Raw genomic sequence first — 55345 nt, 5'->3', positions numbered from 1 at the left:
CCAGTTGCAGCTGGCCCTCGCTGATCAGGCCGGACTGGACCAGCAGGTCGCCCAGGCGCACCTTGCGTCGATGCAGTTCTTGGCTGTCCATCAGGACTGTCCTCCCTGGGTTTGCGCCCGTTCCTCGGCATAACGCCGGCTGGCGTCGTCGAGGCCGCGGCCCTGCAGCGCCAGACGGTAGTGCTGAGCGGCGGCGGCACGCTCGCCGAGTCGTTCGAGGGCGATGCCCAGGCCGAGCTGCCAGCTCGCCTGCTCGGGACGCAGCAGCACCAGGTCGCGATACAGGCGGGCACTGTCCTGCCACTGGCCGGTCTGCTGGTAGCAGGCGGCGAGCAGCGCGTGGTAGGCCGGATCGCCGGCCAGCGGCGGCAGACGTTCGGCCAGGGTGGCGACCGCGGCGGCGTGGTCGCCGGCCTGCAGCTGGGCACGGGCGAGCAGCACGCGCAGTTCGCTGTCGGCGGGGAAGCGCGCCACTTGCGCCGGCAGTTCGGCGAGCAGACGCTCGCCCTGGCCGTCGGCCAGCCAGGCGCGGGCCAGCCAGTGCAGCGCCTCGCGGTTGTCGGGCTGGCTGCGCTTGAGTTCTTCCAACAGGCCGATGGCGCGTGCCCGTTCGCCGGCGAGCAGCGCCTGACGCGCCTCGGCCAGCGGCTCGGGGCGGTGGCTGGCGACGCTGAGCTGCGGCGCCGCGGCGCTGGCGGGACGGGCCGCCGGCACCACCGGCGCGCTCGCCGCGGCGACCGGGCGCGCGTCCTGCAGCGGTTCGGCGGGCGCGGCGCTGGCCGGCTCGCTTTCCTTTTTGGCCGGCCGGGCGCCGCGCTCGGTGGCGCCGGCGACCGGCAGCTCGGCCGGATCGAAGTCGTCCGCCGTCCCGGCGGCGAGCGGCACCTCGACCCACAGCTGCCAGCGCTCGCCGGCCGGCTCCAGGCGGTCGCGCACCTGCAGGTCGTCGCCGAGACCGACCAGCAGCAGCTCGGCGCCATCCGCCAGCGGCTGCAGGCTCCAGCTCAGGCTGCGCCCGGCGTGCGCCAGGCGGCCGGCGCGCGGACCATCGTCAGTCAGGCGCAGGTGCGGCAGGCGCAGGCTGACCACGCCGCTCTGCTCGCTGCGGCGGTACTCGGGGGCGCGGTCGAGCAGCAGCTGGAGGACGAAGCGCTGCTCGCTCTGCTGCGGCAGGGTGGCCAGCAGCTGGATCTCGGCGGGCGCAGCGGCCGGGGGCGGCGCAAGCTGCGGGGCCGGCTCGGCAGCCTGCGGCACGGCAGCCACGCTGTCGCCGGCTGGCTGCGCCGGCGCGGGCAGCTGGCGCACCAGCAACCCGGCGGCCAGCACCAGGCCCAAGCCGGGCAGCAGCAGCCACAGGCGACGGCGCCCGGCGCGACGGGCGGCGGCGTCTTCGTCGACCGCCTGCAGGCCACCCAGCGCGGCGCGTTCGGCCGCGGGCGCCTGGCGACTTTCCAGGTCGCGCAGCATGTCGTTGACCAGGCTCACGGCAGCAGCCCTCCGCGTCCCAGCCAGTCCTGCAGCCACGGCCACAGCAGTACCAGGCCGAGCAGCCCACCGGCGCTGGCCAGGCTCCAGCCCAGCGACAGGAAGCCGCCCTGCAGGAACGGCCGCGCGCCCTCGGTATCGCGCAGCGCACGCTGCACGTGGCCGGCGCGCACGCGGCGGCTGCCGGCGCCGTAGGCGGCCATCAGCGCCTTGTGGGCGAGGATGCTGATCAGCCGCGGAATGCCGCCGCTGGCGGCGGCCAGCCGGCGCAGGGCGCGTTCGTCGAACAGCGACGCGCCGAGGTGGCCGGCATGGCCGAGGCGTTCCTCGACGTAGCGGCGGGTGTCGGCGGCATCCAGCGGCTGCAGGCGGTAGGAAAAGGTGATGCGCTGGCGCAGCTGGCGCAGGTCGGGGCGCTCGAGCAGCGTGTCCAGCTCCGGCTGGCCGAACAGCACCACCTGCAGCAGCTTGCAGCGCTCGGTTTCCAGGTTGGTGAGCAGGCGTACCGCCTCGAGGGTTTCCAGCGGCAGCGCCTGGGCCTCGTCGATCAGCAGCACGGTGCGCTTGCCCTGTCCGGCCAGCTCGATCAGCCGGCGGTTGAGCGCGGCGAGCAGGCCGTGGTGGTCGAGGCGCTCGATGTCGGTGAGGTGCAGCTCCTGGGCCAGCGCGCGGCGCAGGCCGCTCGGGGTGAGCCCGGGGTTGGGCAGCCAGGCCAGCTGCCAGTGATCGCTTTCTTCGCCCAGCGCGTTGAGCAGCGCGCGGCACAGCAGGGTCTTACCGGTGCCGACCTCGCCGGTGACCTTGACGAAACCCTCGCCCTCGCCCAACGCCACGCGCAGCAGGTTGAGGCAGGCCTGATAGGGGGCCAGCCGCACCAGGAAGGCGGTGTTGGGGGTGAGGGCGAAGGGTTTCTCGCGCAGGCCGAAGAAGTCGAGGTACATGCCTTACCTCAGCTCGCTGAAGCTGTTGGCGCTCTTCTGCAGCTCGTTCAGCCAGGTGTCGGCGCCGATCACCTGCGGGCGCAGGAGGATCACCAGCTCGCTGCGCACCAGATCCTTGCGCTGCTGCTGGAAGAACCAGCCGAGGAATGGCAACTCGGACAGCCAGGGCACGTTGGCATCGGTGTTCTCGTTGATGTCCTCGAGCAGGCCGCCGATCACCACCACCTGGCCGCTGCGCGCCCGCACGATGGAGTCGGACTGGCGGGTGGTGGACAGCGCCAGCGGCAGGTTGAGTTCCTTGTCCTCGCCGAGGGTGATGACCTTGTTCTGGTCCTCCACCCGGCTCACCGTCGGCCGCACGTGCAGAGTCACCTCTTCCTGGCGGTTGATCTGCGGAGTGACGTCCAGCGAGATGCCGGAGAAGAACGGCGTCAGCGTGACGTCCTGGGTCGGTTCGGAAACCCCGGCGAGGGTGGTGGTGTTGGTCGAGGAGATGTCGGTGACGAAGTACTCGTCGGTGCCGACCTTGATCACCGCCTTCTGGTTGTTCAGCGTGGAGATGCGCGGGCTGGACAGCACGCGCACCTGGCCCTGGGTTTCCAGCAGCTGCAGCAGGGCACTGAAGTCGCCGTTGGTGTAGAGCGCGCTGAATACCCCGCCGATGCCCGAGGCACCGGTCAGGGCCTCGCCGGACAGATTGAGGTCGACGTGGCTGCCCAGCTCGGTCCAGTTGATCCCGGCCTGGAACTGGTCGCTCAGGCGCACCTCGAGGATCTTCGCCTCAAGGATCACCTGGCGCTGCAGGTTCTGCTCGGCCTGCCTGAGGAAGGCCTCGACGTTCTGCTGGTCGCGGCTGGAGGCGCGCACCACCAGCAGGCTGGCCTGCGGGTTGACCACCACCTTGTTGCCTTGCTCGTCGCCGATCAGCGCGCCGACCACGTCGCCCACCTCGCGCCAGAAGTCGACCTCGCTGCGCGTCACCACCTGGCTGGCGTTGACCGTGCTCGCCTGGTTGCTGGTGGTGGTGCCGCCGTCGTTGCTGTCGTTGCTGGTCTTCTCCGAGGTGGTCACTGTGCCGGAGCTGACCCGGGTGTCGGTCTCGCCGCGGCGCTGCAGATTCAGGTAGTTGAGGTCGTAGGTTCGGGTCAGCAGCTGGTTGGGCAGGATGCGGTAGCCGTAGCTGGTGCGCTGGAAGTCGTAGCCGTAGGTGTCGCGCACCGCGGCGAGCACCTCGTCGAGGGTGACGTTGCGCAGGCTGAAGGTGATGGTCCCGCTGACCTCGGGATGCACCACCAGGTTCTGCCCGGCACTGTCCATCAGGCTGAGGAAGAACGCGCGGGCGTCCATGTCGCGCGCCGCCACGTCGAAACGCGGCCCGCCGGACAGCGCGGTGGTCTCCGGCAGCAGCGGCGGCAGCAGCGCGGCCTGCACCGCCGGCGGCGGGGTCTGGCTCTGGCGGCTCTGCGCCAGGGCATCCTCGAACAGGCGGTCGCTCTGCTCGCGCAGCTGGCGGTCGCCGTCGGTGAAGGTCTGGCAGGCGGCCAGCAGGCCGCAGAAGGTGAGCAGGCCCAGGTGCTTCAGGCGATGGGGCATCGTGGACATCAACGGCTCGGGCTCCGAATGGCTGGAGTCACAATGGGTTGGCTCAGGTGCAGCTCGCTGCGCTGTCCCTGGCGTTCGATCAGTACGCTGCGCGCGCGGATGGCCAGCACGCGCAGTTCGCCCAGGCGTTCGCCGACCTTGAGGCTTTGCCCGCCGATCACCGCGCGGGCGCCGGCCGGGCCGCGCAGGATCGCCTGCAGCAGGGGCGCCGGGGCCACCTCGGCGCCCGCGACCGGAGCGGCCGCGAAGGTAGGGGGCAGGGTCGGGTCGCTGACCGCGGCGGCGGCCAGCGGCCACGCCGCGGCGAGGATCAACAGCAGCGCCCTAGACACCGACCCACCCCGCTTCACGGCTCAGCGTGTACAGCTCGAGGGTGATCCGCGCCCGTCCCGGGCCGGCCTCGCCAACCTGGTAGTCGAGGCGCTCCCAGAACAGCCGGCGGCCGTCGGCGCCGCGGCCCTGCTGCTCGATGCCGCGCAGGTAGTCGCGCAGCTCGAAGTAGCTGCCTTCCAGGGTCAGGCGCATGCCGTGGCGATACAGCAGCGGCGCCGCAGCGGCGGTTGTCGCACCGGCCACCGCGTCCTTGGCGGCAGCGACCGGCGCCGCGGCGGGCAGTTCGAGCGGCGCGGAGAAGCTCTCCAGACCGAGCAGGCGCAGGCCCGGGCGCTGCTGGAGCAGATCCTGCAGCACCTGGCGCATGCGCGGCGGGTCGATCAGCGCGGCGGTGCCGGCGGCCAGTTGCTCGAGTTGCTGGTCGCGCAGCGCCTGGGCGGCCAGCAGGGCCTGGCGCACCGCCTGGTCGGGATCGACGGCGGCCAGCGCCAGCAGCTCGGCGCGCGCCGTGCGCGCCTCCAGGGCCCGGCTCTCGGCGGCCAGGCGCGCCGCCTCGAGCTGGCGCACGCGCTGGGCCAGCGGCTCGTGGCCGAGGCTCAGCCAGGCGAGGGCCGGCAGCAGCAAAACGACCAGCACGGCCAGCCACTGCTCGCGTGGCGCCAGGGTCTGCCAGCGTTGCAGCAGGGCGTTCATCGTGCGACCTCCTCGGTACTGGCCGCCTGCGAAGCGAGACGGAAGCGCAGCACGCCGCCGTCGTCGCGATCGATGTCGAAGCGGGCGAACTGGCGCCCGGCGAAGGCCTGGCTCTGGCCCAGGCTGTTCAGGTATTCGGGCAGCAGCGCGGGCTGCTGGCTGGCGCCTTCGAGCAGCAGATCCCGACCGCCCTGTTCGAGACGAATGACGCTGAGCCAGACGCCGTCCAGATGGCGTTCGGCGAGCGCATCGAGCGCCCCACTGAAACCGCCGCTGCGCTCGGCCTGCAGCAGCCGCAGGTAGTCGGCGACGCGCAGCAGTTCGCGGTTGTCCCGCTCCAGGTCGGCCAACTGCTGCGGCAGGCGCGGGTCGGCCTGCGGTGCGCGGAAACTCTGCCGAGCGGTGGCCAGATCGGCCTCGGCCTGCGCGGCGGTCTGCTCCGCCACGCTCGTCGCGGCCTCGAGGCGTTGCAGACGCCACAGCTGCCAGGCGCCGTCGACGAGGATCGCCAGCAGCAGCAGGAGGACTGCGAGCGGCAGGGCCGCGCGCGGCGGCCGGCCGTCGGCCGCCGCCTGCAGCGGCTGGTAGAGGTTGAGATTGGCGATCGCCCCAACGCTCATCGGCCACGCTCCTGGCGCAGCGCCGCGCCTATCGCGGGGAGGAACTGGGCCTGCTGGGGCGTCGGCAGGGCGAGCAGCGGCGCGCCGGCGAACAGTTGGTCGAGCGCCAGGCGTTCGATGCGCAGGGCCAGACGCTGGCGCAGCTCGGCGACCAGCAGCTCCTCCTGCTCGGCCAGCGGCAGCAGCAGCAGGCGGCTCACCGCGCCCTTGCCCAAGTGACTCTCGAAGTAGTCCAGCGAGCGCTGCACCTCGAGCGCCAGCAGGGCGCCGTTCTCGCCACGGTTGTCCTGGCCGTGCTCGATGCGTCGCGCCATGTACAGGTCGGCGCCATGCTGCACGCAGATCAGGCCGTTGCGCGCGCCGACCTGCAGCACGGCGAGGTTCTGCCCCTCGGCGCCTGCGAGCAGGCCGAGGTTGCGCAGCGCCATTTCCGGGATGTCGAGGCTGTGCAGGCGCAGCCCGCCGGCCGCCACCCAGTCGGCCAGCGCCTGCATGCGCGCGCGCGGCAGCACCGCGCAGTAGGCCATCGGCGTGCGGCCGCGATAGGCGTCGCCGGGCAGCGGCAGGGCGTCCACCACCAGGCTGTCGAGCGGCGCGCTGACCAGATCGCGGATCCGCCAGCGGATGGCGGCGCGCAGTTCGGCGGGCGGCACGTCGGGACGCTCGACCAGCAGCAGCTGGTAGTCGCCGGCAGCGAGCAGCAGGCTGACCGGCAGGCCCTGCAGGCCCAGCGCCTCGACCCGCCGGCGCAGGACCTCCGCCTCGCTGGCCGGCGACGCGGCGACGAACTCGCAGGCCAGCAGGCGTGCGCCAGCGGCGCCGCGCTGTACGCGCGCGAGCACGCAGCCGCCCGGCACGGGGGCCAAGCCAAGCAGCGTATCGGCAGCGCCTTTGGTTCGTTTCAGCCAAGCCAGCAAAGGCGTCTCCTTGCCTCGCGCGGGGGGCATGTCTTCCCGGCGGCGCCCAGCAGCGGATCGCAACCCGCTAGAATGCGCGCCATCCCGGATCGACCAGGCCTGACCCAATGTTTCACGTCGTTTTGTTTGAACCAGAAATCCCGCCGAACACCGGCAACGTCATTCGGCTGTGTGCCAATACCGGCTGCCAGTTGCACCTGATCGAGCCCTTGGGCTTCGAACTGGACGACAAGCGCCTGCGCCGGGCGGGACTGGATTACCACGAATACGCGACAGTAATTCGTCACAACTCCCTGGCGGACTGCCTGTCATCGCTGGGAAATGTCAGAATACTGGCACTGACAACTAAAGCCAAGAACTGTTATTCAGAAGTCGAATATCGCCCCGGGGACGTACTCCTGTTCGGTCCTGAAAGTCGCGGCCTGCCACCCGAGGTGCTGGCCAGCCTGCCAAGCGAGCAACTGCTGCGCCTGCCGATGCAGCCCGGTTGCCGCAGTCTCAACCTGTCCAACGCGGTCGCCGTGACCGTCTACGAGGCCTGGCGTCAGCAGGACTTTCGCCTCGCTTGAGCGAGGATGCAACCCTTCAAATCATGCGCCATGGAAATGACATCTAGGCGAAAGTGGCTACCAGGCCGCACCAAGATAGCCAACCACGTCACAATTTTGAACCACTACCTTGGAATAGAGATACAAAAAAGCCCCGCCATCAGGCGGGGCTTTTTGTCGCAGCCTCAAGCGAGCCGTCAAGCCTGGGCTTCGCCGCCCTGCATGCGGGCCAGCTCCTGGGCATAGAGGGCGTCGAAGTTCACCGGCGAGAGCATCAGCGCCGGGAAGGAGCCGCGCACCACCAGGTTGTCCAGCGCCTCGCGGGCGTAGGGGAACAGCAGGCTGGGGCAGAAGGCGCCTAGGGTGTGGCTCATCGAGGCGTTATCCAGGCCCTTGATCAGGAAGATGCCGGCCTGCTGCACTTCGGCGATGAAGGCGGTGTCGTCGCCGTTCTTGACGGTCACCGAAACGGTCAGCACCACCTCGTGGAAGTCGCCACCCAGGTCTTTCTGGCGGGTGTTGAGGTCGAGGGTGATGCCCGGCTTCCAGTCCTGGCGGAAGATTTCCGGCGACTTGGGCGCCTCGAAGGACAGGTCGCGCACGTAGATGCGCTGCAGGGAGAACTGCGGCTGGGCGGCGTCGCTGGCTTGTTCGGTCATGCTTTGCTTCCTTGTTCCGGGAGGAGAATCAGTGGCTGAGCAGCACGTCGAGCTTGCCGGCGCGCTCCAGAGCATAGAGGTCGTCGCAGCCACCGACGTGGGTGTCGCCGATCCAGATCTGCGGCACCGAGGTGCGCCCGGCCTTGCGGCTCATTTCCGCGCGCAGCTGGGGCTGGCCGTCGACGTTGATCTCGGTGAACGCCACGCCCTTGCGGCTCAGCAGCTGCTTGGCGCGCACGCAGTAGGGACAGTAGTCGCTCGAATAGATGACGACGGCCGGCATGTCACTTGACCACCGGCAGGTTGTCGCCGCGCCAGCTGGCGATGCCGCCGCCGAGGCGGGAAACCTCGTGGCCGGCCTTCTTCAGCTTGCCGCACACGCCGCCGGCGTGCTGGCCCATGGAGTCGACCACGATCAGGGTCTTGCCCTTGTGCTTGTCCAGCTCGGCGAGGCGGCTGTCGAGCTTGTCGAAGGGGATGTTCAGCGCGCCGGTGATGTGACCGGTGCTGAATTCCTTGTGCGGACGCACGTCGAGCACCACGCCCTCGCCGCCGTTGAGCAGCGCGGTCAACTCGCGGCAGCTCAGGCTGCGTCCGCCGCGCCGCGCCTCGTGGGCGATCAGCAGGGCCAGCAGCACCACGAACAGGGTGCTGAGGACATAGTGGTTAGAGGCAAATTCGATCAGCTGGGCAACCATCGCGAGCATCCGGCACGGTAAAATGGCCCGCAGTATACACAGCCCGTCGCAGCGGCTGAACCTGCGCGGCACCAGCGGTCCGCGCGCCGTGACGCCCGCGCGGGCAGCCAGTAAAATGCCCTTTCGCCCACCAGTTCACGAGTCGGACGCATGCCTGCAACGCCCAAACCCCTGGTCCTCATCATTCTGGACGGCTTCGGCCACAGCGACAGCCCGGACTACAACGCCATCTACCACGCCAAGACCCCGGTGTGGGACCGTCTGCGCGCCACCCGTCCGCACGGCCTGGTCTCCGGCAGCGGCATGGACGTCGGCCTGCCCGACGGGCAGATGGGCAACTCCGAGGTCGGCCACATGAACCTCGGCGCCGGCCGCGTGGTGTACCAGGACCTGACCCGGGTGACCAAGGCGATCCGCGACGGCGAGTTCTTCGACAACCCGGTGATCGGCAAGGCGGTCGATCAGGCGGTGGCCGCCGGCAAGGCGGTGCACATCCTCGGCCTGCTCTCCGAGGGCGGCGTGCACAGCCATCAGGACCACATCGCCGCCATGGTCGAACTGGCCGCCCGCCGCGGCGCCGAGAAGATCTACCTGCACGCCTTCCTCGACGGCCGCGACACCCCGCCGAAGAGCGCCCAGCCGTCCCTCGAACTGCTCGATGCCACCTTCGCCCGCCTCGGCAAGGGTCGCATCGCCAGCCTGACCGGCCGCTACTTCGCCATGGACCGCGACAACCGCTGGGACCGCGTCGAGCAGGCCTACAACCTGATCGTCGAAGGCGCTGGCGCGTTCGCCGCCGCCAGCGCGGTCGAGGGCCTGGAAGCCGCCTATGCGCGCGGCGAGAGCGACGAGTTCGTCAAGGCCACCACCATCGGCGCGCCGGTGAAGGTGGAAGACGGCGACGCCGTGGTGTTCATGAACTTCCGCGCCGACCGCGCCCGCGAGCTGACCCGCGCCTTCGTCGAGACCGACTTCAGTGGCTTCGCCCGCGTCCGCGTGCCGCAACTGGCTGGCTTCGTGATGCTCACCCAGTACGCGGCGAGCATTCCGGCGCCCTGCGCCTTCCCGCCCGAATCGCTGGACAACGTGCTCGGCGAATACCTGGCGAACAACGGCAAGACCCAGCTGCGCATCGCCGAGACCGAGAAGTACGCCCACGTCACCTTCTTCTTCTCCGGCGGTCGCGAGGAGCCGTTCGCCGGCGAGGAGCGCATCCTCATCCCGTCGCCGAACGTCGCCACCTACGACCAGAAGCCCGAGATGAGCGCCCCGGAAGTCACCGACCGCATCGTCGAGGCCATCGAGCAGCAGCGCTTCGACGTCATCGTGGTCAACTACGCCAACGGCGACATGATCGGCCACACCGGCGTGTTCGAGGCGGCGGTCAAGGCGGTGGAGTGCCTGGACGGCTGCCTCGGCCGCATCACCGCGGCGCTCGACAAGGTCGGCGGCGAGGCGCTGATCACCGCCGACCACGGCAACGTCGAGCAGATGGAAGACGAGACCACCGGCCAGGCGCACACCGCGCACACCTGCGAGCCGGTGCCCTTCCTCTACTATGGCCCGCGCCAGCTGGAGGTCCGCGAGGGCGGCGTGCTCGCCGACGTGGCGCCGACCATGCTCAAGCTGCTCGACCTGCCGATTCCGGCGGAGATGACCGGCACGCCGCTGATCGAACTGCAGTGAGGATCACGCCCCGCGCCATGCGGGGCGTTCTTTTTGGGCGCAGGCGGATGCATACTAGAACGCCTCCAGACCCGGACCCCCTACCCATGCTGCGCGCCGCCCTGTTCGCCCTGCTCGCCTGCTGCCTCGCCCCGGCCATCGCCGATGAGCGCGCCGATGCCCAGCGCCAGCTGGAAGCCTCGCAAAAGGAGGTCGCCGAGCTGCAGAAACTGCTCGGTACCCTGCAGCAGGAAAAGTCCGGCGTGCAGAAACAGTTGCAGGGCACCGAGCGCGAGATGGGCGACCTGCAGAAGCAGATCGACGGCCTCGAGCAGCAGCTCAAGGACGGCGAGGCCGAGGTCGAGCGCCTCGATGGGGAGAAAAAAAAACTCCAGAGTCAGCGCGCTGAACAGCAGGCGCTGGTCGCCCTGCAGATCCGCGCCGCCTACCAGAGCGGTCGCCAGGAATATCTCAAGCTGCTGCTCAACCAGCAGCAGCCCGAGCAGTTCGCCCGCAACCTGACCTACCACGACTACCTGAGCCGCGCGCGCAGCGAGCAACTGGCCGCCTTCAACGACACCCTGCGCCAGCTGCACGACGTCGAGGCCGAGCTGGCCAGCCAGCACGCCCTGGTCGCTGGCCAGCAGGTCGAGCTGCAGGGCCGCCGCGAGGCGCTGGACAAGGTGCGCAGCGAACATCGCGAGGCGCTGGCCAAGCTCAACGCCGAACTGAGCGACGGCGGCCGCAAGCTCAAGGCCCAGCAAGAGGAAGAGGCCAAGCTCGCCGGCGTGCTGAAGACCATCGAGGAAACCCTCGCCCGCCAGGCCCGCGAGGCCGAGGAGCGCCGCCTGGCGGAGATCCGCGCCCGCGAGCAGGCCGAGGAACAGCGCCGCCTGGCTGCCTCCAACGTGGAGAACGACAGCGGCAAGGCCCGTCCGAGCGACGACGGCCCCAGCGTTTCCAGCGGCGCGCCCGGCTATGGCGGCCCGTTCGCCCAGGCCCGCGGCAAGCTGCCCTGGCCGGTGGACGGCCGCCTGCTGGCGCGCTTCGGTTCGCCGCGCGACGACGGCCGTCTGAAGTGGGACGGCGTGCTGATCGGCGCCGCGGCCGGCGCCCGCGTGCGCGCCGTCCACGACGGTCGCGTGGTGTTCGCCGACTGGCTGCGTGGCGCCGGCCTCCTCGTGATCATCGACCACGGCGGCGGCTACCTCAGCCTCTACGGCCACAACCAGAGCCTGCTCAAGGCCGCCGGCGACCTGGTCAAGGCCGGCGAGCCGATCGCCAATGTCGGCAGCAGCGGCGGACGTGACAGCCCGGCGCTGTACTTCGCCATCCGCCAGAAGGGCCAGCCCAGCGATCCGCTGGCCTGGTGTCGTTCCCAAGGCTAGCCGTGCGCCTTATTCAGGAGTTACCCATGTCGTCGCGTTTCCCCCTTTCCGCCCTGGCCCTGTCCCTTGCGCTGCTCGGCGCCGCGCCCCTGGCCGTGGCCGCGACGGCAAGCGAGGAAGCCGCCGCCCCGGCGCCGGCTGCTGCCGCCAAGGGCACCCTGCCGCTGGACGAATTGCGCACCTTCGCCGAGGTGCTCGACCGCATCAAGAGCGCCTACGTCGAACCGATCGACGACAAGACCCTGCTGGAGAACGCCATCAAGGGCATGCTCAGCAACCTCGACCCGCATTCGGCCTACCTGGAGCCCGAGGAGTTCGAGGAGCTGCAGGAGAGCACCAGCGGCGAGTTCGGCGGCTTGGGGATAGAAGTGGGCCAGGACGAGGGCGGCCTCAAGGTGATTGCGCCGATCGACGACACCCCGGCGGCGCGCGCCGGCATCGAGGCCGGCGATCTGATCGTCAGGATCGATGGCCAGCCGACCAAGGACTGGTCGCTGGTGCAGGCCGTGGACAAGCTGCGCGGCAAGCCCGGCAGCCAGATCGTGCTGACCCTGGTGCGCGAGGGCGGCAAGCCGTTCGACGTCAAGCTCGAGCGCGCGGTGATCAAGGTGCGCAGCGTGAAGAGCGAGCTGCTCGAGAAGGACTACGCCTACCTGCGCATCACCCAGTTCCAGATCAACAGCGGCGAGGAAGTGGCCAAGGCGCTGGCCAAGCTGAAGAAGGACAACGGCGGCAAGCTCAAGGGCCTGGTCCTCGACCTGCGCAACAACCCCGGCGGCGTGCTGCAATCGGCGGTGGAAGTCTCCGACCACTTCCTCACCGGCGGCCTGATCGTCTACACCAAGGGCCGCATCGCCAACTCCGAGCTGCGCTTCTCCGCCGACAAGGCCGACGCCAGCGAGGGCGTGCCGCTGGTGGTGCTGATCAACGGCGGCAGCGCCTCGGCGGCCGAGATCGTCGCCGGCGCCCTGCAGGACCACAAGCGCGGCGTGCTGATGGGCACCGACAGTTTCGGCAAGGGCTCGGTGCAGACCGTGCTGCCGCTGACCAACGACCGCGCCCTCAAGCTGACCACCGCGCTGTATTTCACCCCCAACGGGCGTTCGATCCAGGCCCAGGGCATCGTCCCCGACATCGCCGTCGAGCGCGGCAAGGTGACCCGCGACGACAGCCCGACCCAGGGCGTCAAGGAAGCCGATCTGCCCGGCCACCTCGGCAACGGCAACGGCGGTGCCGACAAGCCGAGCAAGCCCGCCCCGTCCACCTCCGCCCAGCCGGCGGAAAAGCCGCAGCCGCAGGACGAGGACTACCAGCTGAGCCAGGCGCTCAACCTGCTCAAGGGCCTGAGCATCACCCGCAGCAAGTGAGCCCTGCGTCGGGAGCCAGCGACCTGACTCCCGGCGCCTCCAGCGGCGCCGCGTGTCCGTTTATTCCAGATAGGCGCTCATCGCCTTGGCGAGGAAGCCCTCGGCGCGCAGCTTGTCCAGCGCCGCCTGCAGGCGCTGCACCGCCTCGTCCGGGGTCTGCCGGTTGAGGGCGAGGAACAGCTGGCCGCCCTCGACGCGCAACACGGTCTTCAGGCCGCCGACGCCTTCCTGCCTGGCCAGGTAACGACCGGACGGATCGCCGGTGGCCCACAGGTCGATCTGTCCGTTCTGCAGCTTGTGGGCGTTTTCCTGGTCGCGCAGCGCCTCGCTCAGCGGCACGCCCTTGGCTTTCAGCTCTTCGGCGATCACGTCGCCCTTGTAGGCACCGACGCGGTATTGCCCGGCTTCCTCCACCCTGGCCAGGCTGATCGGGCTGTCGGCCCGCGCCAGCAGCACCCAGGCGTCCGCCGCGAGCGGCCCGACCCACTTGAACTGCTGCTCGCGCTCGGGCGTGCGCACGGTGACGAACACGCCATGGTCCGGGTTGTCCAGGGCCATCTGGTAGATCCGCGTCCAGGGAAAACGCAGGGTCATCTCGTAGGCGATGCCCGCGCGCCTGAACGTCTCGCGCAGCACGTCCACGGCGAAGCCGCGCAGGTTCTCCTCGCGGGCGAAGTTCTTGCCACCCGCCGCCATGTTGAACGGCGGGTAGTTCTCGGTCAGCAGCTGGATCTTGTAGCCGGGCGGCAGGGCGGCGGACGCCACCCCGGAGAACAGCAAACCGGCAGCCAGCGCCGCCGCGAGCAAGCGTTTCAACGACATATCCATTTCCTTGTTCTTGTTGTTAGCGGCGCCCTGCGACCAAGGTCCGATTGCGGGCCCGGCGAAACACCGCAGGCGGCAGCTTGCCAGCAGGCGAACAGCCGATCAGGCCGTTCTGCAGCGCGATTGCGCCGCCAAGCAGCGGATGGGAAATGGCCCCGAAAACGCAGAAGCCCGGGACCGGCCCGGGCTTCTCGTGCTTGCCGCGCGGACCTCAGCGCACGACGATGCCGCGACTGGCCAGGTAGGCCTTGGCCTCCGGCACGGTGTACTCGCCGAAGTGGAAGATGCTCGCCGCCAGCACCGCGTCGGCCTTGCCCTCAAGGATGCCGGCGGCCAGGTGCTCGAGGTTGCCGACGCCGCCCGAGGCGATCACCGGGATGCCCACCGCCTCGCTGATCGCGCGGGTCACGCCGAGGTCGTAGCCGCTCTTCACGCCGTCCTGATCCATGCTGGTCAGCAGGATCTCGCCGGCGCCGAGGCCTTCCATCTTCTGCGCCCAGGCCACCGCGTCCAGGCCGGTCGGCTTGCGCCCGCCGTGGGTGAAGATCTCCCAGCGCCCCGGGGCGACCTTCTTGGCGTCGATGGCGACCACGATGCACTGCGAGCCGAAGCGTGCGGCGGCCTCGCCGACGAACTCCGGGGTGAACACCGCGGCGGTGTTGATCGACACCTTGTCGGCGCCGGCGTTGAGCAGGTTGCGGATGTCCTGCACGGTGCGCACGCCGCCGCCGACGGTCAGCGGGATGAACACCTGGCTGGCCATGCGCTCGACGGTGTGCAGGGTGGTGTCGCGACCTTCCGAGCTGGCGGTGATGTCGAGGAAGGTGATCTCGTCGGCGCCCTGCTCGTCGTAGCGGCGGGCGATCTCCACCGGATCGCCGGCGTCGCGGATGTTCTCGAACTTGACGCCCTTGACCACGCGGCCGTTGTCCACGTCGAGGCAGGGAATGATGCGTTTGGCGAGGGTCATGGTCTGTCTCTCTCGTCGGTTGCATACCGGCTTCGCTGATGGTTCCCACGCTCTGCGTGGGAACCCCGCTCGGGACGCTCCGCGTCCCCGGCTGCGTCCCCACACCGGCGCATGGGGCGATCAATCGTTATCGGGACGCGGAGCGTCCCCGGTTGCGTTCCCACGCAGAGCGTGGGAACGATCACTACCTCAGCCCTTGAACCCGTCGCACAGCGCCTGGGCCTCGGCCACGTCGAGGGTGCCCTCGTAGATCGCGCGGCCGGTGATGGCGCCAACGATGCCCGGGTTGCGGGTATCGAGCAGCTTCTGGATGTCGCCGAGGTTGTGGATGCCGCCGGAGGCGATCACCGGGATGCGGCTGGCGTTGGCCAGGGCCACGGTGGCCTCGACGTTGCAGCCCTGCATCATGCCGTCCTTGCTGATGTCGGTGTAGACGATGGCGGCCACGCCGTCGGCCTCGAAGCGCTTGGCGAGGTCGGTGGCCTGCACGCTGGAGACTTCCGCCCAGCCGTCGGTGGCGACGAAACCGTCCTTGGCGTCCAGGCCGACGATCACCTTGCCCGGGAAGGCGCGGCAGGCCTCGGCGACGAATTCCGGCTGCTTGACCGCCTTGGTGCCGATGATCACGTAGCTGACCCCGGCGCGCACGTAGTGCTCGATGGTTTCCAGCGAACGGATGCCGCCGCCGATCTGGATCGGCAGCTGCGGGTAGCGCTTGGCGATGGCGGTGACCACCTCGCCGTTGACCGGCTGGCCCTCGAAGGCGCCGTTGAGGTCGACCAGGTGCAGACGGCGGCAGCCGCCCTCGACCCACTTGGCGGCCATGGCCACCGGGTCGTCGGAGAACACCGTGGCGTCGTCCATCAGGCCCTGGCGCAGACGCACGCAGGCGCCGTCCTTCAGATCGATTGCGGGGATGATCAGCATTGCTCGAACCTGCTCAAAGTCGGTGGAAATCGGTGACGGGTCAGCTCTTCTCAAGCGCCCACAAGTCGCTTTCGATGCTCTCGAACCTGTCCTTCAGGTGCGCCTGCACATCGAGAATCGCCTTGTTGTAATAGTGCGGGGCTATTTCGCGGGCGAACAGGTCCAGCACTTCCTGCACCTCGAAGGAGCCCAGCTCCAGTTCGAAACGCTCGGCGAGGAAACGCTGCAGCACCTGCAGCGCGGCCTGCTCCTGCGCGCTGTCCAGCGTGAGGACTGCGGCCTTGCCTTTGCCCCGGCTCATTTACCAGCGGCCGTCCCAGCCGACGAAGTTCTGCAGCAGCTGCAGGCCGTGGCTGTGGCTCTTTTCCGGGTGGAACTGCACGGCGAAGCGCGAACCGTCGGCCAATGCGGCGGCGAAGTCCTTGCCGTAGCGGCCGCGCCCGGCCACCTGCGCCGGGTTGCCGGCCTCGACGTAGTAACTGTGCACGAAGTAGAAGCGCCCGCCGTCAGGGATGTCGCGCCACAGCGGATGGTCGATGCTCTGCTGCACCTCGTTCCAGCCCATGTGCGGCACCTTGAGCGGCGCGCCGTCCTCGACCATGTCCTTGCCGAAGAAGCGCACCTGGCCGGGGAACAGGCCGATGCAGTCGACGCCGCCGTTCTCCTCGCTGCGCTCGAGCAGCGCCTGCATGCCGACGCAGATGCCGAGGAACGGACGGTCCTGGCTGACCTCGCGGACCAGGGCGTCGAAGCCGAGGCGCTTGATCTCGGCCATGCAGTCGCGGATCGCGCCGACGCCGGGGAATACCACGCGGTCGGCCTCGCGGATCACCGCGGCGTCGCTGGTCACCAGCACGCGACCGGCGCCGACGTGCTCGAGCGCCTTGGCCACCGAGTGCAGGTTGCCCATGCCGTAGTCGATGACGGCGACGGTCTGCATCACAGGCACCCCTTGGTGGAAGGCATCTGCCCGGCCATGCGCTCGTCGAGGGTCACCGCCATGCGCAGGGCGCGACCGAAGGCCTTGAATACCGTCTCGATCTGGTGGTGGGTGTTGCTGCCGCGCAGGTTGTCGATGTGCAGGGTCACCAGGGCGTGGTTGACGAAGCCCTGGAAGAATTCCTGGAACAGGTCGACGTCGAAGCCGCCGACCGTGGCGCGGGTGTAGGGCACGTGCATCGAAAGGCCGGGACGGCCGGAGAAGTCGATGACCACGCGCGACAGCGCCTCGTCCAGCGGCACGTAGGAGTGGCCGTAGCGGGTCATGCCCTTCTTGTCGCCGGCCGCCTGGGCGAAGGCCTGGCCGAGGGTGATGCCGACGTCCTCCACGGTGTGGTGGTCGTCGATGTGCAGGTCGCCCTTGCACTCGATGTCGAGGTCGATCAGCCCGTGGCGGGCGATCTGGTCGAGCATGTGCTCGAGGAAGGGTACACCGATGTCGAATCGGGCCTTGCCGGTGCCATCCAGGTTGATGGAAACCTTGACCTGGGTTTCCAGGGTGTTGCGCTCGACGGACGCCTTGCGTTCGGCCATTGCCAGCTCCACAGAATCACGGGCGGATGTGAGCGCGCATTATAGGCCGGGGCCACCCCGCCGGGCTACCGCGCAGGCTGTGGCGCAGGTCGGAGCGCTGGGCCGGCAAAAGGCATAAGATGCGCCCTTCGTTCCGAGGAGAGCCCCATGCCCGTCATCGTCGAAGCCGTCGTCCGGCCCAGCGCCCAGGACCGTACCGACCTGGAGAAGATCTACGCCGACGCCCCCGCCTGGCTGCTGGCCCCGCACGCCGACGCCGCCAGCCTGGTCGACGCCGGCCTGGCCCGCGGTTGCCTGATCGCCGGGCGCTTCAACGACCGCCTGCTCGGCGCCGCCTGGCTGGAGCAGGCCGCCGACGGCTGGCGCCTGGCGCACCTGTGCGTGCGCAAGATCACCCGCGGCCGCGGCGTCGGCCAGCGCCTGATCGCCGCGGCCCGTCAGCGCGCCGCGGAAACCTGCCAGCCGCTGGCGCTGCTGGCGCCGCTCGACCATCTGGAAGTGCAGGCGCTGGCCCGCCGCCTCGACCTGCCGGTCATCGACCCGGCCGGCTGAGCCGCCGCACGGGGAACCATCCGCGCATCGCGCCCCTCCAACCTGTCGCAGCCCCGGCGCCGCGCCGCCGGGAGCACCTGTATACTTCGCCTGCTCACGCACCGCACAAGGATCTGTCCGCCATGAAAGCCTTCGGCAAGTTTCTCGGCCTGCTCCTGCTCGGCCTGCTGCTGGTCCTGATCGGCCTGGGCTTCGCGCTCACCCAGCTGTTCGATCCCAACGACTACAAGGACGAGATCCGCCAGCTGGCCCGCGACAAGGCCAACGTCGAGCTGGAACTCAAGGGCGAGATCGGCTGGAGCCTGTTCCCCTGGCTGGGCCTGGAGCTGCACGACACCCGCGTGGCCAGCCTGACCGCTCCGCAGCAGCCGCTGGCCGACATCGGCATGCTCGGCTTCTCGGTACGCGTGCTGCCGCTGCTGCGGCGCGAGATCCAGATGAGCGACATCCGCATCGACGGCCTCAGCCTGCAGCTGAGCCGCGACGAGCAGGGCCGCGGCAACTGGCAGGACCTCGGCCGCCCGGCCCGGCCGGCGCCGACCGCCGCCGAGCAGGCCACGCCCGCCCCGGCGACCGATACGCCGCCGGGCGCTGCGAAAAAGACCGGACCGACGCTCAAGCTGAACATCGACAGCCTGGCGATGAGCAATGCGCGCATCGACTACCGCGACGCCAAGAGCGGCCAGAGCTACACCCTCGAGGGCATCGACCTGCGCACCGGGGCGATCCGCGAGGGCGCATCCATACCACTGACCCTCAAGGGCTACTTCGGCACCAACCAGCCGATCCTGCGCGCGCGCGGCGAGCTGACCGGCAGTCTGCGCTTCGACACCGCGCTCAAGCGCTACCAGCTGGAGGACGCCAACCTCAAGGGCGAGCTGTCCGGCGCACCGCTGGCCAACCAGACCCTGACCTTCAGCGCCCGCGGCCAGCTGCTCGCCGACCTCGCCGCGCAGATCGCCGAATGGAACAGCCTCAAGCTCACCGCCAACCAGCTCAGCGCGCTCGGCGAGCTGAAGGTGCGCGACCTGGACAAGACCCCGCAGCTCGAGGGCGGTCTGTCGATCGCCGAGTTCGACCTGCGCGCCCTGCTCGAAAGCCTCGGCCAGCCGCTGCCGACGATGGCCGACGACAAGGCCCTGCGCCGCGTCGCCCTGGTCAGCGGGCTGGCCGCCACGCCGAGCAGCCTGACCCTGCAGGATCTCAAGCTGCAGCTCGACGGCAGCAACCTCGGCGGCCAGCTGGCCATCGCCGACTTCAGCCGCCGCAGCCTGCGCGCCCAGCTCAAGGGCGACAGCCTCGACCTCGACCGCTACCTGCCGCCACCGGCCAAGGAGGCGGATGCCGCCAGCGCCACCCGCAAGGCCGAGGTGGCGGGCAGCGGCCAGGCCACCGGCAACGGCAGCACCCCGCTGCCGCCCAAGCCGACCAGCCACGCCTGGAGCGACGAGCCGCTGCTGCCGCTGGAGGCGCTGCGCAAGCTGGACGCCGACGTCGCCCTGAACATCAACCACCTGGTCCTGCGCAAGCTGCCGCTGGAAGGCGCCAGCCTCAAGCTGCGCGCGCAGGGCGGGCAGATCGAACTGGGCGGGCTGAACGCCGGCCTGTTCGACGGTCGCATCGCGCTCGCCGGCAGTCTCGACGCGCGCGGCGACAACCCGCAATGGCAGTTCGCCCCCCAGCTCAGCGACATCCCGCTGGAGCGCCTGCTGACCACCCTCAAGCCGCAGGAGAAGGCGCCGCTGCGCGGCAACCTGCAGCTCGACGGCCGGCTCGGCGCGCGGGGCAACAGCGAGAAGGCGCTGATCGACAGCCTCGGCGGCAACGCCAGCTTCGTCATCGACAACGGCGCGCTGGCCGACGCCAACCTCGAGCAGCAGCTGTGCCGGGGCATCGCCACCCTCAACCGCAAAATGCCGACCCGCGAGTTCACCGACAAGGACACCCCGCTGCAGGAGCTGCGCGGCAGCCTGCAGCTGCGCGACGGCGTGGCCAGCAACCAGGATCTGCGCGCGCGCATCCCCGGCCTGACCGCCAACGGCAAGGGCGATATCGACCTGCGCGTGCTCGGCCTCGACTACCGCATCGGCCTGGTCATCGAGGGCGACCAGCGCGAGATGCCCGACCCGGCCTGCCAGGTCAACGAGCGCTACGTCGGCCTGGAGTGGCCGGTGCGCTGCCGCGGCCCGCTGGAACTGGGCGCCAAGGCCTGCCGCCTCGACCAGGACGGCCTGGGCAAGATCGCCGCCCAGCTGGCCGGCGAGAAGCTGACCGAGAAGCTCGACGAAAAGCTCGGCGACAAGGTCAGCCCGGAACTCAAGGACGCCCTGAAGAACCTGTTCAAGCGCTGACCGTACAGGCCGTGGGGACGATTCGGCCGCCATGCTGCTGTACCATGGCGGCCGAACCCCACTGCCCGCCCCGCCGATGACCGCCCACCGCCCCGCCCCCGACTTCGCCACCCGCGTGCTCGCCTGGTTCGACCAGCACGGCCGCCACGATCTGCCCTGGCAGCAGGACATCAACCCCTACCGGGTGTGGGTGTCGGAGATCATGCTGCAGCAGACCCAGGTGGCCACCGTGCTCGGCTACTACCAGCGCTTCATGACCGCCCTGCCGACGGTGCAGGCGCTGGCCGCCGCCAGCGAGGACGAGGTGCTGCACCTGTGGACTGGCCTCGGCTACTACAGCCGCGCGCGCAACCTGCACAAGACCGCCCGGATCGTGGTCGAACAGCACGGCGGCGAATTCCCCCGCGCGGTGGAGGCGCTGGCCGAGCTGCCCGGCATCGGCCGCTCCACCGCCGGCGCCATCGCCAGCATCAGCATGGGCCTGCGCGCACCGATCCTCGACGGCAACGTCAAGCGCGTGCTGGCCCGCTATCTGGCCCAGGACGGCTATCCCGGCGAGCCGAAGGTGGCCGCGCAGCTGTGGGAGGCCGCCGAGCGGCTGACTCCGCACGCGCGGGTCAACCACTACAGCCAGGCGATGATGGACCTGGGCGCCACGCTGTGCACGCGCAGCAAGCCGAGCTGCCTGCTCTGCCCGCTGGTCGCCGACTGCCGGGCGCACGCGCTGGGGCGCGAGAGCGCCTACCCACAGTCCAGGCCGCGCAAGGAGCTGCCGCAGAAACGCACGCTGATGCCACTGCTGCACGACGGCGCCGGCGCCGTGCTGCTCTACCGCCGGCCGTCCAGCGGGCTGTGGGGCGGCCTGTGGAGCCTGCCCGAACTGGACGGGCGCGGCGAACTGGCCGCGCTGGCCGAGCGCCATGGCCTCGGGCTCGGCGCCGAACAGGCGCTGGCCCCGCTCAGTCACACCTTCAGCCACTTCCAGCTGCACATCGAGCCGCTGCTGATCGCCGCCACTGCCCAGAGCCCGCGCGTGGCCGAAGGCGACTGGCTCTGGTATAACCTCGCCACCCCGCCGCGCCTGGGGCTCGCCGCCCCGGTGAAGAAGCTGCTCAAGCGCGCGGCCAGCCTGCTCAACCCCACCTCAGGAGCGCCGCAATGACCCGCATGGTGATGTGCCGCAAGTACCAGGAAGAACTCCCCGGCCTCGACCGTCCGCCCTACCCGGGGGCCCGCGGCGAGGACATCTTCAACCACGTCTCGAAGAAGGCCTGGGACGAGTGGCAGAAGCACCAGACCATGCTGATCAACGAGCGCCGGCTGAACATGATGAACGGCGAGGACCGCAAGTTCCTGATGGCCGAGATGGACAAGTTCTTCGCCGGCGAGGACTACGCGCAGGCCGAAGGCTACGTGCCGCCGAGCCCGTAAGCACCGCTAAGCGCTTAAAAAAACTGATTTTTTCGTCGCCGACTGTTGACGGTCCGGCGGCAGAAAAGGTTTAATGCCGCCCGTTGTTGCCCAGGTAGCTCAGTTGGTAGAGCAGGGGATTGAAAATCCCCGTGTCGGCGGTTCGATTCCGTCCCTGGGCACCACTTCCCTCAAGTGGCTCGCGCAACGCCTTTGCCCAGGTAGCTCAGTTGGTAGAGCAGGGGATTGAAAATCCCCGTGTCGGCGGTTCGATTCCGTCCCTGGGCACCACCGATTCGATACGGAAAGCCCCGGCCATGTGTCGGGGCTTTCTGCTTTTCAGCTTCTGAAATCCTCTCCCCCCCTTCAGGGCCGCGGCGCCAGCTCGCCGCAATCGGCGCCCAGCCAGCGCGCGCGGGTTTCCATGCGCGAGCTGCCGGCCTGCCCGCCGGCATTGAAGCGGCTGTCGAGACGCGTGACGAACTCGCGCTCGCTGACGATGCGGGTCTCGCCCTCCCCTTCGGCGTCGGGACAGTGGAAGCGGAACTTCCACAGCCGTTCGCTGCTCTCGGTGATCTCCTGGGTACAGCCGCTCTGCGCATCCTGCAGCGGCAACTGCTGTGCCTTGACCTGCGCCTCGCTCAGACACACGCGCAAGCCCTGACCGGCGGTCTGCACGCCCTTGCTGGCCATCGCGTCCTCCACCATCTGCCGCTGCTCGGCCGGCAGACTGTCGAGCTGGCCGAGCATCTCCTGCAGGGGCGGCATCTGCTGGCCGTTGACCTGCATGTTGTCGCTGCTGAGTTCCCACAGCCCGGGAAGGAGTTGCTGGGCCTGGGCGGATGCCATGGCGCCCAGCATGCCGGCGGCCACGACGAGGCGAAACAGGGGGCTCATGACCGGCTCCTTTCAAGGTTGCTTGCTGCAAGCCTAGCTGCGATCTCTCGGCTGTGACCTCTCGATAGAGGGCTCGGCCGGGGGCGCTCCCGGCATTCGGCAGGCGCGCCCCCACAGCCCTCCAGGAGCTGCGGAGAAAGCCACATCGACAGCCCCGGGACCATCCCGGTCGGCCGGGCGCTCATAGGGAATGCTGCGACGCCTCGGCCGCTTCCGCTCAGACCCGGCGCAGCGCCAGCCAGGCCAGGCCCGCGGCAACCACCTCGCCGAGCAGGAGGTAGAGGTTGAAGGTCTGCTCCGCGCCGCCATCCAGCGCCAGACCGAGCAGGCGCGCCAGCGCCGGCATGACGTTGATCAGCAGCATCAGCAGCAACGCCGGGCGCAGCTGCCCGGCGGGCAGCGCCAGCAGCAGATAGAGTGCCAGGCCGAGCGCGAGGCCACCGTACCAGGCGCGCAGGTCGGTGGCCGCGGCGGCCTGCATCGTCAGCAGCCCGCTGAAGTTGGCCATCTCGTGGGGACGCAGCAGGAAGGCCAGGCCGTAGGCGGTGAGGAACAGGATCTGCACGATCAGCAGCAGGCGGGCGAACAGCATGGCAATCTCCCTGGCGACGACGAAACCCGGCCATGCGCAAAACCGGGCGACCTGCCACGAGCATAGGCGCCGGCAGCATTCGCCGCCGGTGCTCGCGACAATCCTGAAGACCAGCGTCCGGCCCGGGAATTCCCACCGTCGCTTAGCGGTGCGGGGGCGGCCACGGACGACCGGCCTGGCCAGTGGCGCGACCGGCAGCAACACTACAGGGAGTGCGGCAGACACCGCGAGCGACGGGAGAACGACAATGCGCTGGAAACGGGCACGACGCAGCGACAACGTGGTGGACGCTCGCGGCGGGCGTATCGGCGGCGGCAAGCTGAGCCTCGGCGGCATCGCCGCCATCGTGGTGATCGGCCTGCTGATGGGCAAGGATCCGTTGCAGATCCTCGGCCAGATCGGCGGCGAGCTGGTGCAGCAGCAGCCGGCGCCGGGCGGCGGCGGTCAGCCCGGCGACGAGGCCAGCGAGTTCGTCCGCGCGGTACTCGGCGACACCGAGGACACCTGGCACGCGCTGTTCCAGGCCGAGGGGCGCCAGTACGCGGAGCCGAGCCTGGTGCTGTTCAGTGGCAGCGTGCGCTCGGCCTGCGGCTCCGCCAGTGCGGCGGTCGGCCCCTTCTACTGCCCCGGCGACCGTCAGGTGTATCTCGACCTCGAGTTCTTCCGCGAGCTGGAGCGGCGCTTCGCCGCCGCCGGCGACTTCGCCCAGGCCTACGTGATCGCCCATGAGGTCGGCCACCATGTGCAGACCCTGCTCGGCGTCTCCGCGCGGGTCGACGCCGCCCGTCAGCGCGGCGAGCCCGTGGCGGGCGCAGAGGGCCTGCTGGTACGCCAGGAACTGCAGGCCGACTGCCTGGCCGGCGTCTGGGCGCACCACGCCCAGCGCCGCCTCGACTGGCTGGAGCCGGGCGACCTGGAGGAGGCACTGAACGCCGCCAACGCCATCGGCGACGACCGCCTGCAGCACCAGAGCCAGGGCCAGGTGGTGCCGGACGCCTTCACCCACGGCACCTCGGCGCAGCGCGTGCGCTGGTTCAAGCTGGGTTTCGACGCCGGCGAGCCGGGGCGCTGCGACACCTTCCGCAGCGCCCGGCTGTAGCGCCGGCTACCACCGCCGTCAGCCGAGCAGGCGCTGCAGCTCCGCGCAGTCGCGGGCGAACAGGTCGGTCAGCTCCGGCCAGGGATTGGCCGCGTGGTTGACCAGCACGCTGCGCGCGCCGGCGGCGCGGGCGCAGGACAGGTCGTGGACGAAGTCGCCGACCATCGCCAGCTCGCCAGGGGCCACCGCCCAGCGCTCGGCCAGCTGCAGCAGGCCGTGCGGCTGCGGCTTGGGCGGCGCCTCGTCGCGGCCGAGGATGGCGTCGACCGCGAAGCAGTCGAGCAGGCCGATGGCCTCCAGGGTGACCAGCGCCAGCGACCGTGCGTTGCGGGTGAGGATGCCGAGCCGACAGCCGCGCTCGTGTAACGCACGCACCAGCGCCGGCGCGCCCGGCGCCGGGCGTGCCGCCTCGGCCAGTTCGCGCTCGTGGGCGAGCAGCCAGGCGTGCCTGGCCGCCGCTTCATGCGCCGGCAGACCCGCCAGGAACTCGAGAATGTCGTCCTGCGCCGGGATGTCCAGCGCCCGGCGGATCGCCGCGAAGTCGTGCACGGCGATGGTCAGGGTGCCGTCCATGTCGAACACCCAGTGGCGCAGCTGCGCCGCCTCGCGCCCGTCCATCGTCTTACGTCCAGTCCGGACGCTGGCGGATCAGCCCTTCCTGGACCACCGAGGCGACCAGCTCGCCGGCGCGATTGAAGATGTTGCCGCGGGTGAAGCCGCGACCGTTGCCGGCCCAGGGACTGTCGAGGGCGAACAGCAGCCATTCGTCGGCGCGCACGTTGCGGTGGAACCACAGCGAATGGTCGAGGCTGGCGATCTGCATGTTGCGCTGCCAGAACGACACGCCGTGCGGCAGCAGCGCGGTGGTCAGCAGGCCGAAGTCGCTGGCGTAGGCCATCAGGTACTTGTGCAGCGCCGGGTTGTTCGGCAGCGCGCCGGCGGCGCGCACCCACAGGTACTTCAACGGCGCGCGGGCCTGCGGATGGCCGACGTCGCTGGGGTCGACCGGACGGATCTCGATCGGCATGTCGAACTGCACCCGCTCGCGCATGCCCTCCGGCTGCTCGAAGCCGACCGCCTGGCTGATCTCCTGTTCGCAGAGCAGCTCCTCGGGGCCGGGCACGTCGGGCATCTGCGGCACCTGGTGACTGAATCCCTCCTCTTCCTGCTGGAAGGACACGCTGCAGCTGTAGATCGGCCGTCCCTTCTGGATCGCCAGCACGCGACGGGTATTGAAGCTGCCGCCGTCGCGCACGCGGTCGACCTGGTAGACCACCGGCTGGGTGGCATCGCCGGGACGCAGGAAGTAGGCGTGCATCGAATGCATGTGGCGGTCGGCGTTGACCGTCTGGCTGGCCGCCGACAGCGACTGGCCGATCACCTGGCCGCCGAACAGCTGGCGAAAGCCCAGATCCTGGCTGACGCCGCGGAACAGGTTCTCCTCGATGGTTTCCAGGCTGAGCAGGGCCACCAGCTCGTCGAGCACTTGGGTCATGCGGTTCTCCTTGCGGGCAGCGGCGCAGGCGTCGGCCGCTGCGGTCGATGGGGGGCCGGGCGCGCAGGCGGGCGGCCTCGGCGATTGACGTAATGGTAAAGACTTTGCGCCGGCACTGCCGAGCACTTTGTGGTACGCAAGTTGCGCGCCATCGCGGCGGCCTTTCCCGTCCGGCGCAGCGCGGCGCCGCCTGGCGGCGCATAATGCCGGCAGATCCCCAGCCCATCGCCGAACCATGCCGCTGCCCCTGGTCTACCACGCCGACTACAGCCCGCCACTTCCCGAGGGACACCGCTTCCCAATGGAGAAGTACCGCCTGCTGCACGAGCACCTGCGCAGCAGCCTGGCGCACGCCGACTGGCACGCACCGGCGCCCTGTCCGCAGGAGATCCTCGCCCTCGCCCACCAGCCGGCCTACATCGCCCGCTTCCTGGCCGGCGAGCTGTCCGCCGCCGAACAGCGCCGCCTCGGCCTGCCGTGGAGCGAGGAGCTGATGCGGCGCACGCTGCGCGCCCAGGGCGGCTCGCTGCTCACCGCCGAGCTTGCGCTGGCCCGGGGTCTGGCCTGTCACCTGGCCGGCGGCACCCACCACGCCGACTACGACCGGCCTTCGGGGTTTTGCGTGTTCAACGACCTGGCGGTGGTCGCCCGCCATCTGCTGGCCAGCGGCCGCGTGCAGCGCCTGCTGATCTTCGACTGCGACGTGCACCAGGGCGATGGCACCGCGCGCCTGTTGGCAGACTGCCACCCCGCGGTGACCGTGTCGTTGCACTGCCAGCAGAACTTCCCGGCCCACAAGGCGCACAGCGACTGGGACATCCCGTTGCCGGCCGGCATGGGCGACGCCGCCTACCTGAAGACGGTGGACGACGCCCTTGCCTACCTGCTGCCGCTCTACCAGCCGGACCTGGTGCTCTACGACGCCGGGGTCGACGTGCACCGCGACGACGTGCTGGGCCTGCTCGAGCTGAGCGACGCCGGCATCGCCGCGCGCGACCTGGCGGTGCTGCGCCACTGCCTGGAGCGCGACATCCCGGTGGCCTGCGTGATCGGCGGCGGCTACGACCGCGACCGCCAGGCGCTGGCGCGCCGCCACGGCATCCTCCACCACAGCGCGGCGCGGGTGTGGGAGGAGTTCGGGCTGGACTGAGCGACACTCGGCTGAACGCTGTAGGGGCGAATTCATTCGCCTGATGGGGCCGAGCTGGCGAATAAATTCGCCCCTACAACGGAACCGCAGGAAGATTCGCGCAACGCTCTTCTGCCGCCCCATACGCCGGCTGGCGCCCGGTCATGGTGGACAACGCTGCGCGGTTGTCCACCCTACATCCTGGCGCGATTCAGGGCGCCAGGTACGAGGAGCGGGTCAGGCCCAGGCGCAGGATGTCGAGAAAGCGCGTGCGCTCGGCGGCGCCGAGCGGGGCGCCGGCCACCTTGTCGCGGTACAGCGCCATCAGCTCGCTCGCCTCCAGGTGCACGTAGCGCAGCAGGTCCTCGATGGTGTCGTGGGTTTCGACGCCGGCGTGGAACACGCTGCCGTCGCTGCGCTGGTAGACGTTCACCGAGTCGGTGTCGCCGAACAGGTTGTGCATGTCGCCGAGGATCTCCTGGTAGGCGCCGACCAGGAATACGCCGAGCAGGTAGTCCTCGCCCTCGCGCAGCTCGTGCACCGGCAGGCTGGTCTCGATGCTCTGCTCATCGACGTACTGGCGAATCTTGCCGTCGGAGTCGCAGGTCAGGTCCTGCAGCACGGCGCGCCGGCCGGGCTGCTCGTCCAGGCGATGGATCGGCATGATCGGCAGGATCTGCTCGATGGCCCAGGTGTCGGGCAGGCTCTGGAACACCGAGAAGTTGCAGATGTACTTGTCGGCCAGCTTGTCGTTGAGCTCGTCGAGCACCTGGCGGTGCGAACGCTGGCGCGCCTTGAGCTGGTCGTGCAGGCGCCGGCAGATGGCGTAGTAGCACTGCTCGCCGAGCGCCTTCTGCGCCAGCGACAGCTTGCCGGCCGAATACTGCGCGGCCACCTCGCCGACCAGGTGGGTGGCCCGCCAGTAGGTCTCGGCGACCATTTCCGGATCGGTGGGGCCGAGCAGCTCGACCAGCGCCTGCAGCACCTCCGGAAGATCGTCGCCCGCGCCCGGCTCGGGCAGCCGGTCGTCGTGGCGCTCGACGTCGGTGACCTGCACCACCAGCACGGCATGGTGGGCGGTCATCGCCCGGCCGCTCTCGGAGAAGATGTGCGGGTGCGGCAGGCCCTGCCGGTCGCAGAACTCCTTGAGCATGCCGACCACCGTGGCGGCGTAATCCTCGAGGTCGTAGTTGATCGAGCTGGCGTTGCGCGAGTGGGTGCCGTCGTAGTCGACGCCCAGGCCGCCGCCGACGTCGACGTGATCGACCGGCAGGCCGAGGTCGCGCAGCTCGGCGTAGTAGCGGATCGCCTCGCGAAAGCCCTTGCGGTAGTCGGCCAGGTTGGCGATCTGCGAACCCATGTGGAAGTGCAGCAGGCGGATGCCCTGGTCGAGGCCGGCGCCGCGCAGGCGCTCGACCACGCGCAGGATCTGCGCGGCGGACAGGCCGAACTTGGCCTTCTCGCCGCCGGTGTCGGCCCACTTGCTGGAGGCCAGCGAGGACAGCCGCACGCGCAGGCCGATCTGCGGCTGCACGCCGAGGGCGGCGGCCTCCTCGATCAGCAGCGCCACTTCCGATTCCTTCTCGATCACCACGAACAGGTTGTGGCCGAGCTTCTGGCCGATCAGCGCCAAGTGGATGAACTCGCGGTCCTTGTAGCCGTTGCAGACGATGGTGCCGCCGCGCGGCGCCAGCGCCAGCACCGCCATCAGCTCCGGCTTGGAGCCGGCCTCCAGGCCGATGGCGACGTTCTCGGTGGCGATGATGTTCTCCACCACCGCCTCCTGCTGGTTGACCTTGATCGGATACAGCGCGGTGTAGTCGCTCTGGTAGTCCAGGCGCAGGATGCTGGCGTCGAAGGCGCCGGTGAGCTGGCGCACGCGGTCCTGCAGGATGCTGGGGAAACGCACCAAGAGCGGCAGGCTGAGACCGACGGCGCGCAGCTGCTCGACCAACAGGTGCAGGTCGATCGGCGCGCCGTGGGGACCGTGCGGACGGACCTCGACGTTGCCGGCAGGATTGATCGCGAAGTAGCCGGCGCCCCAGTGGCGGATGCCGTACACCCGCCGGCTGTCGTCGATGCTCCAGTCGCTCATGCTGCTGCCCCTCCCTGATCGTGGCTGTGGATCGCGGCGGCGGATGCAGCCCGCTGGGTCAGCCGCCGGACTTCTTCGCGGTGAAACCGCGCTTGCCCAACTCGGCGAGGAGCAGCTCGACGTGATCGCCCTGGATCTCGATCACCCCGTCCTTGAGCGCTCCGCCGGTGCCGCAGCGCTTCTTCAGCGCGGCGGCCAGCTCCTTGAGCGGGTCGCCGGCCAGCGGCACGCCGCTGACCGTGGTCACCGTCTTGCCGCCGCGACCCTTGGTCTCGCGGCGCACCCGGGCGATGCCGTCGCCGGCCGGGATCACCGGCTGGCCGCAGACGCACTCGCCGATCGGCTTGCCGCAGTCCGGGCAGTGGCGACCGGCGTCGGTGGAGTAGACCAGGCCGCCCAGACTGGCGAAGGAGGATGTCTTCTTGCTCACGCCCGCCCCCTCAACCCTGCTCGAGCAGCTGGCGCAGGTCGATGATCGCCGCGTTGGCGCGCGAGATGTAGTTGGCCATCACCAGCGAGTGGTTGGCCAGCACGCCGAAGCCGTCGCCGTTGAGCACCATCGGGCTCCACAGCGGCGCCTGCGCGGCCTCCAGCTCGCGGATGATCTGCCGCACGCTGACCGTGGCGTTCTTCTTGGCCAGCACGTCGGCGAAGTCGACCTCGATCGCGCGCAGGAAGTGCGACAGCGCCCAGGCCTGGCCGCGCGCCTCGTAGAACACGTTGTCGATCTGCAGCCAGGGCGTCTTGATGATCTCCTCGCTGCCCGCCGCCACGCCGGGGTCGGTGTCGGTGTGCAGGCGCAGCTGGCCGACGCTGGCGGACAGCCGCTGCGACAGCGAGCCCAGGCGGGTCTCGACGTCGGCCAGCCAGTTGCGCAGGTTGTCGGCACGGGCGTAGAACTGCGCCGGCTGGGCCGGATCGGTGAGACGGTTCTGGAAGCGGGTGAGCAGCGCGATGCCCTCGCGGTACTCCTGCTCGCTGGCCGGCAGCGCCCAGCTCTTGTTGTCGAAGTTGAACTTCGGCTCGGCCTTGGCCAGATCGGCGTCCTCGGTGGACTGCGACTGCGAGCGGGCAAAATCCTTGCGCAGCGCGCGCGACAGGTCGCGCACCTGGACCAGGGCGCCGTACTCCCAGTTGGGCATGTTGTCGAGCCACAGCCCCGGCGGCGCCAGGTCGTTGGACAGGTAGCCGCCCGGCTTGTCGAGCAGGGTGGTGGCGACGTTCTTCAGGGTCGACACGGTGGTGTAGCCGGGTACCAGCTTGACCTGCGCCCGCTCCGCGGCGGCCTGGGCGCTCTGCTGCACCGGGAACAGCTCGGGCTCCAGGCTCCAGTACCAGCCGACCACCAGGGCGCCGAGCAGGTAGACGCCGACCACGCCGCCGACCGCGCGGCTGGCCCAGATACCACCGAAATAGCTGCGCGCGCCCTCCACCGAATCGTCGACACTGTCGCGCATGGCGCCGACCTTATTCTTCCAGTCCAGCATGGCTTGGTCCTTAAACTCACGGGAAACGATTTCAGCCTGGCAGCCCCGCGCAGGCGGCTACACGTTGCCTTGCACTATAAAGCATGGGCGCGCCGGGCGTCGGCAGAAAAGCACGGCCATCTGCCGCAGCTGGGTTGCCGGCGCCTTTCCGGTATCATGCCGGCGTTCCCGAACGAGAGACCGCAATGCCTCGCCTGCTGCTCCTGCTTCTGCTGCTGTTCACCCTGCCGGCCAGCGCCGGACTGTTCGACGCTCGGCCCTCCCCCGTGCTGGGCGGCGCGCCGCTGAACAACAGCAGCGACTTCCTGCCGGTGGCCGAGGCCTTCCAGCTCAGTGTGGTCGAGGCCGATGACCGGCGGGTGAAGCTGCGCTTCGTCAACGCCGAGGGCTACTACCTGTATCGCCACCGCTTCCAGGTGCAGAGCGAACCGGCCGGCCTGGTCGCGGGCGAGCCGGGACTGCCGGCGGGCAAGGCCAAGCACGACGAGTACTTCGGCGACGTCGAGGTGTACTACGGCGTGACCGACATGGAGGTGCCGATCGCCAATCCCTCCGGGCAGCCGTTCAGCCTGCGCGTCACCTATCAGGGCTGCGCCGACCAGGGCCTGTGCTATCCGCCGGAAACCGCCACGCTGGCCATCGCCGGCAAGCCGGGTGCCGCCGCCCCTGCCGCCAGCCCAGCGGCCGGCGCCGCGACGACCGCCGCCAATCCGCCCGCCGCCGACCAAGCCGCCGCCTGGAACTGGCGCGAACTGGCGCTGTTCTTCCTCGCCGGCCTCGGCCTGACCTTCACCCCCTGCGTGCTGCCGATGCTGCCGATCCTCTCGGGGGTGGTGCTGCGCGGCCAGGTCGGCGGCGCCCGCGGCCTGATCCTGTCGTTGGCCTACGTACTGCCGATGGCCGCCTGCTTCGCCGTGCTCGGCGCGCTGATGGGCCTGTTCGGCGCCGAACTCAACCTGCAGGCGCGCCTGCAGTCGCCGTGGGTGCTCGCGCCCTTCGCGCTGTTCTTCGCCGCCTTCGCCCTGGCCATGTTCGGCGTCTACGAGCTGCGCCTGCCGGCCTTCATCCGCGAGCCGCTCGACCGCCTGGCCGGCCACACCCGCGGCGGCTCGATTCTCGGCGCCGCGCTGCTCGGCGTGTTCTCCAGCCTGCTGGTATCGCCCTGCGTATCGGCGCCGCTGGCCGGCGCCCTGCTGTACATCAGCACCAGCGGCGACGCCCTCGGCGGCGGCCTCAAGCTGTTTGCCTTGGGCCTTGGCATGGGCGCGCCGCTGGTGCTGTTCGCCACCGGCGGCGGCGCCCTGCTGCCGCGCTCGGGGGTGTGGATGACCTCGGTGCGCAACGCCTTCGGCGTGCTGCTGCTCGGCGTGGCGATCTGGCTGCTCGAGCGCGTGCTGCCCGGCCAGCTCAGCCTGGCGCTGTGGGGCCTCTTGGCCGGCGGCGTGGGGCTCAACCTCGGCGCCCTGGAGTGGATTCCCAAGACCCACCGCCAGCGCGTCGCCCAGCTGTTCGGCCTGCTGCTGCTGGTCTACGCGCTGGCCGCCTGGGTCGGCGCGCTGCGCGGGGAAAGCGACCCGCTGCGTCCGCTCGGCCGCCCGGCGCTGGCGCAAAACCCGGCCGGCGCCACGCCGGTCGCCGCGCATGGCGCCTGGCAGACCATCAGCACCCCCGCCGAACTGGACGCCGCCTTCGCCGCGGCGAGCAGCGCCGGCCGGCCGCTGCTGCTCGACTGGTACGCCGACTGGTGCATCAGCTGCAAGGTGATCGAGCGCGAAGTGCTCGAGGCGCCGCAGGTCGCCCCGCAGCTGGCCGCCTGGCAGCTGGTGCGCTTCGATATCACCGCCAGCAGCCCGGAACAACGCGCGCTGCTCGATCGCTACCGGCTGTTCGGCCCGCCGGCGATCCTGCTGTTCGCCGCCAACGGCAGCGAGTGGCAGGACCTGCGGGTGGTCGGCGAGATCGACGCCGCCGCCTTCGCCGCCCGTCTGGAACAGGCCGCGGCGCGTTTCTGAGGGGGCCGATTCCGGCCATCGTCAGCCATCTTGCGGCCATCTACGGCAAAAACCCGCGGCGCTGGACAGTCCCCCGGGTTTTCCGGCATATTCCCGCAACTTTTCTGCCCCCACCCCTGACAGGACTGCCCAAATGGCCACCTTCCTGGTGCTGCACGGCCCCAACCTGAACCTGCTGGGCACCCGCGAGCCGGGCGTCTACGGCGCCACCACGCTCGCCGACATCAACGCCGACCTGGAGGCCCGCGCCCGTGCCGCCGGCCACCACCTGCTGCACCTGCAGAGCAACGCCGAGTACGAACTGATCGAGCGCATCCACGCCGCGCGCGGCGAAGGCATCGACTTCATCATCATCAACCCGGCGGCTTTCACCCATACCAGCGTCGCGCTACGTGACGCGCTGCTGGCGGTGAGCATCCCATTCATCGAAGTTCACCTGTCGAACGTGCACAAACGCGAACCCTTCCGCCACCACTCCTACTTCTCGGACGTGGCGGTAGGCGTGATCTGCGGCCTCGGCGCCAGCGGCTACCGCCTGGCCCTGGAAGCCGCCATCGAACAACTGCAACGCCCCTGACCTCTTTTGGAGCGCCCTGATGGACATTCGTAAAGTCAAGAAACTGATCGAACTGCTGGAAGAGTCCGGTATCGACGAGCTGGAAATCTGCGAGGGCGAAGAGTCCGTACGCATCAGCCGCCACAGCAACAAGCAGCCGCAATACGCCGCCCAGCCGATCTACGCACCGGCCCCGGTCGCCGCTCCGGCTCCGGCCGCCGCCCCGGCCGCTGCCGCCGCTCCGGCTGCCGCGCCGGCCGCCGCCGCGCTGAGCGGCAACGTGGTGCGCTCGCCGATGGTCGGCACCTTCTATCGCGCCTCCTCGCCGGACGCCAAGCCGTTCGCCGAAGTCGGCCAGAGCGTCAAGAAGGGCGACATCCTGTGCATCGTCGAAGCGATGAAGATGATGAACCACATCGAGGCCGAAGCCAGCGGCACCATCGGCCAGGTTCTGGTGGAAAACGGCCATCCGGTTGAATTCGACCAGCCGCTGTTCACCATCGTCTGACACGCGGAGATCCTGCGATGTTGCAAAAAGTCCTGATTGCCAACCGCGGCGAGATCGCCCTGCGCGTACTGCGCGCCTGCAAGGAGCTGGGCATCAAGACCGTGGCGGTGCACTCGACTGCCGACCGCGATCTGATGCATGTCACGCTGGCCGATGAGTCTGTGTGTATCGGTCCGGCAGCCTCCGCCCAGTCCTACCTGAGCATCCCGGCGCTGATCGCCGCCGCCGAGGTCACCGGTGCCGACGGCATCCACCCCGGCTACGGCTTCCTCGCCGAGAACGCCGACTTCGCCGAGCAGGTGGAGAAATCCGGCTTCACCTTCATCGGCCCGACCGCCGACGTGATCCGCCTGATGGGCGACAAGGTCTCGGCCAAGAACGCCATGAAGAAAGCCGGCGTGCCGACCGTGCCGGGCTCCGACGGCCCGCTGCCGGAAGACGAGGAAGAAGCGCTGGCGATCGCCCGCGACGTGGGCTATCCGGTGATCATCAAGGCCGCCGGCGGCGGCGGTGGTCGCGGCATGCGCGTGGTGTACAAGGAAGAGGACCTGATCGCCTCGGCCAAGCTGACCCGCACCGAAGCCGGTGCCGCCTTCGGCAACCCGATGGTTTACCTGGAGAAATTCCTGGTCAACCCGCGCCACGTGGAAGTCCAGGTGCTGGCCGACGGCCAGGGCAACGCCATCCACCTCGGCGATCGCGACTGCTCGCTGCAGCGCCGTCACCAGAAGGTCATCGAGGAAGCGCCCGCTCCGCTGATCGACGAAGACGCCCGCCGCAAGGTCCAGGCCGACTGCGTGCAGGCCTGCATCGACATCGGCTACCGCGGTGCCGGCACCTTCGAGTTCCTCTATGAAGACGGTCGTTTCTACTTCATCGAGATGAACACCCGCGTGCAGGTCGAGCACCCGGTCACCGAAATGGTCACCGGCGTCGACATCGTCAAGGAGATGCTGCTGATCGGCGGCGGCCAGAAGCTGTCGTTCAAGCAGGAAGACGTGGTGATCCGCGGTCACGCCATCGAATGCCGGATCAACGCCGAAGACCCGCGCACCTTCATGCCGAGTCCGGGCAAGGTCAAGCACTTCCATGCCCCGGGCGGCAACGGCGTGCGTGTCGACTCGCACCTCTACGACGGCTACTCGGTACCGCCATACTACGATTCGCTGATCGGCAAGCTGATCACCTTCGGCGCCACCCGCGCCGAGGCCATGGGCCGCATGCGCAACGCCCTGGACGAGCTGATCGTCGACGGCATCAAGACCAACGCCCCGCTGCACCGCGACTTGACCCGCGATGCCGGCTTCTGCGAGGGTGGCGTCAACATCCACTACCTGGAAAAGAAACTGGGTATGGACAAGCACTGAGCCCCGGCTCGGCGCTGAACGCAGAGGCCGCCTTCGGGCGGCCTCTGTCGTTTCCGCCACCACGATCGTCGTAGGGTGGAAAACGACCGCAGGTCTTTTCCACCATCGGCGCACGATGCGTGGTGGAAAATCGCTGCGCGAGTTTTCCACCCTACCGCCCGGCACCTGCGGATGGCGTCATGCCACGCGCGGCGGTGCCCGCTGGCACAGCCTCCGCCCCTCCAGTAAGCTTGCCCGCCATTACCTGCCCATTCCCCAAGAGGCCTCCGCCATGCCCTGGCTGCAAGTCCGACTCGCCATCACCCCCCACCAGGCCGCCGTGCTGGAAGACCAGCTGCTGGAGCTGGGCGCGGTCTCGGTGACCTTCATGGACGCCGAGGACCAGCCGATCTTCGAACCGGACCTGGGCACCACCCCGCTGTGGACCCACACCCATCTGCTCGCCCTGTTCGAGGATGGCACCGACGCCGACGCGGTGCTCGCCCACCTGAAATTGCTGCGCGGCGGCGAGCTGCCCGAGTACCAGATCGAGCGCATCGAGGACCAGGACTGGGAGCGCAGCTGGATGGACAACTTCCAGCCGATGCGCTTCGGTCGCCGCCTGTGGATCGTGCCGAGCTGGCACGAGGCGCCCGAGCCCCATGCGGTCAACCTGCTGCTCGACCCCGGCCTGGCCTTCGGCACCGGCACCCACCCGACCACCGCGCTGTGCCTGGAGTGGCTGGACGGCCAGGAGCTGGCCGGCTGCAGCGTGCTCGACTTCGGCTGCGGCTCGGGCATCCTCGCCATCGCCGCGCTGCTGCTCGGCGCCCCGCAGGCGGTCGGCACCGACATCGACCCGCAGGCGCTGGAAGCCTCGCGCGACAACGCCGCGCGCAACGGCATCGATCCGGCGCGCTTCCCGGTCTATCTGCCGGCCGACCTGCCGCAGCAACCGGCCGAGGTGGTGGTCGCCAACATCCTCGCCGGCCCGCTGGTGCAGCTGGCGCCGACCATCACCGCGCTGGTCAAGCCGGGCGGCCGCCTGGCGCTGTCCGGCATCCTCGCCGAGCAGGCGGAGGAAGTGCGCGCCGCCTACGCCGGCGCCTTCGACCTCGACCCCACCGCCGAGAAGGACGGCTGGGTGCGCATCAGCGGCGTGCGTCGCCCCTGACCCGGCAGCGGCGAATGCGCGCCGTTTCGCATTCGCCGCCCGCGCGACCCGGGCCCCGCGCCGGGCGACTGCCGACGGCCGGTGCACTGCGCTAGAATGAGCTCCTGACCTGTTGCGGATTGCCCTTGCATGACCGAGTCGTTCGTCACCCAGTGCCCCCATTGCCAGACCCGCTTCCGCGTCACCCGCGCACAGCTCGGCATGGCCCGCGGCGCCGTGCGCTGCGGTGCCTGCATGCAGGTATTCAACGCCGCCGAACAGCTGGCCGAGCCAGCGGCCCAGGCGCCGACGGCCACGCCGGGCAGCGCCGCGCGCCAGCCGCTGCCGCCGGCCGCGCAGGCCGCGGTGCAGGACGCGGTCAAGGCCGCCGACGTGCGCGGCAGCCTGGCAGCGTCTACCGCCGCGCAGATCCCCACCCCCGCCAGTCCGGCCAGCGCCAGCGAAGCGCAGGCGGAAGCGCAGTCGGTCGCCGAGCTGCAACCGGCCGGCTACACGCCCGGGCCGCTGACGCCTGCGCCCGGCGCCGAGGAGACGCCCCCGGCGGCGCCCAAGGCCGAGCAGCCGCCGGCGACCGGCAAGCCGAGCGACGACGACATCCTGTGGATCCACGACGACCTCGACCTGGACAATCTGGATCTCGACCTCGACGACGAACTGGACAAGCTCGGCAGCGACGACTTCGAGCTGAGCAGCGAGTTCCGCGACTACCAGCCGCCCAGCTCGCCCTTCGCGCCGCCCGAGCCGACCCAGCGAGCCGATGACGAAAGCTGGGCCGAAGCCCTGCTCAACGAGCCGGCCCAGCCGCCGCGGACGCCCCGTGCGCAGGTCGCGCCGCCCAGCCGGGTGGTCGACGAGCCGCCGCTGGAGCGGGCCCGCAGCGACGAGGAATTCGCCGAACTCGACGACGACGCCGGCGAGGCCACCCGCCCCCTGCCCGGCCTGAGCGCCGAGCGCGACGAGCCGATCTCGGTCAGCGCCGCCGCCGCCAGCCTGGCCGCCGCCGGCGCCGCGGGCGCGGCCGCCCACCGCCACGCCGAGCCACGCCTGCGCGACGAGGGCCTTCTCAACCTGGCCGACGAGCCGCTGCAGCTCGACTGGCAGCCGCCGCCCCGCCCCAGCCCGGTGCGCCGCCTGCTGTGGCTGCTGCTGATCCTGCTGGCGCTGGCCGGCCTGGCCGCGCAGTACGTGTATTTCCATTTCGACGAGCTGGCCCGCCAGGAACGCCTGCGCCCCTGGCTCGAGCGCGGCTGCGCGCAGCTCGGCTGCCAGATGCCGCCGCGGGTCGACGTCAACCTGATCAAGAGCAGCAACCTGACGGTACGCAACCACCCCACCCATCCGGGCGCGCTGACCGTCGACGCGATCATCTACAACCGCGCCGAATTCGCCCAGCCGTTCCCGCTGCTCGAGCTGCGCTTCGAGGACCTCAACGGCCAGCCGCTGGCCAGCCGCCTGTTCAAGCCCAGCGAATACCTCGCCGGCGAACTGGCCGGTCGTCCGGACATGCCGCCGCAGACGCCGATCCACATCGCCCTGGAAATCATCAATCCCGGCACCCAGGCGACCAACTACAGCATCGGTTTCCAATCGCCGGACTAACAGCGGGTTCCGATTGTTCAAAAAACACTCAGAACAATCTTTATCCAGGCGTCGAGAGCGGGTATCATCGCCACCCTTTTCCAGCAGCTGATTTGCCCCTGCGGCAGGGATAACCCATGTCGGTGGTACGCATCGGCCCCTACACCCTTCCCAATCGCGTGATCCTGGCCCCCATGGCCGGCGTCACCGATCGCCCGTTCCGCCAGCTCTGTCGCCGCCTCGGCGCCGGCCTGGTGGTGGCCGAAATGCTCACCAGCGACGTGCGCCTGTGGCACAGCCGCAAGTCGCGCCTGCGCATGCTCCACGACGGCGACCCCGAGCCGCGCTCGGTGCAGATCGCCGGCGGCGACCCGCAGATGCTCGCCGAGGCGGCGCGCCGCAACGTCGAGCTGGGCGCGCAGATCATCGATATCAACATGGGCTGCCCGGCCAAGAAGGTGTGCAACAAGGCCGCCGGCTCCGCGCTGATGAAGGACGAGCAACTGGTCGGCGCGATCCTCGACGCCGTGGTCGCCGCCGTCGACGTGCCGGTGACCCTGAAGATCCGCACCGGCTGGGACCGCGACAACAGGAACGGCGTGACCGTCGCGCGCATCGCCGAGCAGGCCGGCATCGCCGCCCTCTCCGTGCACGGCCGCACCCGCGCCGACCTGTACACCGGCGAGGCCGAGTACGCCACCATCGCCGCGATCCGCGAAGCGGTCAGCCTGCCGCTGTTCGCCAACGGCGACATCGACTCCCCGCACAAGGCCCGCGCCGTGCTCGACGCCACCGGCGCCGACGCGGTGATGATCGGCCGCGCCGCCCAGGGGCGGCCGTGGATCTTCCGCGAGATCGACCATTTCCTGGCTACCGGCACGCTGCTGCCGGCGCCCGCGCTCGAGGAAGTCGAGCGCATCCTCCTGGGCCACCTGGCCGACCTGCATGCCTTCTATGGCAGCGAGATGGGCGTGCGCATCGCCCGCAAGCACGTCGGCTGGTACCTGGCGACCCTGCCCGGCGCCGGCGACTTCCGAACCGATTTCAACCGCCTGGACTGCCCCGACGCCCAGCACGAGCAGGTGCGCGGCTTCTTCGCCAGACAGCGGGACATCTGCAGAGGGACGGCCGCATGACGCCCTTGACCAAGAATATTGTGAGTGGAACGACAGCCGTGAGCGACTACGCCAACCTGAAACAGCACCTCATCGCCCCCAGCGAGGAGCGGCAGACCCTGCGCGACAGCGTGGAGCAGGCCCTGCACAACTACTTCGCCCACCTCGACGGCCAGCCGGTCACCGATGTCTACAATCTGGTGCTCTCGGAAGTGGAGGCGCCGCTGCTGGAGACCGTGATGCGCTATGTGAAAGGCAACCAGACCAAGGCCTCCGAGCTGCTCGGCCTGAACCGCGGGACCCTGCGCAAGAAACTCAAGCAGTACGACCTGCTCTGATTCCCAACCAGCCGCCGGAGGCTGGAGACCGCGCCGCACGCACCCTCCGCGCCGCCGTCTCCAGCCTTCTGTCTTTAACGATTCACCTTCGACGGATGCACCCATGACCGACCAGACCACCCGCCTTCCCGTCCGCCGCGCGCTGATCAGCGTGTCCGACAAGACCGGCGTCGTCGACTTCGCCCGCGAACTCGCCGCCCTCGGCGTCGAGATCCTCTCCACCGGCGGCACCTTCAAGCTGCTGCGCGACAACGGCGTCAACGCCGTGGAAGTGGCCGACTACACCGGCTTCCCGGAGATGATGGACGGCCGGGTGAAGACCCTGCATCCGAAGATCCACGGCGGCATCCTCGGCCGTCGCGACCTCGACGGCGCGGTGATGGAGCAGCACGGCATCAACCCGATCGACCTGGTCGCGGTCAACCTCTACCCGTTCGCCGCCACCGTGGCCAAGCCGGGCTGCACCCTGCCGGACGCCATCGAGAACATCGATATCGGCGGCCCGACCATGGTCCGCAGCGCGGCCAAGAACCACAAGGATGTCGCCATCGTGGTCAACGCCTCCGACTACACCGGCATCGTCGCCTCGCTGAAGACCGGCGGCCTGACCTACGCGCAGCGCTTCGACCTGGCCCTCAAGGCCTTCGAGCACACCGCCGCCTACGACGGCATGATCGCCAACTACCTGGGCACCGTCGATCAGCAGGCCGAGACCCTGTCCACCGAAGGCCGCAGCGAATTCCCGCGTACCTTCAACAGCCAGTTCATCAAGGCGCAGGACATGCGCTACGGCGAGAACCCGCACCAGAACGCGGCCTTCTACGTCGAGGCCAACCCGGCCGAGGCCAGCATCGCCACCGCCAAGCAGCTGCAGGGCAAGGAGCTGTCCTACAACAACGTGGCCGATACCGACGCCGCGCTGGAGTGCGTGAAGAGCTTCGTCAAGCCGGCCTGCGTGATCGTCAAGCACGCCAACCCGTGCGGCGTCGCCGTGGTGCCGGAAGCCGACGGCGGCATCCGCAAGGCCTACGACCTGGCCTACGCCACCGACACCGAGTCGGCCTTCGGCGGCATCATCGCCTTCAACCGCGAGCTGGACGGCGAGACCGCCCGCGCCATCGTCGAGCGCCAGTTCGTCGAAGTGATCATCGCCCCGAGCGTATCCGCCGAGGCCCGCGAAGTGGTCGCCGCCAAGGCCAACGTGCGCCTGCTCGAGTGCGGCCAGTGGCCGGCCGAGCGCGTCAACGGTCTGGACTACAAGCGCGTCAACGGCGGCCTGCTGGTGCAGAGCCGCGACATCGGCATGATCACCGAGGCCGACCTCAAGGTGGTCACCCAGCGCGCGCCGAGCGAGCAGGAAATCCACGACCTGATCTTCGCCTGGAAGGTGGCCAAGTTCGTCAAGTCCAACGCCATCGTGTATGCGAAGAACCGCCAGACCGTCGGCGTCGGCGCCGGCCAGATGAGCCGCGTCAACTCCGCGCGTATCGCCGCGATCAAGGCCGAGCACGCCGGCCTGCAGGTCGCTGGCGCGGTGATGGCCTCGGACGCCTTCTTCCCGTTCCGCGACGGCATCGACAACGCCGCCAAGGCCGGCATTACCGCGGTGATCCAGCCGGGCGGCTCGATGCGCGACGCCGAAGTCATTGCTGCCGCTGATGAGGCCGGCATCGCGATGGTGTTCACCGGCATGCGCCACTTCCGTCACTAAGCACTGATCGTACCCACGCTCCGCGTGGGCACGCCGCCTGGGGACGCTCCGCGTCCCCCGGTCTCGGACGCCGGGCGTCCACAGCGACATTCCCACGCAGAGCGGGGAACAGTCACAGATTCCGTAGGGTGGAAAACCGCGCAGTGTTTTCCACCGAGGGGCCCCAGGCCCACTCCTCAGGAGAGCAACATGAACGTACTGATCATCGGCAGCGGCGGCCGCGAGCACGCCCTGGCCTGGAAGGTGGCGCAGGATCCGCGCGTCGCCAAGGTGTTCGTCGCCCCCGGCAACGCCGGCACCGCGACCGAAACCAAGTGCGAGAACGTCGCCATCGACGTGCTGGCCATCGAGCAGCTGGCCGACTTCGCCGAGAAGAACGTGCAGCTGACCATCGTCGGCCCGGAAGCCCCGCTGGTGAAGGGCGTGGTCGACCTGTTCCGCAGCCGCAACCTGGCCATCTTCGGCCCGACCGCCGCCGCCGCCCAGCTGGAAGGCTCCAAGGCCTTCACCAAGGACTTCCTGGCCCGCCAGAATATCCCCACCGCCGCCTACCAGAACTTCACCGAAGTCGAGCCGGCGCTGGCCTACCTGCGCGAGCAGGGCGCACCGATCGTGGTGAAGGCCGACGGCCTGGCCGCCGGCAAGGGCGTGATCGTCGCCATGACCCTGGCCGAAGCCGAGGAAGCGGTGCGCGACATGCTGTCCGGCAACGCCTTCGGCGACGCCGGCGCGCGCGTGGTGATCGAGGAATTCCTCGACGGCGAGGAAGCCTCGTTCATCGTCATGGTCGACGGCGCCAACGTGCTGCCGATGGCCACCAGCCAGGATCACAAGCGCGTCGGCGACGGCGACAGTGGCCCGAACACCGGCGGCATGGGCGCCTACTCGCCGGCCCCGGTGGTCACCCCGGCGGTACACCAGCGGGTGATGGACGAGATCATCTACCCGACCGTGCGCGGCATGGCGGCCGAAGGCAACGTCTACACCGGCTTCCTGTACGCCGGCCTGATGATCGACAAGAGCGGCGCGCCCAAGGTCATCGAGTTCAACTGCCGCTTCGGCGACCCGGAAACCCAGCCGATCATGGTGCGTCTGGAGAGTTCGCTGGTGCTGCTGGTCGAGGCCGCGCTGGCCAAGGCGCTGGACAAGGTCGAGGCGACCTGGGATCCGCGGCCGACCGTCGGCGTGGTGCTGGCCGCCGGCGGCTACCCGGGCGACTACGCCAAGGGCGACGTCATCGAGGGCCTGGAGGAAGCGGCGAAGATCGACGGCAAGGTGTTCCACGCCGGCACCGCGCTGAAGGACGGCCAGATCGTCACCGCCGGCGGTCGCGTGCTGTGCGCCACCGCCATCGGTGCCAGCGTGGCCGACGCCCAGCAGCAGGCCTACCGCCTGGCCGAGCAGATCCGCTGGAACGGCATGTTCTACCGCCACGACATCGGCTACCGCGCCATCGCCCGCGAACGCGGCGAGGGCTGACGCCCTGCGCCTGGCCCCGCTACGGCGGGGTCGGCGCCTCTCGCTCCGGCACCGCCGGTCGGATCCCAGCGAATTTCCCTTCCACTTGTCGCCTGTTTTCAGGCAGCAATCTCGTTCCGCGCGTACCTCCCCCTATAATAATCGGTCCACCTCACCCAGATAGGGATGCCTGAACGTGCGTTGGTCCCGGATTGCCATCACCCTGGTGGCCAGCCTGTTGCTGGCGCTGCCCGCTGCCGTGCCGCCGCTTCTCGCCCACGTCCCCGCCGCCCACGCCTGGCTGCCGGCGTCCCTCACGCCCGCTCTCGCGCTCGGAGCCCTCGGCGGCGCGTTGCTGGTGTTGGCGCTCTACCACCTGCTGTACTTCTGCGACGCCCGCGAGCGCCCCAACCTGCTGCTCGGCCTGCTGGCCGGCCTGCCGCTGCTGCTCGGCCTGAGCGGCATCTGGCCAGCCCTGCCGGACTCGATCAACGCCGCCCTGCTCGGCGTCAGCCTGGTCGCCCTGTTCAACGCCACCCTGATCCTCTGCGAACGCCAGGCCCAACACAGCAATGCCCGGGTCAATGCCAGCCAGGCCGAGGCCGCCAGCCGCGCTGAGCTGGAGGGCAAGGCCAAGTTCCTCGCCCGCATCAGCCACGAGATCCGCACGCCGATGAACGGCGTGCTGGGCATGACCGAGCTGCTCCTCGACACCCCGCTGTCGGCCAAGCAGCGCGACTACGTGCAGACCATCCACAGCGCCGGCAACGAGCTGCTGCTGCTGATCAACGAGATCCTCGACATTTCTGCCCTGGAATCCGGCGAGATCGAGCTGGAGCACGTGCAGTTCGACCTCCACGCGCTGGTCGACGAGTGCCTGGAGATCTTCCGCGCCCGCGCCGAACAGCAGGGCGTCGAGCTGATCGGCTTCATCCAGCCGCAGGTGCCGCGCACCGTCAGCGGCGACCCGGCGCGCCTGCGCCAGACCCTGCTCAACCTGCTCGACCACGCCTTCCGCCACACCGACGAGGGCGAGGTGATGCTGATCGCCGCGCTGGATCGCGAGCAGTCCCAGCCGCGCCTGCGCCTGGCCGTGCAGGACAGCGGCCGGCCGCTGAGCGCCACCGATCGCGCCGAACTGCAGGACGGCCGCCTGCTCAGCCGCGACTATCTCGAACAGACCCACCCCGACGGCCGCCTCGGCCTGCTGATCAGTCGCGAGCTGATCGGCATGATGCGCGGCGAGTTCGGCATCGAGAGCGGCAACCAGCAGGGCAATACCCTGTGGATCACCCTGCCGCTGGACAGCGCCAGCCTGGCCCCGGTGCCCTTCCCGGCAGAGCTGCAGCTGCGCGAGGCGCGGGTGCTGGTGGTCGACGACAACGAAACCTGCCGCAAGGTGCTGCTGCAGCAGTGTTCGAGCTGGGGCCTGCAGGTCAGCAGCGCCGCCTCCGGCGCCGAGGCGCTGGCCCTGCTGCGCACCAAGGCCAACCTGCACGAATACTTCGACGCGGTACTGCTCGACTACGACATGCCGACCATGAACGGCCTGCAGCTGGCCGCGCGGATCAAGGCCGATCCCTTCATCAACCACGACCTGCTGCTGGTCATGCTCGGCGGCCAGAGCCAGGCGCCCAGCAAGCTGGTGGCGCGCAACGCCGGTATCAGCCGGATTCTCGCCAAGCCGGTGGCCGGCTACACCCTCAAGGCCACCCTCGCCGAGGAACTCGGTCGCAGCCGCCGTCCGCCCACCCCGGGCAGCCAGCGCCTGCCGCCGGCGCTGGACGTGCCGGCCGGCTTCCGCGTGCTGGTGGCCGAGGACAACAGCATCTCGACCAAGGTGATCCAGGGCATGCTCGGCAAGCTCGACCTGGTGCCCGACCTGGTCAGCAACGGCCGCGACGCGCTGCGCGCGATGCAGGAAAAGCACTACGACCTGGTGCTGATGGACTGCGAGATGCCGGTGCTCGACGGCTTCCACGCCACCGAGCAGCTGCGGGCCTGGGAGGCCGCCAGCCAGCAGCCGCGCACGCCGGTGGTGGCGATGACCGCGCACATCCTCGAGGAGCACAAGGAGCGCGCCCAGCAGGTCGGCATGGACGGTCACGTCGCCAAGCCGGTCGAGCTGTCCCAGCTGCGCGCGCTGGTCGAACACTGGATCGCCCACAAGGAACAGCGCAGCCGCGCCCTCCCGCAGGTCTGAGTCGGTACGCGCGGCTCAGTCGACCAGGCGCAGCGTCCCTCTCATCAGGGGGGTGTGGCCGGGGAAGGAGCAGAAGAACAGGTACTGCTGGCCAGCCTCGAGCAGGCTGACCGGGAAGGTCACCGAGGTCGACTCGCCGCCGCCGATCACCGCTGTGGCGGCCAGCACCCGCGCATCGCCCGGCCGCGTGAAGCTGTGCGCCAGACCGCCGACCAGGCCGGCGGTGGCCACCGCCTGCTGGTCGCGGGCGCGCGCCAGCACCCAGTTGTGCCCCATCAGGGTCTTTTCCAGCGTACCGGTATGCTGCAGGTTGACAGTGAATTCCTGGCAACTGCGGCTGACTTCAATGGCATGCACATTGAAGGCGATCCGGTCGTTGGCCTCGATATCGACGCTGCATTCTTCCGCCCACAACGGCGGACCGAACAGGACCAACAGGCCGGCGACCAGGATATGACGACTCACGGAAAGGGCTTCCTCGGCGATGGCGACTGATGTCCCCAGCAGACCGCCGCCTGCGCGACCAAGTTCCCGCCGGCGGTCGACTATGCTGCCCATAGAAGGATTCTAGCGGCGCCCGGCCGTTCGCGGCGGGACAATGGCGCCGGAGTACCCACGGGAGGGCACGACCATGACCATGCACGATTTCCTCGACTGCCTGTTCGCCGCCTGGGCCGACTACGCCGGAGCGATGTGCGGCGCCAGCGCCGACTAGTAAGCCCGCTTCCGCCTGTGCCCGTGGCCAGGGAGGCAGCCGCCGGCGGGTGGGCGCGCGGGGCTCAGTCGCCGCGCGCGGCGAGCGGATCGATCAGCCCGGCGACGCAGGCCATGCCGACCAGGTCGGTCAGTCGCTCGGCCTGCATGCGCTTCATCACCCGGGCGCGATACAGGTCGACGGTCTTCACGCTGATGGCCAGCTGCTCGGCGATCTCGCGGCTGGTGTAGCCCTGCACCAGCGGCAGCAGCACGTCGCGTTCGCGCGGGGTGAGGCTGTCCAGCCGCGCGCGCAGCGCCGCCGCACCGCCCTCGCGGGCCAACCGCTCGGCATGCCGGCGCAGCGCCTGCTGCACGCTGTCGAGCAGTTGCTGTTCGTTGCACGGCTTCTCGAGGAAGTCGCAGGCCCCCGACTTGAAGGCGCGCACCACGATCGGCACGTCGGCATGGCCGCTGACGAAGATCACCGGCAGCTCCAGGCCGCGCGCGCGCAGCTCCTCCTGCACGTTCAGCCCGCCCATGCCCGGCATGCGCACGTCGAGCAGCACGCAGGCCGGCCGCGACGGGTCGCAGGCGGCCAGAAAGTCCCGCCCGTTGGTGAACGGCAACGCCTTGAGCCCCACCGACTCGAGCAGCCATACGGTCGAATCGAGCATGCCCTGGTCGTCGTCGACCACGTACACCAGCTGTTCCTGCGCCACCGCCATCCCTCACTCCTGTTGTTCTTGTTGCGCCGCCTCGCCGCGTCCGGCCAGCGGCAGGCAGCAGCTCAGCCGCAGCCCCTCGGCCTGGCGGCTGGCGCCCAGCTCGCCGCCGAAGCCCTCGACGATCGACCGGCTCATCGACAGCCCCAGGCCCAGGCCCTCGGCCTTGCTGGTGTAGAAGGGCGTGAAGATCTGCTCCAGCTCCACCTCGCCGACCCCCGGCCCCTGATCCTCGACGCCGATGCACAGGCGCTGGCCGCCGCTCTCCAGACCGGCGTCCAGGCGGATGCGCGAGGGCGCGCCGGGATGCGCCTCGCGGTTGGCGTCGATGGCGTTGCGCAGCAGGTTGAGCAGCACCTGTTCGAGCAGCACGCGGTCGGCGTACACCGGCGGCAGATTGTCCGGCAGATCGTCGAGGATCGCCACCTGCGCCTGCGCCGCCTCCCAGGCGCACAGGCGCACCGCCTCGCGCGCCACCGTCGCGAGGTCGAGCGCCTGCAGGCGCCGCTGGCCCTTGCGCAGGAAGGCGCGCAGGCGGCGGATCACCTCGGCGGCGTGGTTGGCGTGGGCGGTGATCCGCTCCAGGCCCTGGGCGACGCGCGCCAGCGCCTGCGGATTGTCCGCCGCGCCCTGCAGGTAGCGCTGGCTGGCGCTGGCGTAGTTGACCACCGCGGCCAGCGGCTGGTTGATCTCGTGGGCGATCCCCGAGGCCAGCTCGCCCATGCTGACCAGCCGTGCGGTATGCGCCAGCTCGTCCTGGTGACGGCGCAGCTGGGTCTCGCGCAGCTCGCGCTCGGTCATGTCGCGCGCCACCAGCGAGAAGTAGCGGCCGCCGTCGGCGCCGGCATGCGCCAGCAGCACCAGCGACACCGGCAGCGAGACCTCACTCTCCGGCGCGTGCAGGCGCATGTCGCTGCGCCATACGCCGCTGCGCTCGGCGCAGGCCAGGCCGTCGTCGAGCAGCCGCGCCAGCTCGGCGGGCTCGAGCAGCGCGGCCAAAGGCGGCGCCGCCTCCTCGGCCAGGCCCAGGGTGCGCCGCGCCGCCTGGTTGAGGTAGGTGAGGTTGCCGGCGCGGTCGATGAACAGCACCAGGTCGGTGGTCGCCTCGATCACCTCGGCCAGGCGCCGGCGCGCCTCCTCGCCGCGCACCCGCGCGGTGATGTCGCGCGACACGCTGACGATCTCCACCACGCTGCCGGTGTAGGTCTCGCGGATCGCCCGCGAGGCGGTTTCGAACCACAGGTAGCGGCCGTCGCGGTGACGCAGGCGGTAGGTCATGGTGTGGTAGCCGAGGCGCTCGAGCTGCTCGCGCGCCTGGCGCATCTGGCCGAGGTCGTCGGCATGCAGCAGTTCGCGCACGCGCAGCCCGCGCAGTTGCTCCGGCCAGTAGCCGAGCAGGGTCCAGGAGGCCGGCGAGGCGTCGAGGAAACGACCGTCCGGGGTGTGCCGGGAGATCAGGTCGGTGGTGTTCTCGGTGATCACCCGGTACAGGCGGCGCGCCTGCGCCGCCTCGCGCTCGCCGCGCAGCTGCTCGCTGGCGTCGCGGCCACGGGCCAGCACACGGCCCTCTTCGCCGGGGATGAACTGCCAGAGCAGGCTGCGCCCGCCGACCTCGGCGGCCACCGGCCCCACGGCGCGGTGCTGGCGGCGACAGGCCTGCACCAGCTGGCGGTGGTTGACCGGCAGCAGCGCCAGCGGCGCGGCCAGCGCGCAGTCGTGCTGCAGGCGGTGGGCGGCGCGGTTGAGATCGAGCAGGGCGCCGCCGGCATCGAGCAACAGGCTCGGCGCATCGTCGGCCTGCAGCAGCGGCGCCGCCGGCACCGGCCGGCGCGCCAGGCCCAGCAGCGCGCCGAGCAGCTCGCCGAGCCAGCCGGCCAGTCCCGGCGCGACGCCCTCGGCGAGCACCAGCAGCAGCAGGCCGGGCTCGCCGGAGGCGAGTTCCAGGGCCAGGGCCACGCCGTCGTGGATGCCGGCGCGGCGCAGGCGGCCGGCCAGCCAGCAGGGCAGCACGCGCAAGTCCGCGACGCTCAGCTCGCCGCGCGCCGCCAGGGCGGTGAACAGCGCGGCATCGCTGGCCTGCGCCGGATCGCCGGCGCCCGGCGGCAGGCGGCGGGCGCTGCCCAGTTCGGCGTAGGTGCCGGCCGCCGGCTGCCAGGCCAGGTAGTAGGCCTGCGCCACTTCCGGGCGCGCCTGCGCCAGACGCAGCAGGGCGTCGGCCAGTTCGTCGCGCGCCACCGCCGCGCCGGTCAGGCGCAACAGTTCGCGCAATTCGCGCGGCAGATCCGCCGGCCGGGGGTCCGTCTGCGCCATCTTTTCTGGCCTCTCCAACTGATATGGTAGTTATACTATATTAGATTAGATAAAAACCTATACACATTTCCGCAGAACCGATCTATGCTCGAGACAAGTCACCACAAGGACGTGGTGCCGCAGGTCGTCGATCCGGCCGCGCCGCATCGATGAGCGAACAAGAACAGAGCTAACAATCAGCCAGCGGATATTGCCATGTCGATCTACGAGCAGGGCCTTGCGCCCGCACCCGTGAACCACCTCGCCCTCACCCCGCTCAGCTTCATCGAGCGCACCGCCAGCATCTATCCCGACCGTCTCGCCGTGATCCACGGCGCCATCCGCCGCGACTGGCGCGAAACCTACCGACGCTGCCGGCGCCTGGCCTCGGCGCTGGCCGGCCGCGGCATCGGCCAGGGCGACACCGTGGCGGTGATGCTGCCCAACATCCCCGCCATGCTCGAGGCGCACTTCGGCGTGCCGATGATCGGCGCGGTACTCAACACCCTCAACGTGCGCCTGGACGCCGAAGCCATCGCCTTCATGCTGCAGCACGGCGAGGCCAAGGTGCTGATCGCCGACCGCGAGTTCCACCAGGTGGTGCACGCCGCGGTGGGCATGCTCGGCCGGCCGATCCTGGTGGTCGACGTCGACGACCCGGAGTACGGCGAGGGCGAGGCGGTCAGCGAACTCGACTACGAGGCGCTGCTCGCCGAGGGCGATCCGGAGTTCGCCTGGCAGTGGCCGGCGGACGAGTGGCAGGCGATCAGCCTCAACTACACCTCCGGCACCACCGGCAACCCCAAGGGCGTGGTCTACCACCACCGCGGCGCCTTCCTCAACGCCATGGGCAACCAGATGACCTGGGCGATGGGCCACCACCCGGTGTACCTGTGGACCCTGCCGATGTTCCACTGCAACGGCTGGTGCTATCCCTGGACCATCACCGCGCTGGCCGGCGCCCACGTGTTCCTGCGCCGGGTCGACCCGCAGAAGATCCTCACCCTGATCCGCGAGCACCGCGTCACCCACCTGTGCGGCGCGCCCATCGTGCTCAACGCGCTGGTCAACATGCCCGACTCGGCCAAGGCGGCCATCGACCATCCGGTCAACGCCATGGTCGCCGGCGCCGCGCCGCCGGCCAAGGTGATCGGCGCGGTGGAGGAGATGGGCATCAGGGTCACCCACGTCTACGGCCTCACCGAGGTCTACGGCCCGGTCACCGTTTGCGCCTGGCACGAGGAGTGGGACGCCCTGCCGCTCGACGAGCGGGCGCGCATCAAGGCGCGCCAGGGCGTGCGCTACCCGACCCTGGAGGGGGTGATGGTCGGCGATCCGAAGACCCTCGAGCCGGTGCCGCGCGACGGCGAGACCCTCGGCGAGATCTTCATGCGCGGCAACACGGTGATGAAGGGCTACCTGAAGAACCCGAGCGCCACCAGCGATGCCTTCGAGGGCGGCTGGTTCCACACCGGCGACCTGGCCGTGTGCCACCCGGACGGCTACGTGGAGATCAAGGACCGCCTCAAGGACATCATCATCTCCGGCGGCGAGAACATCTCGACCATCGAGGTGGAGGGCGTGCTGTACCGCCACCCGGCGGTGCTGGAGGCCGCCGTGGTGGCCCGCCCGGACGAGAAGTGGGGCGAGACGCCGTGCGCCTTCGTCACCCTCAAGCACGGCCACCAGGCCAGCCAGGCGGAGATCGTCGCCTTCTGCCGCGAACACCTGGCGCACTTCAAGGTGCCCAAGACCGTGGTGTTCGACGCCCTGCCGAAGACCTCCACCGGCAAGATCCAGAAGTACGTGCTGCGCGACTGGGCACGGGCGCTCTAGCCCCACGCTCTTCCCCAAGGATGACGGCGCCCGGCCTGCCGGGCGTCACGGCGCGGCGGCGCTCACGTACCGCCGCGGGGTACGGCTACAACAACAATTCGGAGCCCGATCATGGACCTCAGCGTTTCCCGTCATGCCCAGAACTACGACCACATCCGCAACAATCCCAAGTTCCACCAGCTGGCGCAGAGCCGTTCGCGCCTGGCCTGGTCGCTGAGCGCCGCGGTGCTCGGCGTCTACTTCCTGTTCATGGCCACCGTGGCCTTCGCGCCGGCCTGGCTGCACCAGCCGCTCGCCGAGGGCAGCCCGCTGAGCGTCGGCCTGCCGATCGGCGCGGCGGTGATCCTGTTCTCCTGGCTGCTCACCGGCTGGTACGTGCGCTGCGCCAATACCCGCTTCGACGCCCTGAGCGCCGAACTCGTGCAGGAGAGCCGCCAATGAAGCGCCCGAACCTCGCCACCCTGACCCTCGGCGCCCTCGCCCTGCTGCCCGCCGCCGCCTTCGCCGGTCCGGCGGTCGCCGCCGCCGAGAAGCAGCCGCTCAACCTGCACGCCATCGGCATGTTCCTGGTGTTCGTCCTCGCCACCCTGGCGATCACCTGGTGGGCCGCGCGGCAGACCCGCTCCACCTCCGACTTCTACACCGCCGGCGGCGGCATCAGCGGCTTCCAGAACGGCCTGGCGATCGCCGGCGACTACATGTCGGCCGCCACCCTGCTCGGCCTGTCCAGCCTGATGTTCGCCAAGGGCTACGACGGCTTCGTCTACACCGTGGCGTTCTTCGTCGGCTGGCCGCTGATCACCTTCCTGATGGCCGAGCGGCTGCGCAACCTGGGCCGCTACACCTTCGCCGACATCGTCTCCTATCGCCTCGACCAGACGCGCATCCGCACCTTCGCCGCGTTCGGCTCGCTGACCGTGGTGTGCTGCTACCTGGTGGTGCAGATGGTCGGCGCCGGCCAGCTGATCAAGCTGCTGTTCGGCCTCGACTATCCGGTGGCGGTGATGGTGGTCGGCGCGCTGATGCTGGTCTACGTGATCTTCGGCGGCATGATCGCCACCACCTGGGTGCAGATCATCAAGGCCGTGCTGCTGCTCGCCGGCGGCACCACCCTGGCGCTGCTGGCGATGGCCGAGTTCGGCTTCAGCTACTCGACGCTGGCCTCCCGCGCCGTCGACACCCACGCCATCGGCAAGGCGATCATGGGCCCGGGCAGCATGCTCGCCGACCCGTTCAACGCCGCCTCGATGTCGCTCGGCCTGGTGTTCGGCATCGCCGGCCTGCCGCACATCCTGATGCGCTTCTTCACCGTGCCCAACGCCAAGGAGGCGCGCAAGTCGGTGTTCTTCGCCACCGGCTTCATCGGCTTCTTCTTCCTGGTGGTCGCCACCCTGGGCTTCGCCGCCATCGTCATCGTCGGCAGCGACCCGCAGTACTTCGTCGGCGGCGACACCAAGGGCGCGCTGATCGGCGGCGGCAACATGGTGGCCATGCACCTGGCCAAGGCGGTCGGCGGCAACCTGTTCCTCGGCTTCCTCTCCGCGGTGGCCTTCGCCACCATCCTCGCCGTGGTTTCCGGCCTGGCCCTGGCCGGCGCCTCGGCGATCTCCCACGACCTGTACGCCACCGTGCTGAAGAAGGGTAAGGCCAGCGAGAAGGACGAGATGCGCGTGACCCGCTTGGCCACCGTGGGCCTGGGCATCGTCGCCATCCTGCTCGGCATCCTGTTCGAGAAGCAGAACGTCGCCTTCCTGGTCGGCCTGACCTTCGGCGTCGCCGCCTCGACCAACTTCCCGGTGCTGATCATGGCCATGTATTGGAAGGGCCTGACCACCCGCGGCGCGCTGTGCGGCGGCATCGCCGGCCTGGTCAGCGCCATGCTGCTGGTGATCCTCTCGCCGGCGGTGTGGGTCACCGTGCTGGGCCACGCCAAGGCGATCTTCCCCTACGACCATCCGGCGCTGATCTCCATGCCGCTGGCCTTCCTGGTCATAGTGGTCGTCTCCAAGCTCGACCGCAGCGCCCGCGCCGCGCGCGAGCAGGCGGCCTTCGACGACCAGTTCGTACGCGCGCAGACCGGCCTCGGCTCGGCCGCCGCGCTCGCCCACTGACTACCGTACTGGCGGCCCGGCCATTCTTCTGGATGGCCGGGGCCGCACGAACCACCCGGCGCCCCGGCGCCCGATCCACGAGGTTTGACATGCCCGAGTTCAACGCCCCGCTGCGCGACATGCGCTTCGTCCTCCACGAGGTCTTCCAGGCCCCGGCCCTGTGGGCACGCCTGCCGGCGCTCCGCGAGACCATCGACGGCGACATCGCCGACGCCATCCTCGAGGAGGCCGCCAAGGTCACCGGCAGCCTACTCGCCCCGCTCAACCGCAGCGGCGACGAGGAAGGTGCGCGCTTCGACAACGGCGCGGTCAGCACCCCGGCCGGCTTCCAGGCGGCCTACGCCACCTACGTCGCGGGCGGCTGGGTCGGCCTGTCCGGCAACCCGGCCTACGGCGGCCTGGGCATGCCCAAGATGCTCGCCGTGCAGTTCGAGGAGATGCTCTACGCGGCGGGCTCGAGCTTCGCCCTGTATTCCGCGCTGACCTCCGGCGCCTGCCTGGCCATCGACGCCCACGCCAGCGAGGAGCTGAAGACCACCTACCTGCCGCGCCTATACAGCGGCGAGTGGGCCGGCACCATGTGCCTGACCGAGGCCCACTCCGGCAGCGACCTCGGCCTGCTGCGCTCGCGCGCCGAGCCGCAGCCCGACGGCAGCTACGCGATCAGCGGCAGCAAGATCTTCATCACCGGCGGCGAGCAGGATCTGACCGCCAATATCGTCCACCTGGTGCTGGCCCGCCTGCCCGACGCGCCGGCCGGCTCGCGCGGCATTTCGCTGTTCCTGGTGCCCAAGTTCCTGGTCAATGGCGACGGTTCGCTCGGCGCGCGCAACGCCGTGTCCTGCGGCTCCATCGAGCACAAGATGGGCATCAAGGCTTCCGCCACCTGCGTGATGAACTTCGACGGCGCCACCGGCTACCTGGTCGGCGAGCCCAACCGCGGCCTCGCCGCGATGTTCACCATGATGAACTACGAGCGCCTGTCGATCGGCATCCAGGGCATCGGCTGCGCCGAGGCCTCCTACCAGAGCGCCGTGGCCTACGCCCGCGAGCGCCTGCAGGGCCGCGCCCCGCAAGGTCCGCAGCAGCCGGAAAAAAGCGCCGACCCGATCATCGCCCACCCCGACGTGCGGCGCATGCTGCTGACCATCAAGGCGCTCACCGAGGGCGGCCGCGCCTTCGCCACCTGGGTCGGCCAGCAGCTCGACCTGGCCAAGTTCGCCGTCGACGCCGCCGAGCGCGAACGCGCCGAGGCCCTGGTCGCCCTGCTCACCCCGGTGGCCAAGGCATTCTTCACCGACACCGGCCTGGAGAGCTGCGTGCACGGCCAGCAGGTGTTCGGCGGCCACGGCTACATCCGCGAGTGGGGCCAGGAGCAGCTGGTGCGCGACGTGCGCATCGCGCAGATCTACGAGGGCACCAACGGCATCCAGGCGCTCGATTTGCTCGGCCGCAAGGTGCTCGGCAACCAGCGCGCCAGCCTGCGCCTGTTTGCCGCCGAGATCCGCGCCTTCGTCGACAGCCCGGCCGGCAGCGCCCAGCCCTACGCCAGCGAGCTGCTCGCCGCCCTCGAACGCCTGGAGAGCGTCAGCGCCTGGCTGGAACAGCAGGCCGCCGCGAATCCGGCCGAAGTCGGCGCCGCCGCGGTCGACTACCTGCATCTGTTCGGCTATGTCGCCTACGCCTACATGTGGGCGCGCATGGCCAGCGTCGCCACCCTCAAGCGCGCCGGCGACGAAGCCTTCTACGCCGGCAAGCTGGCCTCCGCGCAGTTCTACTTCCGCAAGCTGCTGCCGCGCATCCACAGCCTGGAGGCGAGCATCCGCGCCGGCAGCGCGCCGCTGTACGGCCTCGCCGACGCGCAGTTCTGAGTCCGTTTGACGCGGCGGTCCGCTCCACGGTCGCCGCGTCTTTTTTCTGCTGCGGGCCGCCCGGGGCCGGAGTAGCCTTGGCGGTCTCGTCCCGACAAGAACAACAAGGATTCGACCATGCGTACCCTGACCACCCTGTCCGGCAACAGTCAGAAGCTCGACGGCGGCGCCATGTTCGGCAACGCGCCGCGCGCCCTGTGGGAGCGCTGGATGCCGGCCGACGAACTGCACCGCATCGACCTCGGCTGCCGCGCCCTGCTGGTGCGCGAGGACGAGCGCAACATCCTGGTGGAAGCCGGCATCGGCGCCTTCTTCAGCCCGGAACTGAAGGAGCGTTACGGCGTCCAGGAAGACCGCCACGTGCTGCTCGACAGCCTGGCCGCCCAGGGCCTCTCCGACGCCGACATCGACGTGGTGGTGCTCACCCACCTGCACTTCGACCACGCCGGCGGCCTGCTCGCGCCCTGGCAGGAAGGCCAGCCGCCGCGCCTGCTGTTCCCCAACGCGCGTTTCGTCACCGGCCGCCGCCAGTGGCAGCGCGCGATGGCGCCGCACGCCCGCGACCGCGCCTCGTACATCCCCGAATTGCTCGAACTGCTCGAAGCCAGCGGCCGCCTGGAGCTGCTCGGCGACGGCGAAACCTCACCAACCCTCGGTGCCGACTGGCGCTTTCACGTCAGCGACGGCCACACCCCCGGCCAGTTCCTCCCCGAGGTCGCCATGCCCGGCGGCCCCGTGCTGTTCGCCGGCGACCTGATCCCCGGTGCGCCCTGGGTGCACCTGCCGATCACCATGGGCTACGACCGCTTCCCGGAAGGCCTGATCGAGGAGAAGACCGCGCTGCTCGACGACCTGCTGGCGCGCAATGGCCGACTGGTGTTCACCCATGATCCCAAGGTGGCGATGGGCCGGGTGAGCCGCGACGCCAAGGGCAGGTTCGGGTTGAGCGAGAGTTGCGGGGAGGTGGTGGGCCTCGCGGAGTGAGGAGCCGCCGGGCGCGGGTGAGCGCAGCGCTGGCGCCGGCGGAGAAGGCTGTGAAGCGCGTCACCCTTCCGGGCTCCCACAGCCGACGCCCTGAGGGTTAAATGAAGCGGTGCGGGATACCGGATGTCCCGCACCGGCCCGTGCAGGAGCGTGGGCCGGTCACCGCAAAGGAACCTGCCCGATGCCTCTCATCGCCCTGCTCGGCCGCTTCACCCTCGCCTACCTTTTCCTGCTGTTCGCCATCGCCCTCGGCATGCACCTGCTCGGCATGCAGAGCAACTCCGGCACCAATAGCGCGGCCTTGATGGGCGCCGTCATCTGGGCCTGCCTGGCGTTCGCGAAGAAAAACGGCCGTTATCTCACCCCTCCGGAACAGCGCTCGATCTTCGTCGGCATGCTGACCGTCGATCTGCTGCTGCAGTCGAGCATCGTCCTGCTGGCCAGCGCCAGCTCGCCGCCTTCGTTCGGCGCGGTCTTTCTTGCCCTCGCCCTGGTCGGCGGTCTGCATGCGCTGGCCATCTGGTTGATGATCGGGACTGCCGGCCGGCAATACGCCAAG

53 protein-coding genes, 2 tRNA genes and 1 pseudogene (2 of these 56 cut by a window edge) are annotated in these 55345 nt (G+C 69.8%); 29 read left to right on the top strand and 27 right to left on the bottom strand.

Annotation, left to right across the window (positions count from 1 at the left end):
* The 8 genes in view from LMJ29_RS20855 to pilM are tightly spaced (at most 3 nt apart) and all read right to left on the bottom strand, a layout consistent with a single transcriptional unit that may run on beyond the window.
* A protein-coding gene (locus tag LMJ29_RS20855; RefSeq protein ID WP_229607445.1) for a GspE/PulE family protein crosses the window boundary here: on the bottom strand, positions 1-91 show its 5' portion. The gene continues 1631 nt to the left of window position 1, outside the view; 91 of the gene's 1722 nt are visible here — the first part of the coding sequence; the start codon lies at positions 89-91; its stop codon lies off the left edge, out of view.
* Positions 91-1485: a tetratricopeptide repeat protein gene (locus LMJ29_RS20850; protein WP_229607444.1), complete on the bottom strand. Its 1395-nt coding sequence runs from the start codon at positions 1483-1485 to the stop codon at positions 91-93. The genes LMJ29_RS20855 and LMJ29_RS20850 overlap by 1 nt, the downstream gene beginning before the upstream one ends.
* On the bottom strand, positions 1482-2426 hold the full coding sequence (locus LMJ29_RS20845) for an ExeA family protein (RefSeq protein ID WP_229607443.1): 945 nt from the start codon (positions 2424-2426) through the stop codon (positions 1482-1484). The genes LMJ29_RS20850 and LMJ29_RS20845 overlap by 4 nt, the downstream gene beginning before the upstream one ends.
* A gap of 3 nt (positions 2427-2429) precedes the next feature.
* Positions 2430-4028, bottom strand: coding sequence for a pilus (MSHA type) biogenesis protein MshL (locus LMJ29_RS20840; RefSeq protein WP_229607442.1), 1599 nt, complete (start codon positions 4026-4028; stop codon positions 2430-2432).
* Positions 4028-4360 carry a Type II secretory pathway component gene (locus LMJ29_RS20835; protein ID WP_229607441.1) on the bottom strand — a complete coding sequence of 111 codons (333 nt, stop codon included), beginning with the start codon at positions 4358-4360 and terminating at the stop codon, positions 4028-4030. The genes LMJ29_RS20840 and LMJ29_RS20835 overlap by 1 nt, the downstream gene beginning before the upstream one ends.
* Entirely contained in the window at positions 4353-5054 is a 702-nt protein-coding gene (locus tag LMJ29_RS20830) for an MSHA biogenesis protein MshJ (protein WP_229607440.1), read from the bottom strand. The genes LMJ29_RS20835 and LMJ29_RS20830 overlap by 8 nt, the downstream gene beginning before the upstream one ends.
* Complete coding sequence (locus LMJ29_RS20825; RefSeq protein ID WP_229607439.1) at positions 5051-5674, bottom strand: MSHA biogenesis protein MshI; 624 nt, start codon at positions 5672-5674, stop codon at positions 5051-5053. The genes LMJ29_RS20830 and LMJ29_RS20825 overlap by 4 nt, the downstream gene beginning before the upstream one ends.
* Positions 5671-6516 carry a type IV pilus biogenesis protein PilM gene (pilM, locus tag LMJ29_RS20820; RefSeq protein ID WP_229607438.1) on the bottom strand — a complete coding sequence of 282 codons (846 nt, stop codon included), beginning with the start codon at positions 6514-6516 and terminating at the stop codon, positions 5671-5673. The genes LMJ29_RS20825 and pilM overlap by 4 nt, the downstream gene beginning before the upstream one ends.
* Before the next feature lie 182 nt (positions 6517-6698).
* Between pilM and trmL the strand changes: the two genes are divergently transcribed.
* On the top strand, positions 6699-7160 hold the full coding sequence (gene trmL, locus LMJ29_RS20815; RefSeq protein ID WP_229607437.1) for a tRNA (uridine(34)/cytosine(34)/5-carboxymethylaminomethyluridine(34)-2'-O)-methyltransferase TrmL: 462 nt from the start codon (positions 6699-6701) through the stop codon (positions 7158-7160).
* A 176-nt stretch (positions 7161-7336) separates the two neighbouring features.
* Here the strand turns inward: trmL and secB are convergent, their stop codons facing one another.
* From secB to LMJ29_RS20800, 3 genes are read right to left on the bottom strand one after another with little or no spacing between them, the layout of a single operon-like run.
* A complete protein-coding gene (secB, locus tag LMJ29_RS20810; protein ID WP_229607436.1) occupies positions 7337-7798 on the bottom strand; it encodes a protein-export chaperone SecB in 462 nt (153 codons plus the stop codon).
* Between the two features lie 28 nt (positions 7799-7826).
* On the bottom strand, positions 7827-8081 hold the full coding sequence (grxC, locus tag LMJ29_RS20805; RefSeq protein ID WP_229607435.1) for a glutaredoxin 3: 255 nt from the start codon (positions 8079-8081) through the stop codon (positions 7827-7829).
* Between the two features lies 1 nt (position 8082).
* Entirely contained in the window at positions 8083-8496 is a 414-nt protein-coding gene (locus LMJ29_RS20800; RefSeq protein WP_229607434.1) for a rhodanese-like domain-containing protein, read from the bottom strand.
* 150 nt (positions 8497-8646) lie between these two features.
* On the opposite strand from LMJ29_RS20800, the gene gpmI reads away from it, so the two are divergent.
* The 3 genes from gpmI (at position 8647) to LMJ29_RS20785 (ending at position 12916) form a co-directional block, all read left to right on the top strand.
* The gene (gpmI, locus tag LMJ29_RS20795; protein ID WP_229607433.1) at positions 8647-10182 is read left to right on the top strand and encodes a 2,3-bisphosphoglycerate-independent phosphoglycerate mutase; all 1536 of its coding nucleotides are present in this window, start codon (positions 8647-8649) and stop codon (positions 10180-10182) included.
* Between the two features lie 86 nt (positions 10183-10268).
* Positions 10269-11549, top strand: a complete 1281-nt coding sequence (locus LMJ29_RS20790) for a murein hydrolase activator EnvC family protein (RefSeq protein ID WP_229607432.1) — start codon at positions 10269-10271, stop codon at positions 11547-11549.
* A 26-nt stretch (positions 11550-11575) separates the two neighbouring features.
* Entirely contained in the window at positions 11576-12916 is a 1341-nt protein-coding gene (locus tag LMJ29_RS20785) for a S41 family peptidase (RefSeq protein WP_229607431.1), read from the top strand.
* Between the two features lie 60 nt (positions 12917-12976).
* Here LMJ29_RS20785 and LMJ29_RS20780 read toward each other — a convergent pair whose 3' ends face one another.
* From LMJ29_RS20780 to hisB, 6 genes are all read right to left on the bottom strand, one after another.
* Entirely contained in the window at positions 12977-13738 is a 762-nt protein-coding gene (locus LMJ29_RS20780) for a substrate-binding periplasmic protein (RefSeq protein WP_229607430.1), read from the bottom strand.
* 214 nt (positions 13739-13952) lie between these two features.
* A complete protein-coding gene (hisF, locus tag LMJ29_RS20775; protein WP_229607429.1) occupies positions 13953-14711 on the bottom strand; it encodes an imidazole glycerol phosphate synthase subunit HisF in 759 nt (252 codons plus the stop codon).
* Between the two features lie 189 nt (positions 14712-14900).
* Positions 14901-15638 (bottom strand): 1-(5-phosphoribosyl)-5-[(5-phosphoribosylamino)methylideneamino]imidazole-4-carboxamide isomerase, encoded by a 738-nt coding sequence (gene hisA, locus LMJ29_RS20770; RefSeq protein WP_217681869.1) that lies wholly within the window; start codon positions 15636-15638, stop codon positions 14901-14903.
* Positions 15639-15678: 40 nt separating this feature from the next.
* Complete coding sequence (locus LMJ29_RS20765) at positions 15679-15939, bottom strand: DUF2164 domain-containing protein (protein ID WP_229607428.1); 261 nt, start codon at positions 15937-15939, stop codon at positions 15679-15681.
* Positions 15940-16578, bottom strand: a complete 639-nt coding sequence (gene hisH, locus LMJ29_RS20760; RefSeq protein WP_229607427.1) for an imidazole glycerol phosphate synthase subunit HisH — start codon at positions 16576-16578, stop codon at positions 15940-15942. It abuts the gene before it with no gap.
* On the bottom strand, positions 16578-17171 hold the full coding sequence (hisB, locus tag LMJ29_RS20755; RefSeq protein ID WP_229607426.1) for an imidazoleglycerol-phosphate dehydratase HisB: 594 nt from the start codon (positions 17169-17171) through the stop codon (positions 16578-16580). The genes hisH and hisB overlap by 1 nt, the downstream gene beginning before the upstream one ends.
* A gap of 147 nt (positions 17172-17318) precedes the next feature.
* On the opposite strand from hisB, the gene LMJ29_RS20750 reads away from it, so the two are divergent.
* The 6 genes from LMJ29_RS20750 to LMJ29_RS20725 all read left to right on the top strand — a co-directional run bounded on the left by LMJ29_RS20750 (position 17319) and on the right by LMJ29_RS20725 (position 21775).
* Positions 17319-17723 carry an acetyl-CoA sensor PanZ family protein gene (locus LMJ29_RS20750; protein WP_229607425.1) on the top strand — a complete coding sequence of 135 codons (405 nt, stop codon included), beginning with the start codon at positions 17319-17321 and terminating at the stop codon, positions 17721-17723.
* Between the two features lie 122 nt (positions 17724-17845).
* Positions 17846-20074: an AsmA family protein gene (locus tag LMJ29_RS20745; RefSeq protein ID WP_229607424.1), complete on the top strand. Its 2229-nt coding sequence runs from the start codon at positions 17846-17848 to the stop codon at positions 20072-20074.
* A gap of 76 nt (positions 20075-20150) precedes the next feature.
* Complete coding sequence (mutY, locus tag LMJ29_RS20740) at positions 20151-21236, top strand: A/G-specific adenine glycosylase (protein ID WP_229607457.1); 1086 nt, start codon at positions 20151-20153, stop codon at positions 21234-21236.
* Entirely contained in the window at positions 21233-21505 is a 273-nt protein-coding gene (locus tag LMJ29_RS20735) for an oxidative damage protection protein (protein ID WP_229607423.1), read from the top strand. Before mutY ends, LMJ29_RS20735 begins: the two co-directional genes overlap by 4 nt.
* Positions 21506-21593: 88 nt before the next feature.
* Positions 21594-21669 (top strand) — tRNA-Phe (locus tag LMJ29_RS20730).
* A 30-nt stretch (positions 21670-21699) separates the two neighbouring features.
* Positions 21700-21775, top strand: a tRNA-Phe gene (locus tag LMJ29_RS20725).
* 75 nt (positions 21776-21850) lie between these two features.
* Here LMJ29_RS20725 and LMJ29_RS20720 read toward each other — a convergent pair.
* Positions 21851-22381, bottom strand: a complete 531-nt coding sequence (locus tag LMJ29_RS20720) for a DUF3617 domain-containing protein (RefSeq protein WP_229607422.1) — start codon at positions 22379-22381, stop codon at positions 21851-21853.
* A 217-nt stretch (positions 22382-22598) separates the two neighbouring features.
* Positions 22599-22973: a DUF4345 family protein gene (locus LMJ29_RS20715; protein WP_229607421.1), complete on the bottom strand. Its 375-nt coding sequence runs from the start codon at positions 22971-22973 to the stop codon at positions 22599-22601.
* Between the two features lie 247 nt (positions 22974-23220).
* Between LMJ29_RS20715 and ypfJ the strand changes: the two genes are divergently transcribed.
* Positions 23221-24072 (top strand): KPN_02809 family neutral zinc metallopeptidase, encoded by an 852-nt coding sequence (gene ypfJ, locus LMJ29_RS20710; RefSeq protein WP_229607420.1) that lies wholly within the window; start codon positions 23221-23223, stop codon positions 24070-24072.
* An 18-nt stretch (positions 24073-24090) separates the two neighbouring features.
* On the opposite strand, the gene LMJ29_RS20705 is transcribed toward ypfJ, so the two are convergent.
* Both LMJ29_RS20705 and tesB read right to left on the bottom strand, forming a co-directional pair.
* Positions 24091-24690, bottom strand: a complete 600-nt coding sequence (locus LMJ29_RS20705; protein ID WP_229607419.1) for an HAD family hydrolase — start codon at positions 24688-24690, stop codon at positions 24091-24093.
* Between the two features lie 4 nt (positions 24691-24694).
* Positions 24695-25567: an acyl-CoA thioesterase II gene (gene tesB / locus LMJ29_RS20700; protein WP_229607418.1), complete on the bottom strand. Its 873-nt coding sequence runs from the start codon at positions 25565-25567 to the stop codon at positions 24695-24697.
* A gap of 235 nt (positions 25568-25802) precedes the next feature.
* Between tesB and LMJ29_RS20695 the strand changes: the two genes are divergently transcribed.
* On the top strand, positions 25803-26717 hold the full coding sequence (locus LMJ29_RS20695) for a histone deacetylase family protein (RefSeq protein WP_229607417.1): 915 nt from the start codon (positions 25803-25805) through the stop codon (positions 26715-26717).
* 190 nt (positions 26718-26907) lie between these two features.
* On the opposite strand, the gene speA is transcribed toward LMJ29_RS20695, so the two are convergent.
* Genes speA through LMJ29_RS20680 form a run of 3 tightly spaced genes read right to left on the bottom strand, consistent with a single transcriptional unit; the run spans position 26908 to position 30278 of the window.
* Positions 26908-28791 carry an arginine decarboxylase gene (speA, locus tag LMJ29_RS20690; RefSeq protein ID WP_229607416.1) on the bottom strand — a complete coding sequence of 628 codons (1884 nt, stop codon included), beginning with the start codon at positions 28789-28791 and terminating at the stop codon, positions 26908-26910.
* A 58-nt stretch (positions 28792-28849) separates the two neighbouring features.
* A complete protein-coding gene (locus LMJ29_RS20685; protein ID WP_229607415.1) occupies positions 28850-29221 on the bottom strand; it encodes a translation initiation factor Sui1 in 372 nt (123 codons plus the stop codon).
* A 10-nt stretch (positions 29222-29231) separates the two neighbouring features.
* Positions 29232-30278 carry a DUF2333 family protein gene (locus tag LMJ29_RS20680; RefSeq protein ID WP_229607414.1) on the bottom strand — a complete coding sequence of 349 codons (1047 nt, stop codon included), beginning with the start codon at positions 30276-30278 and terminating at the stop codon, positions 29232-29234.
* Positions 30279-30463: 185 nt separating this feature from the next.
* Between LMJ29_RS20680 and LMJ29_RS20675 the strand changes: the two genes are divergently transcribed.
* The 11 genes and pseudogenes from LMJ29_RS20675 to LMJ29_RS20625 form a co-directional block, all read left to right on the top strand.
* Complete coding sequence (locus LMJ29_RS20675; protein ID WP_229607413.1) at positions 30464-32290, top strand: protein-disulfide reductase DsbD; 1827 nt, start codon at positions 30464-30466, stop codon at positions 32288-32290.
* A gap of 133 nt (positions 32291-32423) precedes the next feature.
* Positions 32424-32867 carry a type II 3-dehydroquinate dehydratase gene (gene aroQ / locus LMJ29_RS20670; RefSeq protein WP_090350005.1) on the top strand — a complete coding sequence of 148 codons (444 nt, stop codon included), beginning with the start codon at positions 32424-32426 and terminating at the stop codon, positions 32865-32867.
* Positions 32868-32886: 19 nt separating this feature from the next.
* Entirely contained in the window at positions 32887-33354 is a 468-nt protein-coding gene (gene accB, locus LMJ29_RS20665) for an acetyl-CoA carboxylase biotin carboxyl carrier protein (RefSeq protein ID WP_229607412.1), read from the top strand.
* 17 nt (positions 33355-33371) lie between these two features.
* Positions 33372-34721, top strand: a complete 1350-nt coding sequence (accC, locus tag LMJ29_RS20660; protein WP_229607411.1) for an acetyl-CoA carboxylase biotin carboxylase subunit — start codon at positions 33372-33374, stop codon at positions 34719-34721.
* Positions 34722-34992: 271 nt separating this feature from the next.
* A complete protein-coding gene (gene prmA, locus LMJ29_RS20655) occupies positions 34993-35874 on the top strand; it encodes a 50S ribosomal protein L11 methyltransferase (protein WP_229607410.1) in 882 nt (293 codons plus the stop codon).
* Between the two features lie 129 nt (positions 35875-36003).
* Positions 36004-37473 (top strand): DUF3426 domain-containing protein, encoded by a 1470-nt coding sequence (locus LMJ29_RS20650; protein WP_229607409.1) that lies wholly within the window; start codon positions 36004-36006, stop codon positions 37471-37473.
* A gap of 116 nt (positions 37474-37589) precedes the next feature.
* Complete coding sequence (gene dusB / locus LMJ29_RS20645) at positions 37590-38588, top strand: tRNA dihydrouridine synthase DusB (RefSeq protein ID WP_229607408.1); 999 nt, start codon at positions 37590-37592, stop codon at positions 38586-38588.
* Complete coding sequence (gene fis, locus LMJ29_RS20640) at positions 38585-38905, top strand: DNA-binding transcriptional regulator Fis (protein ID WP_229607407.1); 321 nt, start codon at positions 38585-38587, stop codon at positions 38903-38905. The genes dusB and fis overlap by 4 nt, the downstream gene beginning before the upstream one ends.
* 103 nt (positions 38906-39008) lie before the next feature.
* Positions 39009-40616 carry a bifunctional phosphoribosylaminoimidazolecarboxamide formyltransferase/IMP cyclohydrolase gene (purH, locus tag LMJ29_RS20635; protein ID WP_229607406.1) on the top strand — a complete coding sequence of 536 codons (1608 nt, stop codon included), beginning with the start codon at positions 39009-39011 and terminating at the stop codon, positions 40614-40616.
* A gap of 189 nt (positions 40617-40805) precedes the next feature.
* Complete coding sequence (purD, locus tag LMJ29_RS20630) at positions 40806-42095, top strand: phosphoribosylamine--glycine ligase (RefSeq protein ID WP_229607405.1); 1290 nt, start codon at positions 40806-40808, stop codon at positions 42093-42095.
* A gap of 280 nt (positions 42096-42375) precedes the next feature.
* Positions 42376-44277 (top strand): annotated as a pseudogene (locus LMJ29_RS20625) (response regulator); the annotation flags it as partial.
* A gap of 15 nt (positions 44278-44292) precedes the next feature.
* Here the strand turns inward: LMJ29_RS20625 and azu are convergent.
* The 3 genes from azu to LMJ29_RS20610 form a co-directional block, all read right to left on the bottom strand.
* Positions 44293-44742 (bottom strand): azurin, encoded by a 450-nt coding sequence (azu, locus tag LMJ29_RS20620; protein ID WP_229607404.1) that lies wholly within the window; start codon positions 44740-44742, stop codon positions 44293-44295.
* 314 nt (positions 44743-45056) lie between these two features.
* Entirely contained in the window at positions 45057-45698 is a 642-nt protein-coding gene (locus tag LMJ29_RS20615) for a response regulator transcription factor (protein ID WP_229607403.1), read from the bottom strand.
* Between the two features lie 3 nt (positions 45699-45701).
* Positions 45702-48005: a PAS domain-containing sensor histidine kinase gene (locus LMJ29_RS20610; protein ID WP_319942237.1), complete on the bottom strand. Its 2304-nt coding sequence runs from the start codon at positions 48003-48005 to the stop codon at positions 45702-45704.
* A gap of 195 nt (positions 48006-48200) precedes the next feature.
* Between LMJ29_RS20610 and LMJ29_RS20605 the strand changes: the two genes are divergently transcribed.
* The 6 genes from LMJ29_RS20605 to LMJ29_RS20580 form a co-directional block, all read left to right on the top strand.
* Positions 48201-49820: an acyl-CoA synthetase gene (locus LMJ29_RS20605; protein WP_229607402.1), complete on the top strand. Its 1620-nt coding sequence runs from the start codon at positions 48201-48203 to the stop codon at positions 49818-49820.
* A gap of 111 nt (positions 49821-49931) precedes the next feature.
* Positions 49932-50261 (top strand): DUF485 domain-containing protein, encoded by a 330-nt coding sequence (locus tag LMJ29_RS20600; RefSeq protein ID WP_229607401.1) that lies wholly within the window; start codon positions 49932-49934, stop codon positions 50259-50261.
* Positions 50258-51931, top strand: a complete 1674-nt coding sequence (locus LMJ29_RS20595; protein ID WP_229607400.1) for a cation acetate symporter — start codon at positions 50258-50260, stop codon at positions 51929-51931. The genes LMJ29_RS20600 and LMJ29_RS20595 overlap by 4 nt, the downstream gene beginning before the upstream one ends.
* A gap of 89 nt (positions 51932-52020) precedes the next feature.
* The gene (locus LMJ29_RS20590) at positions 52021-53802 is read left to right on the top strand and encodes an acyl-CoA dehydrogenase C-terminal domain-containing protein (protein ID WP_229607399.1); all 1782 of its coding nucleotides are present in this window, start codon (positions 52021-52023) and stop codon (positions 53800-53802) included.
* 117 nt (positions 53803-53919) lie between these two features.
* Positions 53920-54786 carry an MBL fold metallo-hydrolase gene (locus LMJ29_RS20585; RefSeq protein ID WP_229607398.1) on the top strand — a complete coding sequence of 289 codons (867 nt, stop codon included), beginning with the start codon at positions 53920-53922 and terminating at the stop codon, positions 54784-54786.
* Positions 54787-54967: 181 nt separating this feature from the next.
* Positions 54968-55345, top strand: the 5' portion of a protein-coding gene (locus tag LMJ29_RS20580) for an ABZJ_00895 family protein (protein ID WP_229607397.1). 27 nt of this gene lie beyond the right edge of the window; only the first 378 of its 405 coding nucleotides appear in the window; it begins with the start codon at positions 54968-54970; its stop codon lies beyond the right edge, outside the window.

Source organism: Pseudomonas oryzagri, from assembly GCF_020831405.1.
GTDB lineage: Bacteria > Pseudomonadota > Gammaproteobacteria > Pseudomonadales > Pseudomonadaceae > Geopseudomonas > Geopseudomonas oryzagri.
The sequence above is the reverse complement of the archived record's forward strand: the minus strand, read 5'-3'. Positions and strand labels throughout refer to the sequence as shown.

Bases quoted from the DNA above. Each gene is read 5' to 3' on its own strand.
- LMJ29_RS20845 (WP_229607443.1), bottom strand. From the start codon at position 2,426: ATGTACCTCGACTTCTTCGGCCTGCGCGAGAAACCCTTCGCCCTCACC.
- LMJ29_RS20840 (WP_229607442.1), bottom strand. From the start codon at position 4,028: ATGTCCACGATGCCCCATCGCCTGAAGCACCTGGGCCTGCTCACCTTC.
- LMJ29_RS20830 (WP_229607440.1), bottom strand. From the start codon at position 5,054: ATGAACGCCCTGCTGCAACGCTGGCAGACCCTGGCGCCACGCGAGCAG.
- LMJ29_RS20825 (WP_229607439.1), bottom strand. From the start codon at position 5,674: ATGAGCGTTGGGGCGATCGCCAATCTCAACCTCTACCAGCCGCTGCAG.
- trmL (WP_229607437.1), top strand. From the start codon at position 6,699: ATGTTTCACGTCGTTTTGTTTGAACCAGAAATCCCGCCGAACACCGGC.
- secB (WP_229607436.1), bottom strand. From the start codon at position 7,798: ATGACCGAACAAGCCAGCGACGCCGCCCAGCCGCAGTTCTCCCTGCAG.
- grxC (WP_229607435.1), bottom strand. From the start codon at position 8,081: ATGCCGGCCGTCGTCATCTATTCGAGCGACTACTGTCCCTACTGCGTG.
- LMJ29_RS20800 (WP_229607434.1), bottom strand. From the start codon at position 8,496: ATGGTTGCCCAGCTGATCGAATTTGCCTCTAACCACTATGTCCTCAGC.
- gpmI (WP_229607433.1), top strand. From the start codon at position 8,647: ATGCCTGCAACGCCCAAACCCCTGGTCCTCATCATTCTGGACGGCTTC.
- LMJ29_RS20790 (WP_229607432.1), top strand. From the start codon at position 10,269: ATGCTGCGCGCCGCCCTGTTCGCCCTGCTCGCCTGCTGCCTCGCCCCG.
- LMJ29_RS20785 (WP_229607431.1), top strand. From the start codon at position 11,576: ATGTCGTCGCGTTTCCCCCTTTCCGCCCTGGCCCTGTCCCTTGCGCTG.
- LMJ29_RS20780 (WP_229607430.1), bottom strand. From the start codon at position 13,738: ATGTCGTTGAAACGCTTGCTCGCGGCGGCGCTGGCTGCCGGTTTGCTG.
- hisF (WP_229607429.1), bottom strand. From the start codon at position 14,711: ATGACCCTCGCCAAACGCATCATTCCCTGCCTCGACGTGGACAACGGC.
- hisA (WP_217681869.1), bottom strand. From the start codon at position 15,638: ATGCTGATCATCCCCGCAATCGATCTGAAGGACGGCGCCTGCGTGCGT.
- LMJ29_RS20765 (WP_229607428.1), bottom strand. From the start codon at position 15,939: ATGAGCCGGGGCAAAGGCAAGGCCGCAGTCCTCACGCTGGACAGCGCG.
- hisH (WP_229607427.1), bottom strand. From the start codon at position 16,578: ATGCAGACCGTCGCCGTCATCGACTACGGCATGGGCAACCTGCACTCG.
- hisB (WP_229607426.1), bottom strand. From the start codon at position 17,171: ATGGCCGAACGCAAGGCGTCCGTCGAGCGCAACACCCTGGAAACCCAG.
- LMJ29_RS20750 (WP_229607425.1), top strand. From the start codon at position 17,319: ATGCCCGTCATCGTCGAAGCCGTCGTCCGGCCCAGCGCCCAGGACCGT.
- LMJ29_RS20745 (WP_229607424.1), top strand. From the start codon at position 17,846: ATGAAAGCCTTCGGCAAGTTTCTCGGCCTGCTCCTGCTCGGCCTGCTG.
- mutY (WP_229607457.1), top strand. From the start codon at position 20,151: ATGACCGCCCACCGCCCCGCCCCCGACTTCGCCACCCGCGTGCTCGCC.
- LMJ29_RS20735 (WP_229607423.1), top strand. From the start codon at position 21,233: ATGACCCGCATGGTGATGTGCCGCAAGTACCAGGAAGAACTCCCCGGC.
- LMJ29_RS20720 (WP_229607422.1), bottom strand. From the start codon at position 22,381: ATGAGCCCCCTGTTTCGCCTCGTCGTGGCCGCCGGCATGCTGGGCGCC.
- LMJ29_RS20715 (WP_229607421.1), bottom strand. From the start codon at position 22,973: ATGCTGTTCGCCCGCCTGCTGCTGATCGTGCAGATCCTGTTCCTCACC.
- ypfJ (WP_229607420.1), top strand. From the start codon at position 23,221: ATGCGCTGGAAACGGGCACGACGCAGCGACAACGTGGTGGACGCTCGC.
- LMJ29_RS20705 (WP_229607419.1), bottom strand. From the start codon at position 24,690: ATGGACGGGCGCGAGGCGGCGCAGCTGCGCCACTGGGTGTTCGACATG.
- tesB (WP_229607418.1), bottom strand. From the start codon at position 25,567: ATGACCCAAGTGCTCGACGAGCTGGTGGCCCTGCTCAGCCTGGAAACC.
- LMJ29_RS20695 (WP_229607417.1), top strand. From the start codon at position 25,803: ATGCCGCTGCCCCTGGTCTACCACGCCGACTACAGCCCGCCACTTCCC.
- speA (WP_229607416.1), bottom strand. From the start codon at position 28,791: ATGAGCGACTGGAGCATCGACGACAGCCGGCGGGTGTACGGCATCCGC.
- LMJ29_RS20680 (WP_229607414.1), bottom strand. From the start codon at position 30,278: ATGCTGGACTGGAAGAATAAGGTCGGCGCCATGCGCGACAGTGTCGAC.
- LMJ29_RS20675 (WP_229607413.1), top strand. From the start codon at position 30,464: ATGCCTCGCCTGCTGCTCCTGCTTCTGCTGCTGTTCACCCTGCCGGCC.
- aroQ (WP_090350005.1), top strand. From the start codon at position 32,424: ATGGCCACCTTCCTGGTGCTGCACGGCCCCAACCTGAACCTGCTGGGC.
- accB (WP_229607412.1), top strand. From the start codon at position 32,887: ATGGACATTCGTAAAGTCAAGAAACTGATCGAACTGCTGGAAGAGTCC.
- accC (WP_229607411.1), top strand. From the start codon at position 33,372: ATGTTGCAAAAAGTCCTGATTGCCAACCGCGGCGAGATCGCCCTGCGC.
- prmA (WP_229607410.1), top strand. From the start codon at position 34,993: ATGCCCTGGCTGCAAGTCCGACTCGCCATCACCCCCCACCAGGCCGCC.
- LMJ29_RS20650 (WP_229607409.1), top strand. From the start codon at position 36,004: ATGACCGAGTCGTTCGTCACCCAGTGCCCCCATTGCCAGACCCGCTTC.
- dusB (WP_229607408.1), top strand. From the start codon at position 37,590: ATGTCGGTGGTACGCATCGGCCCCTACACCCTTCCCAATCGCGTGATC.
- fis (WP_229607407.1), top strand. From the start codon at position 38,585: ATGACGCCCTTGACCAAGAATATTGTGAGTGGAACGACAGCCGTGAGC.
- purH (WP_229607406.1), top strand. From the start codon at position 39,009: ATGACCGACCAGACCACCCGCCTTCCCGTCCGCCGCGCGCTGATCAGC.
- purD (WP_229607405.1), top strand. From the start codon at position 40,806: ATGAACGTACTGATCATCGGCAGCGGCGGCCGCGAGCACGCCCTGGCC.
- LMJ29_RS20615 (WP_229607403.1), bottom strand. From the start codon at position 45,698: ATGGCGGTGGCGCAGGAACAGCTGGTGTACGTGGTCGACGACGACCAG.
- LMJ29_RS20610 (WP_319942237.1), bottom strand. From the start codon at position 48,005: ATGGCGCAGACGGACCCCCGGCCGGCGGATCTGCCGCGCGAATTGCGC.
- LMJ29_RS20605 (WP_229607402.1), top strand. From the start codon at position 48,201: ATGTCGATCTACGAGCAGGGCCTTGCGCCCGCACCCGTGAACCACCTC.
- LMJ29_RS20600 (WP_229607401.1), top strand. From the start codon at position 49,932: ATGGACCTCAGCGTTTCCCGTCATGCCCAGAACTACGACCACATCCGC.
- LMJ29_RS20595 (WP_229607400.1), top strand. From the start codon at position 50,258: ATGAAGCGCCCGAACCTCGCCACCCTGACCCTCGGCGCCCTCGCCCTG.
- LMJ29_RS20590 (WP_229607399.1), top strand. From the start codon at position 52,021: ATGCCCGAGTTCAACGCCCCGCTGCGCGACATGCGCTTCGTCCTCCAC.
- LMJ29_RS20585 (WP_229607398.1), top strand. From the start codon at position 53,920: ATGCGTACCCTGACCACCCTGTCCGGCAACAGTCAGAAGCTCGACGGC.